This is a genomic window from Buttiauxella cochleicola, assembly GCF_021282435.1.
In the GTDB taxonomy this organism is placed as follows: domain Bacteria; phylum Pseudomonadota; class Gammaproteobacteria; order Enterobacterales; family Enterobacteriaceae; genus Buttiauxella; species Buttiauxella massiliensis.
Genome location: NZ_JAJSOT010000006.1, coordinates 172,250 through 229,920 on the forward strand (window position 1 = coordinate 172,250; position 57,671 = coordinate 229,920).

55 protein-coding genes (2 of these 55 running past the window's edge) are annotated in these 57,671 nt (G+C 50.7%); 22 read left to right on the forward strand and 33 right to left on the reverse strand.

From position 1 onward, the window contains the following. Positions 1-299, reverse strand: the beginning of a protein-coding gene (gene exaC, locus LVQ77_RS15380) for an acetaldehyde dehydrogenase ExaC (RefSeq protein WP_034460449.1). 1,240 nt of this gene lie to the left of the window's left edge; only the first 299 of its 1,539 coding nucleotides appear in the window; its start codon is at positions 297-299; the stop codon falls past the left edge of the window. A gap of 188 nt (positions 300-487) precedes the next feature. Here exaC and LVQ77_RS15385 point away from each other — a divergent pair, with 188 nt between their 5' ends. Then, the gene (locus tag LVQ77_RS15385; RefSeq protein WP_064514544.1) at positions 488-1,357 is read left to right on the forward strand and encodes an ROK family protein; all 870 of its coding nucleotides are present in this window, start codon (positions 488-490) and stop codon (positions 1,355-1,357) included. 179 nt (positions 1,358-1,536) lie between these two features. Here the strand turns inward: LVQ77_RS15385 and ompA are convergent, their stop codons facing one another. Both ompA and LVQ77_RS15395 read right to left on the reverse strand, forming a co-directional pair. Continuing rightward, a complete protein-coding gene (gene ompA, locus LVQ77_RS15390) occupies positions 1,537-2,583 on the reverse strand; it encodes a porin OmpA (protein ID WP_232863870.1) in 1,047 nt (348 codons plus the stop codon). A gap of 224 nt (positions 2,584-2,807) precedes the next feature. Further along, positions 2,808-3,437: a helix-turn-helix domain-containing protein gene (locus tag LVQ77_RS15395; protein ID WP_151993757.1), complete on the reverse strand. Its 630-nt coding sequence runs from the start codon at positions 3,435-3,437 to the stop codon at positions 2,808-2,810. Positions 3,438-3,695: 258 nt separating this feature from the next. Here LVQ77_RS15395 and LVQ77_RS15400 point away from each other — a divergent pair, with 258 nt between their 5' ends. Beyond that, on the forward strand, positions 3,696-4,040 hold the full coding sequence (locus LVQ77_RS15400; protein ID WP_232904888.1) for a DUF3302 domain-containing protein: 345 nt from the start codon (positions 3,696-3,698) through the stop codon (positions 4,038-4,040). Between the two features lie 20 nt (positions 4,041-4,060). Next, complete coding sequence (locus tag LVQ77_RS15405; RefSeq protein ID WP_232904889.1) at positions 4,061-5,200, forward strand: HlyD family secretion protein; 1,140 nt, start codon at positions 4,061-4,063, stop codon at positions 5,198-5,200. 131 nt (positions 5,201-5,331) lie between these two features. On the opposite strand, the gene wecA is transcribed toward LVQ77_RS15405, so the two are convergent. After that, positions 5,332-6,432: a UDP-N-acetylglucosamine--undecaprenyl-phosphate N-acetylglucosaminephosphotransferase gene (gene wecA / locus LVQ77_RS15410; RefSeq protein WP_232904892.1), complete on the reverse strand. Its 1,101-nt coding sequence runs from the start codon at positions 6,430-6,432 to the stop codon at positions 5,332-5,334. A gap of 455 nt (positions 6,433-6,887) precedes the next feature. On the opposite strand from wecA, the gene LVQ77_RS15415 reads away from it, so the two are divergent. Next, positions 6,888-7,352: an NUDIX hydrolase gene (locus LVQ77_RS15415; protein ID WP_232904967.1), complete on the forward strand. Its 465-nt coding sequence runs from the start codon at positions 6,888-6,890 to the stop codon at positions 7,350-7,352. Between the two features lie 43 nt (positions 7,353-7,395). Here LVQ77_RS15415 and yajD read toward each other — a convergent pair whose 3' ends face one another. From yajD to hypA, 7 genes are all read right to left on the reverse strand, one after another. Further along, a complete protein-coding gene (gene yajD, locus LVQ77_RS15420) occupies positions 7,396-7,743 on the reverse strand; it encodes an HNH nuclease YajD (RefSeq protein WP_034460453.1) in 348 nt (115 codons plus the stop codon). 44 nt (positions 7,744-7,787) lie between these two features. Then, complete coding sequence (flhA, locus tag LVQ77_RS15425; protein WP_232863874.1) at positions 7,788-9,872, reverse strand: formate hydrogenlyase transcriptional activator FlhA; 2,085 nt, start codon at positions 9,870-9,872, stop codon at positions 7,788-7,790. Between the two features lie 116 nt (positions 9,873-9,988). Continuing rightward, on the reverse strand, positions 9,989-10,999 hold the full coding sequence (gene hypE / locus LVQ77_RS15430; protein WP_232863875.1) for a hydrogenase expression/formation protein HypE: 1,011 nt from the start codon (positions 10,997-10,999) through the stop codon (positions 9,989-9,991). Next, positions 10,996-12,117, reverse strand: a complete 1,122-nt coding sequence (gene hypD / locus LVQ77_RS15435; protein ID WP_232864025.1) for a hydrogenase formation protein HypD — start codon at positions 12,115-12,117, stop codon at positions 10,996-10,998. Before hypD ends, hypE begins: the two co-directional genes overlap by 4 nt. Then, positions 12,117-12,377 (reverse strand): HypC/HybG/HupF family hydrogenase formation chaperone, encoded by a 261-nt coding sequence (locus LVQ77_RS15440; protein WP_034460456.1) that lies wholly within the window; start codon positions 12,375-12,377, stop codon positions 12,117-12,119. Before LVQ77_RS15440 ends, hypD begins: the two co-directional genes overlap by 1 nt. Further along, positions 12,368-13,231, reverse strand: a complete 864-nt coding sequence (gene hypB / locus LVQ77_RS15445; RefSeq protein WP_232904894.1) for a hydrogenase nickel incorporation protein HypB — start codon at positions 13,229-13,231, stop codon at positions 12,368-12,370. The genes LVQ77_RS15440 and hypB overlap by 10 nt, the downstream gene beginning before the upstream one ends. Continuing rightward, a complete protein-coding gene (hypA, locus tag LVQ77_RS15450; RefSeq protein ID WP_034460458.1) occupies positions 13,224-13,583 on the reverse strand; it encodes a hydrogenase maturation nickel metallochaperone HypA in 360 nt (119 codons plus the stop codon). The genes hypB and hypA overlap by 8 nt, the downstream gene beginning before the upstream one ends. An 831-nt stretch (positions 13,584-14,414) precedes the next feature. Here hypA and hycA point away from each other — a divergent pair. The 9 genes from hycA (at position 14,415) to hycI (ending at position 22,226) form a co-directional block, all read left to right on the forward strand. Then, positions 14,415-14,870, forward strand: coding sequence for a formate hydrogenlyase regulator HycA (gene hycA / locus LVQ77_RS15455; RefSeq protein ID WP_232863877.1), 456 nt, complete (start codon positions 14,415-14,417; stop codon positions 14,868-14,870). A gap of 87 nt (positions 14,871-14,957) precedes the next feature. Next, complete coding sequence (locus LVQ77_RS15460; RefSeq protein WP_232863878.1) at positions 14,958-15,563, forward strand: 4Fe-4S dicluster domain-containing protein; 606 nt, start codon at positions 14,958-14,960, stop codon at positions 15,561-15,563. Further along, positions 15,560-17,368 carry a formate hydrogenlyase subunit 3 gene (gene hycC / locus LVQ77_RS15465; protein ID WP_232904896.1) on the forward strand — a complete coding sequence of 603 codons (1,809 nt, stop codon included), beginning with the start codon at positions 15,560-15,562 and terminating at the stop codon, positions 17,366-17,368. Before LVQ77_RS15460 ends, hycC begins: the two co-directional genes overlap by 4 nt. A gap of 10 nt (positions 17,369-17,378) precedes the next feature. Continuing rightward, the gene (locus LVQ77_RS15470; RefSeq protein ID WP_151993769.1) at positions 17,379-18,305 is read left to right on the forward strand and encodes a respiratory chain complex I subunit 1 family protein; all 927 of its coding nucleotides are present in this window, start codon (positions 17,379-17,381) and stop codon (positions 18,303-18,305) included. A 17-nt stretch (positions 18,306-18,322) separates the two neighbouring features. Then, entirely contained in the window at positions 18,323-20,032 is a 1,710-nt protein-coding gene (locus tag LVQ77_RS15475; protein ID WP_034460465.1) for a hydrogenase large subunit, read from the forward strand. An 11-nt stretch (positions 20,033-20,043) separates the two neighbouring features. After that, entirely contained in the window at positions 20,044-20,589 is a 546-nt protein-coding gene (locus LVQ77_RS15480; protein ID WP_232863881.1) for a formate hydrogenlyase complex iron-sulfur subunit, read from the forward strand. Beyond that, the gene (locus tag LVQ77_RS15485) at positions 20,586-21,350 is read left to right on the forward strand and encodes an NADH-quinone oxidoreductase subunit B family protein (RefSeq protein WP_232863882.1); all 765 of its coding nucleotides are present in this window, start codon (positions 20,586-20,588) and stop codon (positions 21,348-21,350) included. The genes LVQ77_RS15480 and LVQ77_RS15485 overlap by 4 nt, the downstream gene beginning before the upstream one ends. Further along, entirely contained in the window at positions 21,350-21,760 is a 411-nt protein-coding gene (locus tag LVQ77_RS15490) for a formate hydrogenlyase maturation HycH family protein (protein ID WP_120065022.1), read from the forward strand. The genes LVQ77_RS15485 and LVQ77_RS15490 overlap by 1 nt, the downstream gene beginning before the upstream one ends. After that, on the forward strand, positions 21,753-22,226 hold the full coding sequence (gene hycI, locus LVQ77_RS15495; RefSeq protein ID WP_151993772.1) for a hydrogenase maturation peptidase HycI: 474 nt from the start codon (positions 21,753-21,755) through the stop codon (positions 22,224-22,226). Before LVQ77_RS15490 ends, hycI begins: the two co-directional genes overlap by 8 nt. An 80-nt stretch (positions 22,227-22,306) precedes the next feature. Here the strand turns inward: hycI and LVQ77_RS15500 are convergent, their stop codons facing one another. Both LVQ77_RS15500 and LVQ77_RS15505 read right to left on the reverse strand, forming a co-directional pair. Continuing rightward, the gene (locus tag LVQ77_RS15500) at positions 22,307-22,591 is read right to left on the reverse strand and encodes a helix-turn-helix domain-containing protein (protein WP_232904898.1); all 285 of its coding nucleotides are present in this window, start codon (positions 22,589-22,591) and stop codon (positions 22,307-22,309) included. Then, on the reverse strand, positions 22,588-22,902 hold the full coding sequence (locus LVQ77_RS15505; RefSeq protein ID WP_151993774.1) for a type II toxin-antitoxin system RelE/ParE family toxin: 315 nt from the start codon (positions 22,900-22,902) through the stop codon (positions 22,588-22,590). The genes LVQ77_RS15500 and LVQ77_RS15505 overlap by 4 nt, the downstream gene beginning before the upstream one ends. Positions 22,903-23,162: 260 nt before the next feature. Here LVQ77_RS15505 and hydN point away from each other — a divergent pair, with 260 nt between their 5' ends. The 4 genes from hydN to LVQ77_RS15525 all read left to right on the forward strand — a co-directional run bounded on the left by hydN (position 23,163) and on the right by LVQ77_RS15525 (position 29,220). Continuing rightward, positions 23,163-23,708, forward strand: coding sequence for an electron transport protein HydN (gene hydN / locus LVQ77_RS15510; RefSeq protein ID WP_064514584.1), 546 nt, complete (start codon positions 23,163-23,165; stop codon positions 23,706-23,708). Between the two features lie 35 nt (positions 23,709-23,743). Further along, on the forward strand, positions 23,744-25,894 hold the full coding sequence (fdhF, locus tag LVQ77_RS15515) for a formate dehydrogenase subunit alpha (RefSeq protein ID WP_232863884.1): 2,151 nt from the start codon (positions 23,744-23,746) through the stop codon (positions 25,892-25,894). 79 nt (positions 25,895-25,973) lie between these two features. Next, positions 25,974-28,193, forward strand: coding sequence for a carbamoyltransferase HypF (gene hypF, locus LVQ77_RS15520; protein ID WP_232904968.1), 2,220 nt, complete (start codon positions 25,974-25,976; stop codon positions 28,191-28,193). Between the two features lie 4 nt (positions 28,194-28,197). Further along, positions 28,198-29,220: a HoxN/HupN/NixA family nickel/cobalt transporter gene (locus LVQ77_RS15525; RefSeq protein ID WP_232904900.1), complete on the forward strand. Its 1,023-nt coding sequence runs from the start codon at positions 28,198-28,200 to the stop codon at positions 29,218-29,220. A gap of 43 nt (positions 29,221-29,263) precedes the next feature. Here LVQ77_RS15525 and avtA read toward each other — a convergent pair whose 3' ends face one another. Further along, entirely contained in the window at positions 29,264-30,517 is a 1,254-nt protein-coding gene (gene avtA / locus LVQ77_RS15530) for a valine--pyruvate transaminase (protein ID WP_151993778.1), read from the reverse strand. 190 nt (positions 30,518-30,707) lie between these two features. Further along, the gene (locus LVQ77_RS15535) at positions 30,708-32,726 is read right to left on the reverse strand and encodes an alpha-amylase (RefSeq protein ID WP_232904902.1); all 2,019 of its coding nucleotides are present in this window, start codon (positions 32,724-32,726) and stop codon (positions 30,708-30,710) included. Positions 32,727-33,040: 314 nt separating this feature from the next. On the opposite strand from LVQ77_RS15535, the gene LVQ77_RS15540 reads away from it, so the two are divergent. Continuing rightward, positions 33,041-33,874: a protein bax gene (locus LVQ77_RS15540; RefSeq protein ID WP_034460478.1), complete on the forward strand. Its 834-nt coding sequence runs from the start codon at positions 33,041-33,043 to the stop codon at positions 33,872-33,874. Positions 33,875-33,952: 78 nt separating this feature from the next. On the opposite strand, the gene xylR is transcribed toward LVQ77_RS15540, so the two are convergent. From xylR to xylF, 4 genes are all read right to left on the reverse strand, one after another. Beyond that, the gene (xylR, locus tag LVQ77_RS15545) at positions 33,953-35,131 is read right to left on the reverse strand and encodes a D-xylose utilization transcriptional activator XylR (protein WP_064514595.1); all 1,179 of its coding nucleotides are present in this window, start codon (positions 35,129-35,131) and stop codon (positions 33,953-33,955) included. Between the two features lie 172 nt (positions 35,132-35,303). Continuing rightward, entirely contained in the window at positions 35,304-36,485 is a 1,182-nt protein-coding gene (xylH, locus tag LVQ77_RS15550; protein ID WP_232863887.1) for a xylose ABC transporter permease XylH, read from the reverse strand. Further along, on the reverse strand, positions 36,472-38,004 hold the full coding sequence (locus tag LVQ77_RS15555; protein ID WP_232904904.1) for a xylose ABC transporter ATP-binding protein: 1,533 nt from the start codon (positions 38,002-38,004) through the stop codon (positions 36,472-36,474). The genes xylH and LVQ77_RS15555 overlap by 14 nt, the downstream gene beginning before the upstream one ends. Before the next feature lie 58 nt (positions 38,005-38,062). Beyond that, positions 38,063-39,055 carry a D-xylose ABC transporter substrate-binding protein gene (gene xylF, locus LVQ77_RS15560; protein WP_232863889.1) on the reverse strand — a complete coding sequence of 331 codons (993 nt, stop codon included), beginning with the start codon at positions 39,053-39,055 and terminating at the stop codon, positions 38,063-38,065. A gap of 367 nt (positions 39,056-39,422) precedes the next feature. Here xylF and xylA point away from each other — a divergent pair, with 367 nt between their 5' ends. Both xylA and xylB read left to right on the forward strand, forming a co-directional pair. After that, the gene (xylA, locus tag LVQ77_RS15565) at positions 39,423-40,745 is read left to right on the forward strand and encodes a xylose isomerase (protein WP_232904906.1); all 1,323 of its coding nucleotides are present in this window, start codon (positions 39,423-39,425) and stop codon (positions 40,743-40,745) included. 75 nt (positions 40,746-40,820) lie between these two features. Beyond that, positions 40,821-42,275, forward strand: a complete 1,455-nt coding sequence (gene xylB / locus LVQ77_RS15570) for a xylulokinase (protein ID WP_232904908.1) — start codon at positions 40,821-40,823, stop codon at positions 42,273-42,275. A gap of 77 nt (positions 42,276-42,352) precedes the next feature. On the opposite strand, the gene gntU is transcribed toward xylB, so the two are convergent. The 5 genes from gntU to LVQ77_RS15595 all read right to left on the reverse strand — a co-directional run bounded on the left by gntU (position 42,353) and on the right by LVQ77_RS15595 (position 47,486). Beyond that, positions 42,353-43,693: a gluconate transporter gene (gntU, locus tag LVQ77_RS15575; protein ID WP_151993786.1), complete on the reverse strand. Its 1,341-nt coding sequence runs from the start codon at positions 43,691-43,693 to the stop codon at positions 42,353-42,355. Beyond that, complete coding sequence (gntK, locus tag LVQ77_RS15580; RefSeq protein ID WP_151993787.1) at positions 43,690-44,223, reverse strand: gluconokinase; 534 nt, start codon at positions 44,221-44,223, stop codon at positions 43,690-43,692. The genes gntU and gntK overlap by 4 nt, the downstream gene beginning before the upstream one ends. Before the next feature lie 182 nt (positions 44,224-44,405). After that, on the reverse strand, positions 44,406-45,401 hold the full coding sequence (gene gntR / locus LVQ77_RS15585; protein ID WP_232863891.1) for a gluconate operon transcriptional repressor GntR: 996 nt from the start codon (positions 45,399-45,401) through the stop codon (positions 44,406-44,408). A gap of 227 nt (positions 45,402-45,628) precedes the next feature. Further along, positions 45,629-46,324, reverse strand: a complete 696-nt coding sequence (locus LVQ77_RS15590; RefSeq protein ID WP_232863892.1) for a pirin family protein — start codon at positions 46,322-46,324, stop codon at positions 45,629-45,631. A 124-nt stretch (positions 46,325-46,448) separates the two neighbouring features. Then, a complete protein-coding gene (locus tag LVQ77_RS15595; RefSeq protein ID WP_232904910.1) occupies positions 46,449-47,486 on the reverse strand; it encodes an oxidoreductase in 1,038 nt (345 codons plus the stop codon). A 434-nt stretch (positions 47,487-47,920) separates the two neighbouring features. On the opposite strand from LVQ77_RS15595, the gene yhhY reads away from it, so the two are divergent. Beyond that, the gene (yhhY, locus tag LVQ77_RS15600; protein ID WP_232904913.1) at positions 47,921-48,418 is read left to right on the forward strand and encodes an N-acetyltransferase; all 498 of its coding nucleotides are present in this window, start codon (positions 47,921-47,923) and stop codon (positions 48,416-48,418) included. A 42-nt stretch (positions 48,419-48,460) separates the two neighbouring features. Here the strand turns inward: yhhY and ggt are convergent, their stop codons facing one another. Next, positions 48,461-50,215: a gamma-glutamyltransferase gene (gene ggt / locus LVQ77_RS15605; protein ID WP_232904916.1), complete on the reverse strand. Its 1,755-nt coding sequence runs from the start codon at positions 50,213-50,215 to the stop codon at positions 48,461-48,463. Positions 50,216-50,339: 124 nt separating this feature from the next. Between ggt and LVQ77_RS15610 the strand changes: the two genes are divergently transcribed. Further along, a complete protein-coding gene (locus tag LVQ77_RS15610; protein ID WP_151993792.1) occupies positions 50,340-50,789 on the forward strand; it encodes a DUF2756 family protein in 450 nt (149 codons plus the stop codon). A 91-nt stretch (positions 50,790-50,880) separates the two neighbouring features. Here the strand turns inward: LVQ77_RS15610 and ugpQ are convergent, their stop codons facing one another. The 8 genes from ugpQ to livG all read right to left on the reverse strand — a co-directional run. Continuing rightward, positions 50,881-51,621 carry a glycerophosphodiester phosphodiesterase gene (gene ugpQ, locus LVQ77_RS15615; protein ID WP_232904920.1) on the reverse strand — a complete coding sequence of 247 codons (741 nt, stop codon included), beginning with the start codon at positions 51,619-51,621 and terminating at the stop codon, positions 50,881-50,883. Further along, positions 51,618-52,688, reverse strand: a complete 1,071-nt coding sequence (locus tag LVQ77_RS15620; protein ID WP_232904923.1) for a sn-glycerol-3-phosphate import ATP-binding protein UgpC — start codon at positions 52,686-52,688, stop codon at positions 51,618-51,620. Before LVQ77_RS15620 ends, ugpQ begins: the two co-directional genes overlap by 4 nt. A 3-nt stretch (positions 52,689-52,691) precedes the next feature. Beyond that, positions 52,692-53,537: a sn-glycerol-3-phosphate ABC transporter permease UgpE gene (ugpE, locus tag LVQ77_RS15625; protein ID WP_151993795.1), complete on the reverse strand. Its 846-nt coding sequence runs from the start codon at positions 53,535-53,537 to the stop codon at positions 52,692-52,694. Continuing rightward, positions 53,534-54,421 carry a sn-glycerol-3-phosphate ABC transporter permease UgpA gene (gene ugpA, locus LVQ77_RS15630; RefSeq protein WP_232904926.1) on the reverse strand — a complete coding sequence of 296 codons (888 nt, stop codon included), beginning with the start codon at positions 54,419-54,421 and terminating at the stop codon, positions 53,534-53,536. The genes ugpE and ugpA overlap by 4 nt, the downstream gene beginning before the upstream one ends. 106 nt (positions 54,422-54,527) lie before the next feature. Continuing rightward, positions 54,528-55,847, reverse strand: a complete 1,320-nt coding sequence (ugpB, locus tag LVQ77_RS15635) for a sn-glycerol-3-phosphate ABC transporter substrate-binding protein UgpB (RefSeq protein ID WP_064514633.1) — start codon at positions 55,845-55,847, stop codon at positions 54,528-54,530. A gap of 164 nt (positions 55,848-56,011) precedes the next feature. Further along, positions 56,012-56,287, reverse strand: a complete 276-nt coding sequence (locus LVQ77_RS15640; RefSeq protein WP_232904929.1) for a hypothetical protein — start codon at positions 56,285-56,287, stop codon at positions 56,012-56,014. A gap of 122 nt (positions 56,288-56,409) precedes the next feature. Next, positions 56,410-57,123 carry a high-affinity branched-chain amino acid ABC transporter ATP-binding protein LivF gene (livF, locus tag LVQ77_RS15645; protein WP_034460504.1) on the reverse strand — a complete coding sequence of 238 codons (714 nt, stop codon included), beginning with the start codon at positions 57,121-57,123 and terminating at the stop codon, positions 56,410-56,412. A gap of 1 nt (position 57,124) precedes the next feature. Then, on the reverse strand, positions 57,125-57,671 hold the 3' portion of the coding sequence (gene livG, locus LVQ77_RS15650; protein ID WP_034460506.1) for a high-affinity branched-chain amino acid ABC transporter ATP-binding protein LivG. The gene runs 221 nt beyond the window's last position; 547 of the gene's 768 nt are visible here — the last part of the coding sequence; the start codon falls outside the window, past its right edge; its stop codon occupies positions 57,125-57,127.

Consider the following 57,671-nt stretch of genomic DNA (forward strand, 5'->3'; position numbering starts at 1 on the left):
TTCTGCTCCATGCGATCGGCAATTTTTAGCAGAATATTGGCACGTTCCTGAACTGACATACCGCCCCAGCCTGCTTTTGCCTCATGCGCTGCATCTAACGCTAAATCAATATCGCCTTTGCTGGAGCTGGCTATCTCGCATAGTGGTTGCCCAGTAACTGGGGTAAGGTTTTCGTAGTATTTTCCCTCGACAGGAGCTACCCACTGGCCGCCAATGAAGTTGTCGTAACGAGGTTTAAGCTTGAGCGGGAAACCATACTCGCCCGGGATAATTCGGGTATCGGGAGGATTATTTGTCATGTGAATCTCCTTGTCGTTTGCACTCTCAAGCGTAGTCGCCAGCGGTGAATTCTTCGCCAATGTTTGAGCGCTTTACGACACAGGTCACGGATTGGTTTTTCGTTGATTAAGAGTAATCAGCCTGCAGGTTATTGGTTTTGATACATACTTAAAGTTTACCTTTTCCCGTTTCGCTACAAGGATTGCTCATGCGCCTGTTTATTAGTTTCGATGTGGGCGGCACCCACGTTAAGCATGGTTTATTCACTGAAGAGGGGGAGGTGCTGATCGCTGAAGAGTATGACACTCACTATGACCGCCAGCAGTTTCTGGATGCCTGGCAAAGTGTGGTGGCGGGCTATCGGCAGCATAATGAAATTGCCGGGATTGCCATCAGTTTTCCCGGTTATATCAACCCTCATACCGGCAATGTCCCCAAAGCGGGGGCGCTTGAGTTTCTTGACGGCTGCAATTTGCTGGAGATTTTTGGCGAACTGACAGACCTGCCCATTACCGTTGAAAATGATGCTAACTGTGCAGCCCTCGGTGAGATGTGGTTGGGTGCGGGCAATGAATATGATTCGCTGGTCTGCGTGACGATTGGTACCGGCATTGGCGGTGGCATTATCGTAAACCGAGAACTTATGCGCGGTTCGCACTTCAGGGCCGGTGAGTTTGGCGTATTGCCGGTAGGAAAATATGGTGAGGATATGCATCAGTTAGCGTCAGCCAAAGGGTTGATGGATGCATGCCGTCGCGAGATGAATATCCCGGCAGATGAGAAAATTCGCGGTCAGGATATTTTTGCCCGTGCTGAAACAGATCTGCATATTCAGGGTGTTATCGACAACTGGGTGAAATACCTGGCGCGTGGGATTTATAGCGTTGTGTCACTATTTGATCCTCAAGCGATTTTGCTGGGCGGCGGCGTCAGTACTCAGCCTATGCTCTACCCGATGCTGGAACGTCACCTGGAAGGGTTTAAGTTCTGGGATGTGCTACAAGTGCCGATTCGCCCCTGCAAGCTGGGGAATAAGGCGGGTATGCTCGGCGCGGTTTGGCTGGCAAAACAGAAATAAAAAAAGCCCGACGAATTTGTCGGGCAACGGACGATTAATGAAATATTTCTTATATACCTCTCATACTTCGTGCCACACAGGAAAAATGCGCTTACATGCTTCCAGGGTGTGGCACGGAATAATCAAGGTAACTTCTTTCTGCACTTTCGGGATGAATTCACGTTCTCAGGGGTGAATGCTTACTGTTCACCTGCAATCTCAACCACAACACGGCGGTCTGGAGCCAGGCAATCAATCAGTTGTGACTTAGGCATACCGTCTGCACAGGTGTTGCCGGTCACGGAATCACTTTCACCACGGCCTTCGGCACGCACATTTTGAGCAGGCAAACCTTGCGCTATTAATGCATCAACAACCGCTTGTGCACGCTGAGCAGAAAGCTGCTGATTGTATTGCTCTGAACCCAGGCGATCGCTGTAGCCAACAACTGTTGTTGAGCTGTTTTTCGCAGCTTGCATATCCGGGCTGTTATACAGCTGCTGGATTGCCGCATGGCCTTCTGAAGTCAGCTCTGCGGAGTTAAAGCCGAACAGCACGTCAGATTTCAGATTGAATTTTTTCACCTCAGGAGCCGCTGGCGCAGGTTCCACAACCGGTGCAATTACTGCGTCATCATGCTGGCCGAAGCGATAAACAACACCGGCTGATACAGAGCTTACATCGCTGCTGAGACCAATCTGGTTGGAGTTTCCGACGTTGCTCACCCATTGGTATTCCAGACGACCAGCCCAGTTTTTGGTGAAGGCATATTCGGTACCGACTGCGGCCAACGGGCGCACGCCAGTTTCAAAATTGCTATGACCTGCGTTGTTAACTTCTGCGCGGTAACCCATCGCACCAGCACGGCCATAAATATCCCAGTTATCAGTCAAGCCGTAGCTCGCTTTCAGAGAAAGTTGCAGGCCCTGGCTTTCCATTTTTCCGCCAGCAACACCGTTATTACCGTTGATACCCATGTTGCCCAGGTAGTCGTATCCACCTTCAACCGCTAACCATGGAAGAACTTGATAACCTGCAAATACGCCGCCGCTGACGTTGTCTTTATCGAAATCGAAGTCAGTTGCGTTGCTCACGTTATCGTTGAAATCTTTGTTGCCGCTGGCATCAAAATAGTGCGACCAGCCCATTTTAGCGCCGCCGTACCAGGTATTCGCGTCTGCCGCAGCAAATACGTTAGAAACTGCGCAAGCGTTCAGCACGATTAAAGCTACAAGAGTCTTTTTCATATATTCCCTAACATATCCCGTTTCTGAGCAAACGACCCAGAATTAAAAAGCCATAAGTTTGTCGACACGGATAATAGAGGGAGAGTTCACAGATTTGAAATTATAATAAGTTTATTTTTAAATTTTTTCTTATCAATAAGATCAATTACCAGGCACCATCACACAATGGCGTCTGGTAATTGACATAAAATGCTAGAATCACATTTTAAGTATTCTTGCTTGCGTCAAATTTTATCTGGTAATTCATTCATCTGTAATAAATAACCGCCTCTTTTAAGCTCGAGATGATTCGTTGCCTTTAAAGCAAACAGGACATTAAGAACACTGCTGCGTGATAAATGTGTTCTTTCTTGTATATATTCAAGAACTGAAACACGCATTCTCGTCTCCAATGGCAACTGGATGATTTCCTGAAGATGGTTGCAAATAACTGAATAGGTACGCTGCTGAACCACCAAATCATCTCGATAAAAGAGATAACTATTAAAGTAAGCTAATGTAATAGATACGTCACGCCACAGATTTTGTTGGTCGAATATTTCCATAGCTTTTTTAGCACTGACGCGCAATATCGTTGAATCAGTATCGACGCGCAGAATATGGCAGCGCAGGGTTTGCAGTGATTCAGCCAGACCAAACAAATGCGGATCGTATGCACCGGCAATCACCAGCCCATCGGTGGCGCGCAACACCGACAACTCACCCTGGATAAACAGATAGAGCTGCGCTTCGCCTTTATATTCCCAATGCAATCTTTTACGAGGCACGACTTTCATTTCTGTGCTGAAAGGCTTCAATGCTTCAAGCAAACGCCCAATGGATTCATCCGGTCTGACGGGTGCAGATAACGGCATAATTTTTCCTCGGTGAATGAGTTCGTTATGATTATAGGCATCATGCCAGAAGTTTAAAATTAAATAAAAGCTGTATTGAGCAAGATGCTTTACCAGGGCATCATCGCAAATGTAACAATTGAATATCCAGAAACAATTTATACTTAGTTGAAATAATAACATACATCATTTAAATTTAAATTTAATTAAATATCCACTCGCCAAATTAACGTCTCCCCTCTACCTTTTCCGGTTCCCATCTCACCGGAAATTACTCTTATGTTCTTAGATTATTTCGCACTGGGCTTATTATGCTTTGCCGCTCTAGTCGTATTTTACGGAATAATTGTCATTCACGATATCCCCTACGAAATCGCCGTTGAGCGCAACCATCCTCATCAAGACGCTATTCACGCTGCCGGATGGGTCAGCCTCTTAACGCTGCATGTGTTATGGCCTTTTATCTGGATTTGGGCAATGTTGTACCGTGAAGACCGTGGCTGGGGCTTTCGCGCCAAAGAAAATGACACCATGGTACAACTGCAAACCCGCCTCGCTTTGCTTGAAAAAAAACTCGCCGCTCAGAGTGCCAATAGCCCGAAAGACTTGCCCCATTCAGACTAATTAAATGACCAGGAAATATCGTGGAATTATTACTGATCCTTATTTACGCAGCCATTTGTATTTGTATATTCAAACTATTCAAAATACCCCTGAATAAATGGTCAGTGCCAACCGCAATATTAGGTGGGGTTATTCTGCTGAGTGGTTTAGTCCTGACGATGAATTACAACCATCCGTACACTGAACGCGCGCAGATGCTAACCGTGACGGTGCCGATTATTCCTGAAGTCCAGGGTACGGTCATTGCAGTCACCCCTAATACCAATAAGATGCTGAAAAAAGGTGATTTTCTTTTCAGAATCGACCCCACGCCTTACCAGTCAAAAGTCGATGTGATTAAAGGCGAAATTGAAACCGCACAGCAAAATGTTGAAGTGCTCAAGGCCCGACTTGCCGCGCAAAACGCCGATATCGAACAGTACAAAGCTAATCGTGACCTGGCGTTAAAAGATGCCAACCGCTACCGCGAAGGCAGCCGCGACCGCATGAAAAGCCCGTTTACCGATCAGGAAGTGGTGACGGCGCAAGAAAACTATCTTGCGACTCAGGCGCAATGGCGTTCAGCACAATCGAAACGCGACCAAACCAAAGCACAGTTGGCCGCTCTGGTCGGGGGCGAAAACGCTACGGTATATAAGCTCAAATCCAGCCTGAAAGAGGCGCAATATAACCTCGACAGAACCACCGTTCGCGCTCCAGACGCGGGTTACGTCACGCAGGTTTTACTCAAACCGGGCATGTTCTTGCGCCCGCTGCCGCTGCGCCCGGCAATGGTATTTGTGCCACTGCAAAAAACCGATATTTATGCGGCATTCCGCCAGAATTCAGCACTGCGTTTACACGCAGGCGACAAAGCCGAAGTGGTGTTTAACGGAATTCCTGGCAAAGTTTTTCCAGGCACGGTGAAGCAGATTTTGCCGGTGGTTGCCAACAGTAGCTTCCAGGCACAGGGATTCTTGCAGGGATTGAGTCAAAATCCGGGGCTGGATGGTATTTATGCTGACATTTCCTTAGACCCTAACCCTGAGATTAAAGCGCTACCGAAAGGCACAACCGCCCAGGCGGCGGTGTACACCGACCACGTTGAGCACTTGTCGATTCTGCGCAAAATCCTGCTGCGCATGACGAGCTGGACACATTATCTCTATATCGATCACTAACTTTATGACATAGCTCTCGGCTGTGTTATCCACCTTTCCAGGCAATACACCAATGCTGATGGATATCATCCTCCAGTCTAAAAGTACAAAACCCAGAATGACTGGGTTTTGTTCCTGGACTCAATGGATTATCAGTTACCTGTTGGTACATCGGCACTAGCAGCGGCGTTATACTGCCGGCCAATTTTTGCTCTCAAATCTGGATTACGTTTTTGGAGCTTATTATTTACCACCAAATAACCGGTAAATAAGCCGAGGAACACAACCAGAGAGAACCACTCCGCAACACCAATTTTGGAAAGCACAATCCCGAAACCAGCAAATATTGCCGTGAGTAGAGTCATGACTAGCACAGTCTGGCGAGCCGTTAAGCCACTACGCATTAAAATATGATGTAAATGATCGCGGTCAGGATGGAAAGGGCTATGTCCACGGCGAATGCGACGTACCATGATAGTCACCATATCCATCAGTGGCAAAGCTATTACCCACAGAGCCGTAACAGGAGCCATCACAGCTTCGCCACCCTGGCTTCCTAGTATCACCAGCCAGAGCATCGTAAAACCAATCACCATACTTCCAGCATCACCCATAAATACTTTGAAGCGTTTATTCCCGATTAACCCCATGTTGAGCATTAAATAAGGGATTAAGGCAACAATCATCAAGAAACACCACATGGCGCGCAAATGAGCACCCGCCAGTAGGAAGACCACCATCAAAGCTGCAAAGGTTGCACTCGCAACGGAGCCGAGTAGGCCATCTACGCCATCAACCATATTAAAAGCATTGATTGCAGCCCAGGTTGCAAAAAGCGTCACCAGATAACCGACTGGACCGAGTACGAGTTCGTACCCACCCAACACATGGCCAAGTGTCTGAAGGTATAGACCATCAACCATAATCACAACTGCGGACAATGCCTGGATAAACACGCGTGGTATCACCGGCAAGTCAAAACGATCATCGGCAATACCGACAAGCAGCAGTAGCGAGATGCTCACTAAGTAGGGAATAAAATGTGTTTCTGTGTGTGGTAGAACTTCAGGCCAAAAGAGGAAAAAAATCACTATGGCACAGTAGAAAGATATCCCACCGACTAATGGAATTTCTCCTTTGTGTTGCTTACGCCCACCGGGCTTGTCAACCAGACCACACTTCAAGGCGAGCTTACGAGCGATAAGGAGGGCGGTCATCGCTGTTAAGAACATAATGATAACTTCGATACTCATGGCAAGACCTTATTTCTTTTTAGCAAAGTTGCCCCTATGGAGAATGTAGAAATTTCCACAAAGTATTAGAGAAATTCATTAGATGTGTAGGACTGGTACGATAGCCACACATTTTATTAACATAGGATAAATACGAAAGTAGCGCCATTATATTACGTCTAAATTTTCAGGTCAAAATCATAATTCCTGAAAGGCATTAGCCTGAAATATGTTTAGCTACGTTACTATTTTTCTTGTTATTTTATATTTTTCAAATAAAACAACACGTTAACAACAATCTCTTTATTGCTCATTGTTTTCCAAAACTACCCATATATTAATTTTTTAAAACCATCAAATAATTAACGCAGCTTTTTCTTGTATTTTTTTCTTCATGCTCGCCAATATATCTTAATTATAATGGAAAACTTTAAATCTCTATCCGTGATCTGGAGTTCCGGGACAAAAAAATGAAGATTCGTACTCGCCCTTCTTCTCGCTTGCTCATCATCAACAATAGCGGCGCGGTGCTGTTATTTCGCTTTTCTCATCGTGATGATGCACTGGAAGGAAAGGTTTATTGGGCAACGCCCGGAGGCGGCCTTGAACCCGGTGAATCATTTGAACAAGCAGCCATTCGCGAGCTACACGAAGAAACTGGACTCGTAAGGCTTGAGTGCGGGCCATCTGTCGCACAACGCACATTCATGATGCAACTACCGAGTGGTGAAACCGTACAGGCTGACGAGCGCTTTTATGTCATCAATGCTTCTGAAAGTGAGCTTTCGCAGGCGGGTTGGAGTGAAAACGAAAAACGGGTGATAAGTCAGCAGAAATGGTGGACGCAATCAGAGTTGCTAGAGACTGGCGAAGTGATATTCCCTGAGGGACTGACAACGATTTTGGCAGAAATAGTAGATGATGAAGAATCAGAGAGTTAAAAATATAAAAGGTGGGCCACAGTAAAGTTTGCCCACCTGATAACTACTTCTTCTTATTGAGCATCGACTTTAAATCTGCAAACGGATTGTAGGTCGCTTCACCCACGTCTTTCTGTGCATCTTCACCCGCGACTACGGTTGTGCCGTATTGGTCAGCTTCGGTGTACTTGGAGTGCTCATGATCGTGGCAATACAGGCACAGAAGTTCCCAGTTACTGCCATCTTCCGGGTTATTGGTGTGATCATGATCGATATGGTGAACCGTCAGCTCGCGCAAGTTTGAATACACAAACTCACGCGAACAACGCCCGCATACCCACGGATAAATTTTTAACGCTTTCTCACGATAGCCGCTTTCCAGCCGCGTATAGTTTTTTGGGATCAGTGCCATGGACGTTAATTACCTGCTTAAAAGTGTAGGGCTATAGACAGAGTTTAAACCCCCTCTTTATCAATCCCCAAACGTTTCATACGTGAAAGCAACGTCGTGCGTTTTAATCCCAATCGCTGTGCCGCACCACGTGGACCTGCAACTACACCGTTGGTTTCTTTCAGCACACGCAAAATTCGCTGCGCTTCATCTTCACCTTCACGAAACTCTTCACTTGCCACCATCTGCGTCGGTTTTTCTTCAGGTTGACGATATTCCATCTCAGGCAAAGAAAGATGCAGCACATTGCCACGAGTTAATAGCACCGCACGTTCAATCACATTTTCCAGTTCACGCACATTCCCCGGCCAGTCCATACGGCTGAGCGCGCGCAAGGTTTCGGCCGGAATACTGTCAATATTACGGTTCATGCGATGGGCGATTTTGAAGGTGAAAGATTTCACCAACAGCGGAATATCTTCCGGTCGCTCACGTAGTGGTGGCAACATAATCGGGAACACATTCAGGCGATAATAGAGATCGCTTCGGAATTCACGCTCACTCACCATCTCTTTCAGATTGCGATTGGTGGCGGCAATCAGACGTACATCGACCTGCTGAACTTTGTTGCTGCCGAGGCGTTCAAATTCCTGCTCCTGTAGCACGCGCAGAAGCTTAGGCTGTAACTCCAGCGGCATATCGCCAACTTCATCAAGGAACAGCGAGCTTTTATCTGCCAGTTCAAAACGCCCGATACGCTGAGTGTTTGCACCGGTAAATGCGCCGCGCTCATGACCAAACAAGTCGCTTTCCAACAACCCGGCAGGCATCGCCGCACAGTTAATTTTCACCATACGACGGCTGTTGCGTTCGCTTAGATTGTGAATTGCTCGAGCAATCAGCTCTTTACCCGTACCTGTTTCTCCAAGAATCAACACGGTACTGTCGCTTTTCGCTACCATCTCGACTTGTTTAAGCACATTCGACATCACGTCGCTGCGGCCAATAATCTCACCAAAATCACTGGCGACATTATTGATTTGCTCGGTGAGATAGAGGTTCTCGTCGACCAGGTTTTCTTTCAGGCGATTGATTTCCTGATATGCCAGCGCGTTATCTACTGCAATAGCAATACGTTCGGCAATCTGGCGCATCAGCTTGAGGTTTTGCGGAGTAAAGATGCCCGCTTCACATTGCGCCAGCTTCAGCACACCCACAATGTTATTGCCAAAGGTGAGAGGCAGCAGGCAAAGCGTCTGAATTTGATTGCCCCACATTTCAAACAACATGCGCTCATATGGCGCGAGCTGGTCACCGTGATGCAGATTCAATAGCAGCATTTCACCGCTTTTGAATACCCGTTCAGAAAGTGTCCCCCCTAAAGCGACATCACTCTGATCGTGGATCGGCGACTGCTCTTTCACGAAATGGGTGGAATAGACAGTAAGCCGATCTTTGCGGTTTCCGCGCAGCACAATACTTATCGAGTCTATCGAGAAATAGTGGTGAATCTCGTTGGCGATCTCGCTTATCAGTTCATCAAGATCGAGCTTAGAAAGTACCGCGTTTGTCACTGCCACCAGGATACGGAAATCGTCACGTTCGCGGCACAGTTGTTGGTAACCAAGGTTTGAGTCGATACGGTTTTGGATTTGTTCCGCAGCCAGAGCCACAACATGGGCCAGGGTATGCATGCGGTTGAGTTCTTTATCTGTCCAGGCAATGTCGTTGTCGCGAATAAATTCGCAGCCGCCAAAGATTTTCCCTTCTGCGGCCAGCGGCAACAGACAGTAACGACCAAACGGGGCGTACAGTTCAAGGTTCATCACCTGTGGCCAGGTGTCATTGAACTCTTCCTGAGTACAAATCAACGCCTCCGGGCGCGAAAGCACACGCCGCACCGGCCCATTGGCCAGCACCATTTCATCTTCGTAATGCAGTTCTTTGCCGTGTTTGTCCATGCCATAGAAGGCCACACGCTGATGTAGCGGATGATAAAGCAGAATATTCACTCTGTTCGCCAGCGCACCTTGCTTTGCCAGTTGGGTCAGGCAATTGGCAAGTGCCGGGAGATCAGGTTGCTGCAACAGGGTACGCGTAATATCAAATAGGCCCTGCTGCCCGAGATCGCTCATCGGTGTGTATGGCATTTTGCTTATCCAAAAAAGAGACCCGGTGAGTTACCGGGTAGGGAATATATTGATCATACAAATAGCGCTCGACGCTTTAGTGTAGCCAGGGCGGCACACAGCGCACTTGGCTTAGGTCAACAAATGCGTGGCAGCGGCTCTGAATGCGGCAAGTCTAATGTCCGTTTTACACCATATAGCCCGGCAACACGTACACCTTTACGTTCAACAACATCACCAATAATTGCCGCATCCTGACCTAAAGGATGAGCACGCAGTGCCGTCAGTACCGCGTCAGCAGCTTCACGCTCTACTGCGATAACCAGTTTACCTTCGTTGGCAAAATTAAGCGCATCGAGGCCAAGCAACTCACAAACACCACGCACCGCCGGGTTCAATGGCAGCTGACTTTCAGCCACTTCCATTCCACAACCACACGACGCTGCAAACTCATGCAATACAGCATTCACGCCACCGCGCGTCGCGTCACGCAACGCTTTAACGCCGGGAATATTCAACAGTGGCGCGATTAGAGGTGCCAGCACCGCACAGTCACTGATCAGCGCACCTTCCAGACCCAGCGATTCTCGCAGATTTAGGATAGTCGCTCCGTGGTCACCCAGAGTTCCACTGACGATCAGCACATCACCCACGCCGATCTGTTGCGTGCCCCAGTTCAAACCTACGGGAATTGCGCCAATCCCAGCCGTATTGATAAACAGCTTATCTGCCGCTCCACGCTGTACAACTTTGGTATCACCAGTAACCACCGCGATACCGGCCGCTTTTGCGGTTGCAGCCATGCTGGTGACCACACGTTCGAGCGTTTCAAGCGGCAAGCCTTCTTCAAGGATAAACCCGCAGGATAACCAGCGTGGGGTTGCACCGCTGACAGCAACATCGTTCGCCGTCCCGCAAATGGCTAACTTGCCGATATCACCACCGGGGAAAAACAGCGGGTCGATAACATAGCTGTCGGTTGAAAATGCCAGGCGATCTCCACTTGCAGTGAGTTCAGCCAGCGGTAAACGCGCCTGATCTTCTTGCTCTGCAAGCCAGGGATTATCAAACGCCTGCATAAACAAGTCAGCTACCAATTTTTGCATTGCCTGGCCGCCGCTGCCGTGGGCCAATTCAATAGTTTTCATGCTTCACTCTCCTGGCTGCGATATTGATACCAGGCAGCACATGCCCCTTCAGATGACACCATCAGTGCGCCAAAGGCATTTTGTGGATTACAGGTTTTACCAAACATCGGACATTGATGCGGTTTACAGCGCCCGGTGAGCACATCGCCACAACGGGCAAGCGGGTCGTCGTAAACTTGCTGCGGTGCGGGTTTGAAATGATCTTCCGCATCAAACTGACGATACTCGTCAGTCAGTTGAACGCCGGAATCGCTTATAGTGCCAAGCCCACGCCATTCGGCATCACCACGTACGGTAAAGACGTCTGCGATAGCTTCCTGCGCAAGGCTATTACCGGCATCCGGCACCACACGTTTGTATTGGTTCTCCACCTTGCTGTTTTGATGGATTTTTTGCTCAACCAGCATCACCACGCCTTGCAGCAAATCCAGTGGTTCAAATCCAGCAACCACTAGCGGGCGCTGATGCTCGGTGGCAATAAAGTCATAGGCTTCAGTGCCAATCACCATGCTGACGTGGCCGGGCGCCAGGAAAGCATCAATGCCGTTATCCGGCTGCTCCAACAAACTACGCAGCGTGGGAATAAGCGTAATGTGCTGGCAGAAAAAGTAGAAATTATTGATGCCCTGCGCTTTCGCTTGTTTGAGCGTAATAGCAGTGGTCGGCATCGTTGTTTCAAAACCGAGGCCGAAAAATACCACTTTGCGATCCGGGTTCTGGCTCGCAATAGCCAGAGCGTCCATTGGCGAGTAAACCACGCGCACATCTGCGCCACGTGCTTTCGCCTGCATCAGCGAACCGTTTTTACCCGGCACACGCATGGCGTCGCCAAAGGTACAAAAAATCACTTCCGGATGGCTGGCGATTTCAATACACGCATCAATGCGCCCCATCGGTAACACACACACCGGGCAACCCGGTCCGTGGATAAACTCAATATTTTCTGGCAGCAGTTGGTCGAGGCCAAACTTAAAGATAGCGTGAGTATGCCCGCCACAGACTTCCATAATGCGCAGAGGACGTTCTGCCGTGTAAGTCAGTTTTGGGGCGCGTTCACGGAGTACATCAATAAGCTGCATGACTTTTTCCGGCGCACGGTATTCGTCAACGAAGTGCATCATCCGCGTTCTTCCCCAAACAGCAGACCACCAACATCGGGTTCCACTTCAAACATGTTTTGCAGGGCATCTAAGGTGTCGCGAGCTTCGGCTTCATCAATAATCGCCATTGCAAAACCAACATGAACCAGCACCCACTGGCCAATTTGCGCATCGCCCACCAGCATCAGGTTTACATCGCGTTTGATACCACACACATCTACTTTAGCGCTGCCGTCTGGCAGTTTTTCAACAATCTGGCCTGGAATGCCTATGCACATCGTTGCGTCTCCAGCCAGTTGAGCCACTCATCCATACCTTCGCCACTGGTCGCAGAAACCAACAAGATTTCAATATTCGGATTCACCTGGCGGGCGTAGTCGAGACACTTATCAACATCGAACTGCAAATACGGCAGCAGGTCGATTTTGTTGAGCAGCATTAAGGAAGAAGCGGCAAACATATGCGGATACTTAAGCGGTTTGTCTTCGCCTTCGGTCACCGAAAGCACCGCTACTTTGTGGCGTTCGCCAAGATCAAAACTCGCCGGGCACACCAGGTTGCCAACGTTTTCGATAAACAGAATCCCGTTACGCTCAAGCGGCAAACGCTGCATGGCATCACGAATCATCTGCGCATCGAGATGGCAGCCTTTACCGGTATTCACCTGAATGGCTGGCGTACCAGTAGCACGAATGCGTTCGGCATCGTTCACGGTTTGCTGATCGCCTTCAATAACGGCACAAGGCACATTACCGTGCAGGCGTTTTAAGCTTTCAGTAAGCAAGGTGGTTTTACCGGAACCCGGGCTTGAAACCAGGTTAAGCACCAGCTGTTGCTGTTTCGCAAACTGCTCACGGTTATAAACAGCGAGCTGGTTGTTTTTATCCAGCACGTTGAGTTCGATTTCCAGCATACGGCGCTGGGTCATGCCCGGCGCATGGGTGCCTGCGGCACCGTGGCCATAATGCAGATCGCCCTGCTCATCTGTCGTTGGTGCAAATTTAACGCCGGTGATTGGCGTTAAAGCGCGTGATGCTGGCGCGAAAGGTGCACTACGGAAACCAGAGTGCGGATTGCGCTCGTCGCCTTCTATATACAAGTTGCCTTCAGCGCAACCACAAGTACTACACATGATTCGTCTCCTCCACTTCCAGACGCTTAATCTGCACGCCATCGTCTGCCACTACGCGTAAATTGCTGCCTTCGCACAACGGGCAGCGCCGTACCAGCTGGGTTAACAAGGTGATGTGTTGCTGGCAGTCGTAGCACCAGCATTCCGCTTCTTGTTGATGAATATGAAGCTGGCAGCCTTCGGCTAATGTGTCGCGGCACACTAATTCGAAACAGAACTCCAGCGCGCTTTGCTCAACGCATGAGAAAGCGCCTACTTCAAGCCAAACACCAGTGACGCGGGTGGCACCGTGTTGGCGGGCTTGAGCTTCGATGAGTTCCAGTGCGCGTTGGCAGAGGGTGATTTCGTGCATATTGCCTCCGGGGATGTCTGCTGGAGGTAATGCAAGGATGATGCCAGGGTTTATATCCATTTCTCTGACAGACCGAATTTATTCCGTTCACTGAAAGTTTACCGATCCCTGAACTTACCGAAACGGTGAACGAATCAAGGGTGCTACCGCAGCACCCTTGATAATCCCGGCTCCCGGCATCTAAATCGCCGCTTCGCGGTAAACCTTCGTTTTTCCTTTCAGTCTCTGGGTCGGTTGTGATGCGCTCCCGGCGATCACAACCTCTCGCCGTTCCCGACGGCGAGACCCGCTCCTTTTAGTCAATACGAAGGCGATTTAAGCCGGACTCAAAGGTCAACGTCAAAAGCTAAAGATAGCACGGAGCCGGTTTTGACCTTGTTCCCGGTATAAATTGCCCCAGCGTTACCCATAAGTCAGGGTTGAGCTGCCGTCCGCCGTGAAAGAGAGCGATCGCCGGGAGCGAGTCGCGAACGACCCTGAACGTTGGGGATAAGCTGGGGTTTACCGCGCAGCGGCAATTTAATCACCGGGCGCCGGGGTTGCCAGGGGGCTGGCGTGAGCCACCTGGCACGTTCACCGTTCGCAGATATATGTAGGATCGGAGAACTGTCGGGTGAACGGAAAATCACCATTCCAGGCATAAGCATAAGCATAAGCATAAGCATAAGCATAAACAATGCTGACATTCCCCCGTCAAACATGACGAAATGACATGTCATCCCTGTGCCTATTTGTATCCTATTAATACAAAACCCAATAATTTCAGCAAAATACAACATTGGCACGAAACGTGCTCTGTAGACGCAACAGCAAAAACAGAGTGATTTAATAATGAACATTTGGGAACTGAGCGAAAAAGCCGAATACATTGCCGACAAGCACCAGCGCTTGCTCACGCAATGGCAACATTACTGCAATAGCTTGATTCAGGGCATCACCCTTTCTAAAGCGAAACTACATCACGCCGTAGGGTGCAATCCTGATGATTCCCTGCGCTTCTTCTTATTTGACCATTTCGTCATTCACGTGCGCCTCGCAGAAGGCTTCAACAGTCACACCATCGAGTACTACGTTGAGAAGCGTAACGGTGAAGATAGAGTGTTGATTGCTAAAGCAATCCTTGATGACGAAGGCCGCGTAGACAACAGCATCAGTAACCGTAACCGTGAAAGTGTTCTCGAGCATTACCTCGAAAAAATTCATCCGGTATACGAAAGCTTGTACAGCGCCGTTCACACCGATACTCCGGTATCGATGGGGCAGCTGCAACAAAGCGCTCAGGCCTGATAGCCATGTTGGGTGTCGAAAACTGTCGAAACGACAGCCGTCGGCACAGTTTCGTCAAAAATGATGATGTGCTCTAAGGATACTTAGGTGAATCGCTTTATTATCGCCGACTCCAAACTTTGCATGGGTTGCCACACCTGTGAGGCGGCTTGCTCTGAAACGCACCGTCTGCATGGCCTGCAATCCATGCCTCGCCTGAAAGTGATGCGTGACGCGAATGATTCCGCGCCGCAAATGTGCCATCACTGCGAAGACGCGCCTTGTGCTGGCGTCTGCCCAGCTAATGCCATCACCCGCGTCGATGGTGCGGTACAGCTCAATGAAAGCCTGTGCGTAAGCTGCAAACTATGCGCTATCGCCTGCCCATTCGGCTCTATTGAATTCTCGGGCAGCCGTCCAATCCATATCCCGGCAAACGCTAACAGCCCGAAAGCGCCACCTGCGCCTCCGGCACCTGCTCGCGTCAGTTCGCTTATCGACTGGGTGCCAGGTGTTCGTGCCATCGCTGTGAAATGCGATATGTGCAGTTTCGATGAAGATGGTCCAGCGTGCGTACGCACCTGCCCAACAAAAGCGCTGCGCGTGGTGGATAACAATGACATTGCCAAATCCAGCAAGCTCAAACGTGAACTGACTTTGGGTGCGACCCTTGGCGATCTCACCCTGTTTACCCAGCCTGAGGTGAAAAAATGAGTGCTTTTGTCCTGATTCATTGGGCGCTGATGGGCTTTCTGCTAAGTGCGATTCTGGCCGGTATCACGGCATTTAATAAACCGCTGAGCGGCGTTATTGCTGGCCTGGGTGGTGCAATTAGTTCCGTATTGGTACTGATTGCCGGTTTCGATGCGTTAACCGGGTTTACCGGTATGGCGCAAGTTTGGCAGTTGCATCTACAGCTCAACGCCTTTAACGGCATCTGGCTGGTAACGCTGGGTCTGCCCGGTCTGTTTATCTCACTGTTCAATATCGACTGGCATCGTCATCACGCCGTAAAAGCCAATGGCTTGCTGGTGAACCTGGTGATGGCCGCAGCCGTAGCAGCACTGGTGGCCGATAATATCGGCATGTTAGTTGTGCTGGCAGAAATCGTCGCACTGAGCGGTTACTTCCTGACTGGCTGCCAGAAATCCGGGCAGTTGTGGTTTGCGCTGGGCCGTCTTGGCACCGTGCTGCTGGCGGTTGCGTGCTGGTTACTGTGGAAACAGTACGGCACGCTGAGTTATGCCGAATTGCACCTGATGACCAACGGCGCGCCGATTAGCTCTGTTGTCTGGCTGCTGGGTCTGATTGGTTTTGGTTTGATGGCGGGGATTATTCCGCTGCACGGTTGGGTACCTCAGGCACATGCCAACGCTTCTGCTCCGGCAGCGGCGCTGTTCTCAGCTGTCGTGCTGAAAATTGGCCTGTACGGCATCATGAGCTTCTCACTGATCAGCAATGTTATGCCGCTGTGGTGGGGCATTCTGGTGGTCATTCTGGGGATGATTACTGCGTTTATTGGCGGTCTGTATGCGCTGATGGAACACAATATCAACCGCCTGCTGGCTTACCACTCTCTTGAGAATATCGGCATTATTCTGCTCGGTCTGGGCTGCGGCATGATGGGCCTTGCGCTGAATGAATCCACGCTGGTTGCACTCGGCATGATTGGTGGCCTGTATCACCTGTTCAACCATAGCGTATTCAAAACCACGTTGTTCCTTGGCGCAGGCGCGGTTTGGTTCCGTACTGGTCATCGCGACATCGAAAAACTCGGTGGTATTGGCAAGCGTATGCCGCTGATTTCCATTGCTATGCTGGTGGGTTTAATGGCAATGGCAGCACTGCCTCCGCTCAACGGTTTTGCTGGCGAATGGGTCATTTACCAGTCCTTCTTCCACCTTGGCACTTTGCCGCTGTTTATCGCTCGCTTCTTAGGCCCATTGTTGGCTGTAGGTCTGGCGATTACTGGCGCACTGGCTGTGATGTGTATGGCGAAGGTTTATGGCGTCACCTTCCTGGGTGCACCGCGCACACCAGAAGCTGAAAATGCTACCTCTGCGCCGTTCCTGATGAACCTGAGTGTGGCGGCCCTTGCCGCATGTTGTGTGATTGCCGGTGTTGCTGCTCCTTGGCTGATTCCTCTGTTGCAGAACGCGATTCCATTGCCGCTGCAAACGGCTAACACCACCGTTTCACAACCGATGATCACCCTGCTGCTGATTGCCAGCCCACTACTGCCATTCATTTTGATGGTGATTTTCCGTGGCGACCGTCTGCCAAACCGCACACGCGGCACGGCCTGGGTCTGCGGTTACGACCATGAACAAGCAATGGTCATTACTGCGGGTGGTTTTGCTCAGCCAGTAAAAGCGGCGTTCGCGCCACTGCTGAAACTACGCAAAACCCTGAACCCAGTGAAATGGGTGCCTGGCTGGCAGTGTGATTGCCTTGCCGGTACGTTCCGTCGCCTGGCAATGATCGAACTGGCCGTGTTGCTGGTTGCGGTTTGCGCTTAAGGAGCCTGATATGAATACCATTTTCTTTTCGTTGATTCAGGCGCTGGTGTTATTTGCCGTCGCGCCACTGTTGTCCGGTATTACCCGTGTCACTCGCGCCCGTATGCACAACCGCCGTGGGCCTGGCGTGATGCAGGAATATCGTGACCTGTTCAAATTGTTCAGCCGCCAGAGCGTGGCACCAGCCGCCTCCGGCTGGGTGTTCCGTCTGATGCCGTTTGTGATGGTTGGTGTGATGCTGACCATTGCTACTGCGCTGCCAGTCGTCACTCTCTGGTCACCACTGCCTTCACTGGGTGATTTGATAACCCTTATCTACCTGTTCGCCATCGCGCGTTTCTTCTTTGCCATTGCAGGCCTGGATACCGGTAGTCCGTTTACCGGCATCGGTGCCAGCCGTGAAGCGATGCTTGGCGTGCTGGTTGAACCGATCCTGATTCTGGGACTGTGGGTTGCCGCACAAGTGGCTGGTAGCACGCACATCAGCAATATCGCTTCCACTATCTATCACTGGCCAGCCGCACAAAGCTTAACGCTAATTTTGGCGCTCGCCGCCTGTGCCTTCGCCACCTTTATCGAAATGGGCAAACTGCCATTCGACCTCGCAGAAGCCGAGCAAGAGTTGCAGGAAGGCCCGCTGACCGAGTACAGCGGCGCTGGTTTTGCCGTGCTGAAATGGGGGATTTCCCTCAAGCAATTGGTCGTACTGCAAATGTTCGTTGGCGTGTTCCTGCCATGGGGCCAGATGAGCGAATTTAGCTGGGGCGGCCTCGTCATTGCGCTGGTTCTGGCGGCAGTAAAACTGGTACTTGGCGTGCTGATTATCGCGCTGTTTGAAAACAGTATGGCGCGTTTGCGGATGCTGGAAGCTTCAACAGTTACCTGGGCCGGTTTTGGCTTTGCCTTTTTAGCCTTCGTCTCCTTGCTGGCGGCGTGATTTAAGAGAATTTATCAATGTCTGAAGAAAAGATTGGCCAACATTATCTCGCCGCTTTGCATAAGCAATTTCCTCATGCGGTGATCGACGAAGCGTGGCAAACCAAAGACCAAATCACTGTCACCGTGAAGCTCAACATGCTGCCAGAAGTGGTGGAGTGGCTTTACTACCAACAAGGTGGCTGGTTATCCGTATTGTTCGGTAACGATGAGCGTCAACTGTGCGGCAACTATGCAGTTTATTACGTGCTTTCCATGGAAAGCGGCGTGAAATGCTGGATTACCGTGCGCGTAGAAGTCGACGCCGACAAACCAGAATTCCCATCCGTTACACCGCGTGTGCCTGCTGCTGTATGGGGTGAGCGTGAAGTGCGTGATATGTATGGCCTGCAACCTGTTGGCCTGCCGGATGAACGTCGCTTAGTGCTGCCAGATGACTGGCCAGATGACCTGTATCCGTTGCGTAAAGACAGCATGGATTATCGCCAGCGCCCTGCCCCAACCAGCGATCAGGAAACTTACCAGTTCATCAATGAGCTGGGCAGCAAGAAAAACAACGTGGTGCCGATTGGCCCACTGCACGTAACCAGCGATGAGCCAGGCCACTTCCGCCTGTTCGTTGATGGCGAAAACATCATTGACGCCGATTACCGCCTGTTCTACGTCCACCGTGGTATGGAAAAATTGGCTGAAACCCGCATGGGTTACAACGAAGTCACCTTCTTGTCTGACCGCGTATGTGGCATCTGTGGTTTCGCCCACAGCACCGCGTACACCACGTCAGTTGAGAATGCGATGGGCATCGTGGTGCCAGAGCGCGCCCAGATGATCCGTGCGATTTTGCTGGAAGTTGAACGCCTGCACAGCCACCTGCTGAACCTCGGCCTCGCCTGCCACTTTGTTGGCTTCGACTCAGGCTTTATGCAGTTCTTCCGCGTACGTGAGATGTCCATGAAAATGGCAGAAATCCTCACTGGCGCACGTAAGACTTACGGCCTGAACCTGATCGGCGGGATTCGTCGCGATCTGCTCAAAGACGACATGATCCAGACTCGCCAGCTCGCACAGCAGATGCGCCGCGAAGTGAAAGACCTGGTCGATATTCTGATGAGCACGCCAAACATTGAACAGCGTACCGTCGGCATTGGCCGCCTGGACCCACAAATCGCCCGCGATTTCAGTAACGTCGGTCCAATGGTCCGCGCCAGCGGTCACGCCCGTGACACCCGTGCCGATCACCCGTTCGTTGGTTACGGTTTGCTGCCAATGGAAGTTCACAGCGAAACAGGCTGCGATGTGCTGTCCCGTTTGAAAGTGCGTATCAATGAAGTTTATACCGCGCTGAACATGATTGATTTTGGCCTCGATAACCTGCCTGGCGGCCCGCTGGCTGTGGACGGTTTCACCTACATTCCAAACCGTTTCGCACTTGGCTTCTCTGAAGCACCACGCGGCGATGACATTCACTGGTCGATGACCGGCGACAACCAGAAGCTGTACCGCTGGCGCTGCCGTGCGGCAACGTATGCCAACTGGCCGACTCTGCGTTACATGCTGCGTGGCAACACCGTTTCTGATGCGCCACTGATCATCGGTAGCCTGGATCCTTGCTACTCATGTACTGACCGCATGACCATCGTCGATGTGCGTAAGCGCAAGACCAAAGTGGTGCCGTACAAAGAGCTTGAGCGCTACAGCATTGAGCGCACTAATTCGCCGCTGAAATAAACGGAGTCACAATGTTTAACTTCATCAAAAAAGCCATTAAAGGCGGCGTGGCCACTGAGTCTTACCCGCTACAACCCATAGCCGTGGACCCAAACTTCCGTGGCAAACCGGAACACAATCCGCAGCAATGCATTGGTTGTGCGGCCTGCGTTAACGCATGCCCATCCAACGCATTAACAGTGGAAACCGATCTGGTAGCCGGGCAACTGGCATGGACCTTCAATCTGGGGCGCTGCATTTTCTGTGCTCGCTGTGAAGAAGTCTGCCCAACGGCTGCTATCAAGCTTTCTCAGGAGTACGAGTTAGCTGTCTGGAACAAAGCCGATTTCCTGCAACAGGCACGTTTTGATCTGTGCAATTGCCGCCAGTGCAGCAAGCCATTTGCGGTGCAAAAAGAGATTGATTACGCGATTGCGCTGCTTGAGCACAACGGTGACAAATTTGCCGAAGCGCACCGCACTGCGTTTGAAACTTGCCCGGAATGTAAACGCCAGCAAAGCCTGGTATCTTCCGACCAAATCGATCTTAGCCGCCAGATTAGAGAGGTGCGCTCATGAGTATGTTACTCGGTCCACGTGACGATAAAGGCATGCCAGTGCCAATGACGGTGGATGAGTCCATCGCCAGCATGAAAGCGTCGCTGCTGAAAAAAATCAAACGTTCCGCGTATGTTTACCGCGTTGACTGCGGTGGCTGTAACGGCTGCGAAATCGAAATTTTCGCGACCCTTTCGCCACTGTTCGATGCAGAACGCTTCGGGATTAAAGTTGTTCCATCTCCGCGCCATGCAGATATTTTACTGTTTACCGGTGCTGTGACTCGCGCCATGCGTTCCCCCGCGCTACGTGCCTGGGAATCAGCACCGGACCCAAAAATTTGCATCTCTTACGGTGCATGCGGTAACAGCGGCGGTATCTTCCACGACCTGTATTGCGTCTGGGGCGGTACCGACAAAATCGTGCCGGTGGATGTCTATATTCCGGGTTGCCCTCCAACGCCTGCGGCAACGCTGTATGGTTTTGCCATGGCGCTGGGTCTGCTGGAGCAAAAAATCCACGCCCGCGAAGCCAGCGAAATGGATGCGCAACCGGCGCAGATTCTGCACCCGGATATGGTTCAGCCATTGCGTGTGCGTATCGACCGTGAAGCACGCCGCCTGGCGGGTTATCGCTATGGCCGCCAGATTGCTGACAGCTACATGGAAAACCTCACCGCCGGAAACGGCAGTGTTGAGCAATGGCTGGCGCACGAGAACGATCCACGCCTGACGGAAATCGTCGGTAATCTCGAAGCACTGGTGAAGCAGGAGCGCGTGTAATGAGCGAGTCGGTGGTGTTTTGCCAGCTTAGCCGTAAGTTTGTCGATGAAAACGACAACACACCGAGTGATGCGCAACAGGTGGTTTATTACAGCCTGGCAATTGGCCACCATCTCGGCGTTATCGACTGCCTGAAAGAAAATTTAGTGTGTTCGTTTGAGCCTTACAAAGCGTGGATTGCCACGCTTGAAGAGGGCAGTGAGGCGCGGCGTAAAATGGAAGGTGTGCCGCGTTACGGCGAAATCGTTATCGACCAAAGCCATGTCGTTTTACTGGCGAAAGCGTTCGATGCCGCAAAACCAACTCAAACTGAACAGCAGCAAGAGTGGAGCCAGGAATTGCTCGATATGCTGCAAGCTATTCAACAAGAACCCGCCATCTATTTGATGGTACGGAGACGCTATGACTAACGTTTTACTTTGTGTCGGCAACAGCATGATGGGTGACGATGGCGCAGGCCCATTACTTGCCGAGAAATGCCAGGCCGCCCCACAAGGCGACTGGATTGTTATCGACGGCGGCACCGCTCCTGAAAATGATGTGGTGGCGATTCGCGAATTACGCCCGGACAGATTGCTGCTGGTAGATGCGACGGATATGGGCCTGAACCCAGGCGAAATCCGTATCATCGACCCGGACGACATCGCTGAAATGTTTATGATGACCACCCACAACATGCCACTTAACTATTTAATCGATCAGATTAAAGAAGATGTTGGCGAGGTGATTTTCCTTGGCATTCAGCCTGATATTGTCGGCTTTTACTACCCGATGACTGACGCGATAAAAGCAGCGGTTGAGACGGTGTATCAAAGCCTGGCGGGTTGGGAAGGAAAAGGCGGTTTCGCGGATTTGGAAGCACCTGAGTTCGAGTAAATTCTGGAGGATGTCGCGGCGCTAAATCCCCTACGGGTCTTGTAGGTCGGATTCGCGCTGTGGCATCCGACCATTCGATATCACACGTATCGGATATTGAGTGAGATCCTTGCACCACAGGCTGTGGCATAACGCTCAAGCATCTTCATACTGGCGCTAAGTGGGTTCTTCTCAAGACGGCTAATACCTGATGAATTTGTCCCGAGCTTGTTAGCCAACTCTATTTTCGAAAGCCCTGCTCTTTCACGCATTTCATAAAGTGCCTGAATCAGCATCAGCTCCTGATCGGCTTCGTTATATGCCTGAACGGACTCAGCATCAGAAAGCATTTTTGTTTTCAATTCATCAAGAGAGAGTGGTTTCACTTCATAAACTCCTTCAGCCTTAACCGGGCAATGTCGATTGCGTTAGCCGGCGTTTTAGCTGTCTTTTTCGTAAAGGCATGCAAAATATAAATGGTTTGCCCATAACTAAAAGCATAGACCGCTCGAGCAATATCTTTGTCACCGACTCGTAGTTCGAAAAGGCCATTTCCCAGGACTCGGCTATGAGGCATTTTTAGCTGATTACCTTCAGATGCCAGGCGTTCAATTAAGCGAAACATTCGGCCTCGCAGTTGTGCAGGCAAGGCAACCAGTTCTTCAGCCGCAGCTCCATGCGTCAATATTGTATACATTCTAACCCCTCCGTTCCCTGAAACATATCAAGAGGGGAAGCTTTCCCTAATCAATTTCTTTACTCACTGGCACGAACTGCGAGCGACTTTCCAGAACTCTCTGTCATTTGCCCAAATGACATCGTCATATGTGTCGATGTCACTGTCATCCCTTCCCCGATCAATGCGCAATCCCTTGAATCACGGTAGTTTCAAAGTTGGCACACTTTATGTATGCCTAGAGCAGTCTTATAAAAAAACACTCTATCCAGGAGTCTATGATGAACCGTTTCATCATTGCTGATTCAAGCAAATGTATTGGCTGTCGCACTTGCGAAGTGGCCTGTGTCGTAGCACATCAGGAAGCACAAGATTGCGCAGTATTAACACCGCAAACCTTCCTTCCACGTATTCATGTGATTAAAGGCGTGAATGTTTCCACCGCGACAATGTGCCGCCAGTGCGAAGACGCACCGTGTGCCAACGTCTGCCCTAATGGCGCAATCAGCCGTGAGCATGGTTTTGTGAATGTGATGCAAGAACGTTGCATCGGCTGCAAAACCTGTGTGGTTGCCTGCCCGTATGGCGCGATGGAAGTGGTTGTTCGCCCTGTTGTACGTAACAGCGGTGCAGGTCTTAACGTGATGGCAGAAAAAGCCGAAGCGAATAAATGCGACCTTTGCCACACCCGTTCAGAAGGCCCGGCCTGTATGGAAGCCTGCCCAACCAACGCAATTATCTGTGTTGATCGCAATAAACTTGAACAAATGAGTGCCGAAAAACGCCGTCGTGCTGCGTTCGATGCGACTTCATCCCTGATTTTCTAAATCCATTTACTTCTACGTTAACAGGTCTGTTACTGATGAAAAAAATTACCAGCGTCTGCCCTTATTGTGGCGCAGGCTGCAAACTCAAACTGGTTGTTGAGAAGAACAAAATTATCCGTGCCGAAGCGGCTGATGGCGTGACTAACCAAAATGAACTCTGCCTGAAAGGCTATTACGGCTGGGATTTTCTCAACGATACCAAGCTGCTCACACCGCGTCTGACGCAGCCGATGATCCGCTACGAAAAAGGCGGCAAGCTTCAGCCGGTGAGCTGGGAAGAAGCGATTAGCTACACCGCTAAGCGACTGAAAACCATCAAAGAGCAGTATGGTCCGCGTTCGATTATGACAACCGGTTCGTCACGTGGGACAGGTAACGAAACCAACTATGTGATGCAGAAGTTTGCACGCGGTGTCTTGCATACCAACAACGTCGACTGCTGTGCGCGTGTTTGCCACGGGCCGTCTGTTGCAGGTTTGCAAGTGACGCTGGGAAATGGTGCGATGAGTAACTCCATCGGCGATATCGAAAACTCAAAATGCCTGTTGGTGTTTGGGTATAACTGCGCCGATTCACACCCGATCGTGGCGCGTCGTGTGATTAAAGCGAAAGAAAATGGTGCGAAAATCATTGTATGCGATCCACGTCGTATCGAAACCGCGCGTATTGCAGACCAACATTTGCAGTTGAAAAACGGCTGCAATATGGCGCTGGTGAATGCTTTTGGTTACGTGCTGCTTGAAGAGCATCTCTACGATACCGAGTACGTTGCGAAATTTACCGAGGGTCTGGATGCGTACCGCGAAGTGGTTAAAGGCTACGCGCCAGAAGATGTTGAGCACCTGACCGGTGTTCCGGCACATCAGGTCCGCCAGGCAATGCGGACTTTTGCCGCCGCACCTTCAGCCACCATTATGTGGGGCATGGGCGTGACGCAGTTTGGCCAGGCGGTCGACGTCGTTAAAGGGCTTTCAAGCCTTGCGCTACTGACCGGCAACCTGGGTCGTGAAAACGTCGGCGTTGGCCCGGTTCGTGGTCAAAACAACGTGCAGGGCGCGTGTGACATGGGCGTGCTGCCAAACCAGTTCCCGGGTTACCAGGATGTAGTTGATCCAAAAGTGCGTGCCAAATTCGCCAAAGCCTGGGGCATCAACGTAGAAGATATGGACGACCAGGTTGGCGTACGTATCACAGAAGTACCGCATATGGCTATCCATGGCGAGATGAAAGCCTACTACATCATGGGTGAAGACCCGTTGCAGACCGAAGCCGACCTTGGCCTGGTACGCAAAGGTTTTGAAGCGCTCGATTTTGTGGTGGTGCAGGACATCTTTATGACCAAAACCGCCGAAGTGGCGGATGTAATTTTGCCAGCCACGTCATGGGGCGAGCACGGCGGCGTGTTTACCTGCGCTGACCGTGGCTTCCAGCGTTTTGAAAAAGCCATTGATGCGAAGTACAACGTCAAACGTGACTGGGAAATTATCAGCCTGCTCGCAACCGAGATGGGCTACCCAATGCATTACGACAACAACCAGCAAATCTGGGACGAACTGCGTGAACTCTGCCCGCTGTTCTACGGCGTAACCTGGGAAAAAATGGGCGATATGGGCCATGTGCAGTGGCCGTGTCCGACACTGGATCACCCGGGTACGCCGTATCTCTATAAAGACAGCAAGTTCGACACCCCAACCGGCAAAGGCCAGCTGTTTGCGGCGCAGTGGCGTGCGCCAGCCGAAGTGCCGGATGCCGAATATCCATTGGTGCTGTGTACCGTGCGCGAAGTCGGCCACTACTCCTGCCGTTCAATGACCGGGAACTGTGCTGCATTGCAAACACTCGCCGACGAACCTGGTTTTGTGCAGATGAACCCGACAGATGCCAACCTGCTCGGCATTAAAGACAAACAGCTGGTGTGGGTCAGTTCACGTCGCGGCAAAGTTATCAGCCGTGCTGAGGTTAATGAGCGCATTAACGTGGGCTCGGTGTACATGACTTATCAGTGGTGGATTGGGGCATGTAATGAGCTGACTCAGGACAACCTTGACCCGATTTCCAAAACACCGGAAACCAAGTATTGCGCGGTCAACGTCAGCCAGATTGCTGACCAGCAATGGGCAGAAAACTACGCTCAGACGACATATAGCGATATGAAAGCGCGTTTGCGCCAGGCAGTAGAAGCTTAAAAACGGTGGATGACGCTTGCGCAGCGTCATCCGACAAAATACCCAAATATTGGTACCAATAGTGAATTTTAACGGCGTGATGCTACGCATTCGCGGCAAAGTACAGGGCGTAGGTTTCAGGCCATTCGTCTGGCAACTTGCACAACTTCTCAAACTCACGGGCGATGTCTGCAATGACGGTGCCGGTGTGTTGGTGCGCCTGTCCTCCAATGCCGATGCGTTTATCACCGAGCTTCACGCCAAATGCCCACCACTTGCTCGTATCGATAGTGTTGAACAATCGACAATGCAGTGGGAAACAATCCCCCAGGATTTTACCATTCGCCACAGTGCCAGCAGCTCGATGGACACGCAAATCGTCCCGGATGCCGCAACCTGCCCGGACTGCCTGCGTGAGCTAAATGACCCGAACGATCGTCGTTATCGTTATCCGTTTATCAACTGCACCCACTGTGGCCCGCGCTTCACCATCATTAATGCTATGCCGTATGACCGGCCCAAAACGGTGATGGCTGCGTTCCCGTTATGCCCGGCGTGTGAAAAAGAGTACCGCGATCCAATGGATCGCCGCTTCCATGCCCAACCTGTCGCCTGTCCGGAGTGTGGACCGCAGATTAGCTGGCAATGTGGTGAGCAAAACCTTGAGCGTGAAGACGCATTACAAGCAGCCGTCGCAGCGTTAAAAGACGGAAGAGTCGTGGCAATAAAAGGGCTGGGCGGTTTCCATCTGGCCGTTGATGCCCGCAATGATGAAGCCGTTGCTCGCTTACGTGAACGCAAACATCGTCCGTCCAAACCGCTGGCGGTGATGCTTTCTGACTCGCAAGGTTTACCCGCCGAAGTAGTCGCGCAGCTCAACACGCCAGCATCACCCATTGTGTTAATGGCGAAGTCCGCATTAAGCTGGCTAAGCGAATTTATCGCCCCGCATTTGAGCGAAGTCGGCGTGATGCTACCCGCCAACCCGCTACAACACCTTTTGATGCAGGATTTTGGCGGCCCACTGGTGATGACCTCCGGCAATTTAAACGGCAAACCACCCGCCATCACCAATCAGCAAGCGCTTGAAGAATTAGCCGATATCGCAGACGGCTGGTTGTTGCATAACCGCGATATCGTCCAGCGCATGGATGATTCCGTGGTGCGCGCAAGCGGTGAGATGCTGCGCCGTGCCAGAGGGTTTGTGCCAGATGCTCTCCCATTGCCCCCGGGTTTTGAGGCGCTACCGCCGATTCTGGCGTTAGGTTCTGACTTGAAAAACACCTTCTGCCTGCTGCGCGGCAACCATGCGGTGCTCAGCCAGCATCTGGGCGATCTGGCTGAAGATGGCGTTGAACAGCAGTGGCAAAAAGCTCGTGCACTCATGTGTGAGGCTTATGATTTTAAAGCGCAACATGTCGCGATAGACGCACACCCTGGCTACCACAGTTCCCGTCTCGGGAAAGAGATGGGGCTGCCAGTGAGCACCGTTTTACATCATCACGCCCACGCGGTGGCGTGTATGGCTGAACACAGCTGGCCGCTGGATGGGGGTGATGTGATTGCCATAACCCTTGATGGCATCGGTTATGGCGAGAATGACCAACTGTGGGGCGGCGAGTGCCTGCGGGTTAACTATCGCGGATGCGAACATCTTGGTGGCTTGCCTGCGGTGGCGCTGCCGGGTGGTGACCTTGCGGCGCGCCAGCCGTGGCGCAACCTGTTTGCTCATTGCCAGACATTTGTTCCTGACTGGCAACACCATCCTGAAACGGCAGTAGTGCGTACGCAAAACTGGCCATTGCTGGCCACAGCCATAGAACGTGGTATTAACGCGCCATTCGCCTCCTCCGCAGGGCGTTTATTTGATGCCGCCGCGGCGGCACTAAATTGCGCACCGCTACAGCAAAGCTATGAGGGTGAAGCCGCCTGTTGCTTTGAAGCACTGGCAACGCAAAGTGGCGAGTGCCACCACCCCATCACACTGCCGGTCACCAATGGAAAAATGGATTTAACGACCTTCTGGCAACAGTGGCTCAGCTGGCACGACGGTGCACCCGCACGCGCCTGGGCATTTCATGATGCGCTGGCAAAAGGTTTTGCTGATTTAGCCCGTAGCCATGCGCACAAGTTGGCGATTAACACCGTCGTATTCAGCGGTGGCGTGCTGCATAACCAGCTGATGCGCGAAAGATTTTCGTATCACCTCACAGATTTCAACCTGCTCTTCCCGACACAGTTGCCTGCCGGTGACGGTGCCCTTTCATTGGGCCAGGCCCTTGTTGCTGCCGCCCGTATCACCATTCCCTCGCAAGGATAAAATGATGTTATTGCGTATTCTTCGTGACAACCCACGCGCTGCTGTATTGCTCGTGGCTTTAGTTGCAGCCAATCTAGCCGCCTGGGCCTGGGCTTTGGTTTCATTCCATCACAGCACCGCGCTGATGGCCGCAAGCCTGCTTGCCTGGTGCTACGGTTTGCGCCATGCGGTTGATGCCGACCACATTGCAGCGATTGATAACGTGACGCGCAAAATGATGCAGCAGGGGAAACGCCCGTTTGGTATCGGTGCATGGTTCTCACTGGGGCACTCGAGCATTGTCGTGCTGGCATCTGTTGCGATTGCCGCAACCGCGGCGGCATTTCAGAGCGATATGGATTGGTTTCATGATGTTGGCGGTGTGATTGGCACTGCCGTATCGGCGTGTTTCTTGCTGGCAATGGCGCTGGTGAACCTGGTGATTTTACGTGGCGTATGGCGTAATTTCCGCCAGCTTAAACGCGGTGAATCATTGTCTGCAGAGGCGACCGATTTTAACGGCGGCGGCATGATGAGCTGGCTGTTCCGCTCCACTTTCAAGCTTATCAACAAGAGCTGGCATATGTATCTGGTCGGCTTTTTGTTCGGTTTAGGTTTTGATACTGCAACAGAGATTGGCGTATTAGGCATTTCTGCTGCCAGCGCTTCAAGCGGTATGTCGATGTGGTCGATTCTGGTGTTCCCGGCGCTGTTTGCTAGCGGTATGGCACTGATTGATACGCTCGACAATATGATTATGGTTGGTGCTTATGGCTGGGCGTTTAACAAACCGCAGCGCAAGCTCTATTACAACATGACCATCACCGGCACATCCGTTGTCGTAGCGCTGTTTATTGGCGGCATGGAAGCATTAGGCTTGCTGGCGGATAAATTCAACCTGCATACAGGCCTGTGGAAATGGGTTGATGCGCTGAATGAAAATCTCGGTAATGCGGGCTTTATTGTGGTTGGGCTGTTTATTGCTTGCTGGATTGTGTCGATGCTGAACTACCGTTGGAAGGGATACGATTCGTTGGTAGTTCGCTAATCAGACAAACCTTCTCCCTTTCCAGGGAGAAGGTTTTTAAAATTTACTTCGCTTCAGCCCACGCCCGCTCGATCTCTTCGGCAAGAATCTTCACACCCGCTTCGATTTTCTCAGGCTCCGGCACGTAGTTCATGCGCATGCACTGATGTGTGTGCGGCCACGGTTTATCAAGGCCCGGGAAGAAGTAATCCCCTGGAACCATCAATACGCCGCGTTTTTTCAGGCGCTGATAGAGTAACTCGGTGGAAATCGGCAAATCTTTAAACCACAACCAAAGGAAAATAGCCCCTTCCGGTTTGTGGATCAGGCAGCGATCTGGCGACAAATAGCGGCGAATCGTCGCGATTGTGTCCTGAACACGCTGGTAGTAGAACGGCTTAATCACCGTTTCAGACAAGCGCAGCAAATCGTTACGCTTAATCATTTCAGTGGCCATTGCCGGGCCAACCCCGCCAGGAGCCAGGCTGATAATGCCGTTCATGTTGGTGATAGCGGAGATGATTTTTTCATTGGCGATGATGATGCCACAACGACTTCCCGGCAAGCCGAGCTTCGAGAGGCTCATACAAAGGATAATGTTCGGATTCCACAGCGGGCGTGCTTCGGTGAAAATAATGCCCGGGAACGGTACGCCATACGCGTTATCAATCACCAACGGAATGCCATGCTGGTGCGCCAACGCGTCGAGTTTAATCAGCTCTTCATCGGTAATGACGTTGCCCGTCGGGTTGGTCGGGCGCGACACACAAATCATCCCGGTATCCGGACCGATTTGCAGGTGTTCAAAATCGACGTGATATTTAAACTGGCCTTCCGGTAGCAGTTCGATATTCGGGCGCGTCGAGACAAACAGGTCTTCTTCAAGCCCCGAATCCGCATAACCGATATATTCAGGTGCCAGCGGGAACAACACTTTTTTAGTGCTGCCATCCGCGTAACGACCCGCGAACAGATTAAACAAGTAGAAAAATGCGCTCTGACTGCCATTAGTCAGTGCAATGTTCTGAGGATTAATATCCCAACCTAATTCTGTACGCAGCATATCTGCAAGTGCGTCCAGTAACTCACTTTTCCCCTGCGGACCGTCGTAATTGCATAGCGCATCAGCCATTTTCCCGTTTGCCAGCATGTCTGCCAACAGATCCTGGAAGTAGTCATTCATAGCAGGAATTTGCGCAGGATTACCGCCACCGAGCATGATCGCTCCTGGTGTGCGTAGACCATCGTTGAGATCCTCCATCAGGCGCGTAATGCCTGCATGGCGGGTAAATTTGTCGCCGAAAAGTGAAAACGTCATAGCGTAGATCTGTCTTTGACTATCAAAAAGAGGCTAACCATAGCGCCGGAGAAGACATGGTGCAAACCCATTAAGGATAGTCGCAGTCATGGAATATGCTGCTTTAGCTAAGATAAAAAGCATTAAGTACTGCGCTTCGCTTTGCGGCCTAAAAGTGTGTTTGTAGACCGGGTAAGCGAAGCGCCATTCGTTATTGATTCCCCGCCCAGACCACCATCACTTTGTCATCTGCGGATTCACGGCTAAAGCCATACCCTTGCTTCATGCTCAGTGTGTTCTGCTTGCCTGCTCCAATTGCCGGGTGACGAGCTCGGAACTGGCTGATTTTCTGCCAGTGCGAAAGCGTGGCAACATTTTGCCCCCAGTTCATATCAGAACGAGTTCCCTGAAGCGGGTCAGAACCTGTCGGGCCAAATGGCCGCTCAGTCTCATCACCATAGAAAATCTGCACCGCACCAGGTGCCAGCAACAGCAATTCGGCCGCACGCTGGCCACCTTCGCGGAACAGGCGGGTATCATGAGAGGAAAGGTAACTAAGCACATTGAAATCCTGCAACTTAGTCGCCATCTGCTGCCAGGTGAGATCGATGTTTGCCAGGCAATCCACCGCTTTTGCGGCTTGTTCCTGATAATCAAAATTGATCATCGCGTCAAAGCCGCTGTTGTAGTAATCGCTCTTCATCACGCCGTGGCCCCAGGATTCTCCGGTCATCCAGAACGGCGCATCATCCAGCTTTTTATCTGGATTAGCTTTTTTCCATTCGACCAGTGCAGCAACAGATTGCTCTTTAAGCTGCTGCCAGCCCGCTTTTTCGACATGCTTTGCTGTATCAACCCGGAAACCGTCAATACCGTAATCGCGCACCCATTGGCTTAACCAATGGGTCAGGTAATCTCGCACGGTGTAATCGGCAATTTCTTTCGCGTGGGTGTCGGGTTTGTTGCGATAAAAGATCGGCAAGCCCGCTGGTTGTGTGGATTCCGTTTTTAAATCTGGCAGGAAGGCCAACGACATTGTGAGGTCGTCAAATCCAGGGGAGTCGTAATTGCCAATATCGGTGCGAATCCAGTTTTTCCCCCACCAGTTTTGCCAGGCCGTTTTATCACCAAAGTTGATGTAATCATTAAAGGAGTGCCAGCTCTGGCCAGGGCCTGGTTTCCAGTCTGTCCAGTGCTGGCCGAGGGTTTTAGTCAGCTCGTCACCTTTAAGATACAGCGCGCCAAAATCGTACTCCTGCATATCGGCAAGCGTTGCATAGCCTGTATGGTTCATCACGATGTCGAACAAAATTCGAATGCCGCGTTTATGGGCTTCGTCCACCAGTGTGCGTAGTTCGTCCTCAGTCCCCATATTGGCATCGAGTTTGGTCCAGTCCATGGTGTAGTAACCGTGGTAGGCATAGTGTGGGAAATCCCCTTTTGTGCCACCACCAACCCAACCGTGAATTTGCTCGAGAGGAGAGCTTATCCACAACGCGTTCACACCCAGTTGCTGTAGATAATCGAGTTTTTTGGTTAGTCCAGCCAGGTCACCACCGTGGAACGTGCCGATCTCTTGCATTCCATCTTTATGACGGCCATAGCTGTTATCGTTTTTCGGATTACCGTTTTCAAAACGGTCAGTCAGCACAAAATAGACCGTGGCGTTGTGCCAGCTAAACGGAGCGGTCTGTTTGGTGGCGGCTGATTCCAGAAGCAGCAAGCCGTTGCTATTCGCCGCAGGCATTAGGGTAATCTTGCCTTGTGTGACCGTTGTTGTGGCACCGCTGTAGAAATCGCGGACCTCGCTTCCTTCAGCAAAGGTTTTGCTGACATCCACTGTGAGCGGTTTACCATCCCATTTCGGGCACTGACGGGTGACATCAACAGGAGCGGCTTGTGCCTCGCTATTGACGCTCAGGATGAGCGTAGGAGTGCCGCTGCGCGTATCAATTTGAACCCGATACTCTCCTTCGCGAAATAAACGCCAGACGGGAGCTTCCCCTTCACAAGGTTTAAGCGACAGCGCCTGGTTAAGTTTGATTGATTCCGCGGGTTGCCAGCATGACTGATCTGATTTAAGACTGAGCGGTAATATGCCTTTCGCAAGCTTACCTTCGCTCACAAATAGCCCTGGATTTTGCTCTTTAAACGCAGGTAAACCGGGAGCTGTCCAGGCGGCTTGTACCAGTCCAGGGAACAGGAGAAATAGCAGAGGTAATTTTTTCATAGGGTTAAGCCCGTGTTTATCTTTTATTCAGTTTGGCACTGTTTTAATTAACTGAATTCATCCTCAAAATGGATAGTTGGGGATGAGATAATAGGGTGAGTGACGGGGTTATCAGTTTGCTCAAATATGGGATAACCATCGCATATTACGATACTTTTTACCGTCATAAGAAGATCGTACGTGACAACAATTCGGAATCGGATTATTTATTTTGGTGCTCAGAAGGTCTAATTTTGTTAGTATCCGCGTTTACTTTATTCGAAACCTTTAATAAATAAGGCACTGGAAACGTAACGATCCGACCAGGAGATCTAATGATATCAACCCATTTCCGACGATTTGGGGCTGCGATACTTATGTTACTCACCTTCAGTTTTTCAACTGGGGTATTAGCAAGTAAACATGAGCCAAAATCGCATAAAGCCCACATAGTTAAGACCAAAAGCACGACGACACACAGTAAGAAATTGGTAAGTAGTAAAAAAGAGTATTCTCGCAATAGTGAAATTGCATCGCTCCCTGACTTGCGAAAATACCCTTCCGGAACACCTAGAAAAAAAGCGTTTCTCCGGACGGTCATGCCATATATTACTAGTCAAAATGCAGCGATTACTGCGGACCGTAACTGGTTGGTTTCTAAGCAGTATGAAAAACGCTGGTCACCATCAGAGCGTACACGCCTGAAAGGCATTACCCAGCGCTACAAAATTGCGTGGAATGGTAATACTAAGCGTGTGCCGTGGAATACGCTGATGGAAAAAGTCGACATCATTCCTACCAACATGGTGGCAACGATGGCTGCAGCTGAAAGCGGCTGGGGTACATCTAAACTTGCCCGCAGCAATAACAACTTGTTTGGTATGAAGTGCAGCAAGCGCCATTGCAACAGCGAACCAGGTAAAGTTAAAGGCTATTTGCATTACGATTCAGTTAAAGAAGGCGTTAACGCTTACGTAACAAATCTGAATACGCATCCGGCCTATAATTCCTTCCGTAAATCACGTGCGCAATTGCGTAAAGCGGATCAGGAAGTGACTGCCAGCAATATGATTCATAAGCTGAAAGGATATTCTACAAAAGGTAGTAGCTATAACAATTACCTATTTGCGATGTATCAAACCAATCAGCGCTTTATGGCACCGAACTAATTAAAAAAATAGAATGTTAAAAATAAGTAATAATTCACGCCTTCAATTCGAAGGCGTTTTTTTTGGTTAATTCATTCACTAAACCAATATTTCACTATGCCTTTCACGATGATCTTTCGGCGTTGAGTCATACTCTTTTTTAAATACCGAATAGAAATATTGTAGTGATGGGTAACCGCACATTTGCGATATTTCATTGATAGACAAAGACGTAGACACCAGCAAACTGCGCGCTTTTTCTAACTTTTCGGTGTGAATTATTGTATGAATCGTCTCACCGACCTCTTCTTTAAACCGCTTCTCGAGATTCGAACGCGAGATCCCTACCGCGTCCAAAACCTGCTCAACTTTGATACCTTTACAGGCATGGTTTCGGATGTAATGCATTGCCTGAATCACTGCGGGATCATGCAATGAACGGTAATCCGTTGAACGACGTTCAACCACACGGACCGGCGGCACCAGAATGCGTTGTAAAGCAAGCGGTTCATTGTCCATCAAACGATGCAACAACTTTGCGGCCTGATAGCCCATCTGCCTTGTCCCCTGTGCCACCGATGAGAGCGCCACTCGCGATAGATAACGCGTTAGTTCTTCGTTATCTATCCCAATGACACAGAGCTTCTCCGGCACAGGAATATGCAGATGTTCGCAAACTTGCAGCAGGTGGCGTGCACGTGCATCCGTCACGGCAATAATCCCGGTTTGCGGAGGAAGTGTTTGCACCCAGTCTGCCAGGCGGTTTTGCGCGTGCTGCCAATTCTCAGGGGCCGTTTCTATACCCTGATAAACCACACCCCGGTATTTTTCTTTTGCCACAAGTTGGTTAAAAGCGTATTCACGCTCCATCGCCCAACGCTTGCCGCTGGAGTTCGGCAAACCATAGAAGGCGAAACGTTGAACGCCCTTCTCTTTTAGATGCAAAAATGCACTTTCCACTAGCGCATGGTTGTCGGTAGCAATGTAATGCACTGGTGGATAGTGTTCTGGCAAATGGTAGGAGCCTCCTACACCAACAATCGGAACATCCGCCCCATCTAATAAACGCTGGATTTCAGTATCATCAAAATCGGCAATCACACCGTCGCCTAGCCACTCTTTGATATTGTCGATGCGGGCACGGAAATCTTCTTCAATAAAGATGTCCCACTCAGATTGAGACGCCTGCAAGTATTCACCAACTCCCTCCACTACCTGGCGGTCGTAGGCTTTGTTGGCATTGAATAACAACGTAATGCGATGACGTTTCTCAAACATGCCTTTTCCCTGATAAAAAACTGTATGTGAAAATAACAATGCCCAAGCTACTTCAAGATGCAGGTAGGCGGCAATCGAGACAACCCCGAGGATCTTACTCAAGTAAGTGACTCGGGTGAACGAGAGCAGCCAACAACCCTGCAGTTTGAAGGGCGATGGGCATTTTGCACACTTACGCTTTACGTTTGGTCGCCGAATCCATCCACACAGCCAGCAATAAAATGGCGCCTTTTACGATGTACTGCCAGAACGTAGGCACATCCATCATGCTCATGCCGTTGTCCAGTGAGGCCATGATAAATGCCCCCATTACCGCTCCGGCAACGCTCCCCACACCGCCAGCAAGACTCGTACCGCCAATGACACATGCTGCAATGGCATCCAGCTCAGCAATGTTCCCGGCAGACGGAGAGCCAGCCCCCAGCCGCGAGCTGAGAATTAACCCGGCAATCGCCACCATCAAGCCGTTTATGGCAAATACCGCAAGCTTGGTGCGCTCCACATTAATACCCGATAGCCGCGCCGCCTCGATATTGCCGCCAATCGCGTAAATACGTCTGCCAAACGCTGTGCGAGTCGCCATAAACATTCCCGCTAGCAGTAATAACGTGAGGATAAGCACCGGTGTAGGTACACCACGGTAATCATTGAGTAACCAGATAGCCCCCAACACGATAACGGCTGTGATGGCTTGTCGCCCTACGACACCTGTGGAGGCAGGTGTTTCCAACCCCAGAGCCTGGCGTCGAGTACGCATCTGCCATTGCCAGGCAACAAAAACCACCAGCCCTAAAGTGCCAATACCAAAGCCAATACCATCTGGCAGGTAGCTTTGCCCGATTTGCGACATTGAGGCACTGGTTGGCGATACGGTTGTACCATTAGTAATTCCAATCAGCACGCCGCGAAACGCCAGCATTCCAGCAAGCGTGACGATAAATGACGGCACTTTACGATACGCCACCCACCACCCGTTCCACGCCCCCAAAACGAGGCCAAGTATCAGAGTTACGGCAATCGTGAGTGGCAGTGGCCACCCAAGCCAAACATCAAAAATTGCCGCCACACCACCGAGTAAACCCATCATCGAGCCGACAGAAAGATCGATTTCTGCCGAAATGATGACGAACACCATGCCTACCGCAAGAATCCCGGTGATCGCGGTTTGGCGTAACAAATTGGAGATATTTCTGGCACTCAGATAAGCGCCTTCGGTGGTCCAGGTAAAGAACAGCATAATCACCACAATCGCTGCGATCATGACAAAAACCTGGAGATTAAGTGCCCGTAGCCCGGCAAAAGGTGATGCCGCGGGTGCCGTGAGTTTCATTTCAGACGGATTACTTTTCGACATGCTTTTCGCTCCTCAGTGCAGCTTCCATAACCTGCTCCTGGGTCAGGTTATTATTAATCAGATTGGCTTTGATTCGCCCCTCATGCATCACCAGCACTCTGTCACTCAGACCGAGCACTTCCGGCAATTCCGATGAGATAACAATGACCGCAATACCTTGCTGAACCAGCTGATTAATAAGTTTGTAGATTTCGTATTTCGCGCCGATATCAATGCCACGTGTGGGTTCATCGAGAATCAAAATGCGTGGATTGAGAAGCAGGCAACGCGCCAGAATGGCTTTTTGCTGGTTGCCGCCGCTCAAGCGACCGATTGCCAACTCTGGTGATGAAGTTTTAACTTTCAGTCGCCCAATCGATTGCAGAATGCAGTTTTGTTCGGCAGCGTCATCCAGGTGAGTTAACGCGCCAGAAAACTGGCTTAATGCGGCAAGTGTGATGTTTTGCCCAACAGCCATGACCGGTACGATGCCATCTTTTTTGCGATCTTCTGGCACCATCGCAATGCCGTGGGCTATCGCCTGCTGGCAATTGCCGATAGTGACTGGTTGATTATCAATGAAAATACGGCCTTCAGACTTGCCCGGCCAGACGCCAAACAAACACTGCACAGCTTCGGTACGCCCCGCGCCGACCAATCCTGCTATCCCAAGAATTTCACCTTTATGCAGTGAAAACGAAATGTCATTGACTCGTTTGATATGCCGATTGACCGGGTGCCAGGCAGTGAGATGCTCAACGCGCAGCACTTCTTCACCAATCTGATGCGGTTCATTAGGATAAAGCGCCGTAAGCTCACGCCCCACCATCATGGTGATGATGTCTTCTTCACGCATCAATGCCGCATCCCGTGTACCAATAGGTTGCCCATCGCGGATAACGCAAATGGTGTCGGAAATGGCTTTCACTTCATTGAGTTTGTGGGAGATATAAATACAGGCAATACCATGAGCTTGTAGATCACGAATAATTGCTAGCAGCACTGCAGTTTCTTGCTCAGTGAGTGAGGCCGTGGGCTCATCCAGAATGAGTAAGCGCACTTGTTTATTAAGCGCTTTGGCAATTTCGACCAACTGTTGCTGCCCAAGCCCCAGCGAACCGACGCGCGTATCGGGGGAAATATTTAGGCTCACCTGTGAGAGCAGTTTTTGGCATCGGAGCGTCATGCCGTCGTAATCCAGTACACCATACTGCGACAACTCAGCACCGAGGAAAATATTCTCAAGCACTGTCAGATGTTTAACCAGCGCCAGTTCCTGGTGAATAATCGCAATACCTTTGCGTTCGGTATCGCGGATATGGCTCGCCTGAAGTTTTTCACCGGCGAACCATATGTCGCCTTCGTAACTGCCGTAGGGGTAGATACCGCACAGCACTTTCATCAGCGTGGATTTACCAGAGCCGTTTTCGCCACAAAGGGACATCACTTCACCAGCATCAACTGACAGACTGACGTTATCCACGGCCTTCACAACACCAAAAGCTTTGGTGATATTTTTCATTTCCAGTAAACAAGGCATAGCCCCTCCTTTACCTGTTTTCAGGATGTCGCCCGTGGCACAGCACGGGCGAAGTGGGTTATAGCTCGTTCTTCTTGTGGAAACCGTCTGCCACAACGGTGCTGTCGATATTGGTTTTATCGACTTCGACAGGTGTCAGTAGACGCGAGGGAACATCTTTAATGCCATTGTTCAATACAGCGTCAGAAGCGGGTTGCTTGCCTTCACCTAATTCCACAGCAATTTCAGCTGCCGTATTCGCAAGCTTGGTGATTGGCTTATAAACCGTCATGGTTTGTGTACCGGCAATAATGCGTTTCACCCCAGCCAAATCCGCATCCTGCCCGGAAATGGCGACTTTCCCAGCTAACCCTTGCGCACTTAATGCCTGAATTGCGCCGCCTGCAGTCGCATCGTTTGACGCCACCACCGCATCGATTTTATTGTTATTAGCCGTCAGAGCATTCTCCATAATTTTCAATGCGTTTTCAGGCAGCCAACCATCAGCCCATTGATCGCCGACAACTTTTATTTTCCCACTATCAATATAAGGATTTAATACTTTCATCTGCCCGGCACGGAACATTTTGGCATTATTATCAACAGGTGAGCCACCCATTAAGAAATAATTGCCAGAAGGCACTTTATTAACAAGACTTTGCGCCTGTAACTCACCTACCTTTTCATTATCAAATGAGATGTAATAATCAATGTCGGCATTATTAATCATGCGATCATAAGCTAATACTTTTATTCCTTCTCTTTTTGCTTCAGCAATCACATTGCTTAACACCTGGCCGTTGTAAGGAATAATGACCAGTACATCAACGCCACGGTTAATCATGTTTTCTATTTGCGACATTTGCGTTTCTTCGTTGCCATTCGCGGATTGTACAAAGACTTTCGCGCCCAACGATTCGGCTTTTTTAACAAAAATATCGCGGTCTTTCTGCCAGCGCTCAAGACGTAAATCGTCTATTGCCATGCCAATTTTCACTTCTTTAGCAATACCACTGATACTGGTCAGAACGAGTGAGGCACACAGCGTTAGTAAGAGGTTCTTAATCTTCATATTGTTATACCTTTGTAGGGATGAATAACTCGGATTAAAATTATTATCTGTCGACCGGAGAGGATTGTTGTCTGTGAATGCAAATCCAGCAATTACAGATTTTTATCTTCCCATTACGTTTTTTGGTTTAATTTCTAATTTATGACGGCGATCTTCTTTTAATTTAAAAAATTCATTCGTTGCTTTATTTACTGGAATAACTATCGAGATATTTCATTCATTATTTTCAGTATTTTTGCGAAGCAGCGCACATTTGAGCATTCTCTTAAACGCAGTGTGAAATAACGTAATTGAGCAACGCCCGAGGAAAATACAGGATGGTGACAGAATCGCTTACTTGCCGCCCCCCTTGATTACGGAGTCACTTATGCAAGCCTATTTCGACCAACTTGAACGCGTACGTTTTGAAGGTACCAAATCCACTAATCCTCTGGCATTCCGCCACTACAATCCGGACGAAATCGTTCTGGGTAAACGCATGGAAGAACACCTGCGCTTTGCTGCCTGTTACTGGCATAACTTCTGCTGGAATGGCACGGATATGTTTGGTTCCGGTTCCTTTGAGCGTCCCTGGCTGCAAGCAGGCGATGCGTTAGGTCTGGCAAAACAGAAAGCTGACGTGGCGTTTGAATTCTTCCACAAGTTGAATGTGCCGTATTACTGCTTCCACGATGTAGACGTTTCACCAGAAGGTGCGTCTCTGAAAGAGTATCTGAACAACTTCACGCAAATGACCGAAGTGCTGGCGCAAAAGCAGCAAGAAAGTGGTGTGAAATTGCTGTGGGGTACTGCCAACTGCTTTACCAACCCACGTTTTGGTGCCGGTGCGGCAACCAACCCGGATCCAGAAGTGTTTTCCTGGGCTGCCACACAAGTAGTAACGGCAATGAATGCCACTCACAAACTGGGCGGTGAAAACTATGTACTTTGGGGTGGCCGTGAAGGTTACGAATCCCTGCTCAATACCGATTTGCGTCAAGAGCGCGAGCAAATTGGCCGCTTCTTGCAAATGGTTGTTGAGCACAAACACAAAATTGGTTTCCGTGGCACGTTGCTTATCGAACCAAAACCGCAAGAACCAACGAAGCATCAGTACGATTACGATGTCGCCACGGTTTATGGTTTCCTGAAACAATTTGGTCTGGAAAAAGAGATCAAAGTAAATATTGAAGCAAACCACGCAACACTTGCTGGTCACTCATTCCATCACGAAATCGCCAGTGCTATTGCCCTGGGCATCTTTGGTTCGGTTGATGCCAACCGTGGCGACCCACAACTGGGCTGGGATACCGACCAGTTCCCAAATAGCGTGGAAGAAAATTCATTAGTGATGTACGAAATCCTTAAAGCAGGTGGTTTCACCACGGGCGGTCTGAACTTTGATGCCAAAGTGCGTCGTCAAAGCACCGATAAGTACGACCTGTTCTATGGTCATATTGGTGCGATGGACGTGATGGCGCTGTCGCTGAAAATTGCTGCGCGCATGATTGAAGATGGTGAACTGGATAAGCGTGTTGCGAAGCGTTATGCCGGTTGGAATGGTGAACTGGGCCAGCAAATTCTGAAAGGACAAATGTCTCTTGCGCAGATTGCACAGTACGCTGAGCAGCATAACCTGGCGCCGCAGCACCAGAGTGGTCATCAGGAACTGCTGGAAAACCTGGTGAATCATTATCTGTTTGATAGATAAGTTTAATTCATAACCCATGTGGTGGATGACGCTTCGCTTATCCACCCTACGAAATACTTTCAAGGAACTGCCACTATGTATATCGGAATCGATCTCGGCACTTCGGGCGTTAAAGCGATTTTGCTCAGTGAGCAAGGCGAAGTGCTGGCCTCAAAGACTGAACCGCTGACGGTATCGCGCCCGCATCCGTTATGGTCGGAGCAAGACCCTGAACACTGGTGGCAAGCCACAGACCGCGCGATGAAAGCGCTCGGCAAACAGCATTCTCTTGCTGGCGTGAAAGCACTGGGGATTGCCGGGCAAATGCATGGCGCAACCCTGCTTGATAAGCAGCAGAAGGTGCTGCGCCCCGCAATTTTATGGAATGACGGCCGCTGTAGTGAAGAATGTACGCTGCTGGAAGCTGCCGTACCTGAATCACGTGAGATTACTGGCAACCTGATGATGCCGGGTTTTACTGCACCAAAGCTGTTGTGGGTTCAGCGCCATGAGCCTGAGATTTTCGCGCAAATCGATAAGGTCCTGTTACCGAAAGATTATCTGCGTTTGCGTATGACCGGCGTATTTGCCAGTGACATGTCAGATGCCGCAGGCACCATGTGGCTGGATGTCGCAAAGAGAGACTGGAGCGACAAAATGCTCGACGCCTGCCAACTCAATCGCCAGCAAATGCCTGGCCTATATGAAGGCAGTGAAATAACCGGTACGTTGAAAGAAGACGTGGCTAAGGCTTGGAATATGTCCGCTGTGCCAGTTGTTGCAGGCGGTGGAGATAACGCAGCAGGAGCCGTTGGCGTGGGCATGATGGATGTCGGCCAGGCAATGTTGTCGCTAGGCACATCAGGCGTTTACTTCGCCGTTAGCGATGGTTTCCGCAGTAAGCCTGAAAGTGCCGTTCACAGCTTCTGCCATGCATTACCCAATCGCTGGCATTTAATGTCTGTGATGTTAAGCGCCGCATCTTGTTTGGATTGGGCTGCAAAACTGACTGGCCTTGGCACCGTTCCGGCATTACTGGCCGCCGCTGAAAAAGCCGATGAAGAAGCGGGAGATATTTGGTTCCTGCCATATCTTTCAGGTGAGCGCACACCACACAACAATCCGCAGGCAAAAGGTGTTTTCTTTGGCCTGACACATCAGCATGGCCCGGCAGAACTTGCCCGCGCCGTGCTTGAAGGCGTGGGTTATGCGCTGGCAGATGGTATGGACGTCGTTCATTCCTGTGGAGTGACACCACAAAGCGTGACGCTAATCGGAGGCGGTGCGCGTAGCCCTTACTGGCGGCAAATACTGGCGGATATCAGCGGGCAAACGCTGGATTACCGTACGGGGGGTGATGTTGGGCCAGCGCTGGGTGCGGCGCGTCTGGCACAAATCGCGGTATCACCGGAGAAACCTTTGCAGTCACTGCTTCCGCAGTTAGCGCTTGAGCAACAGCACAAGCCGGATATGGCTCGCCATGAGCATTACAAAGCGCGGCGTAAAGTCTTTAACCAGATTTATCAGCAGTTATTGCCGTTGATGTCGTGAAGGTGTTTTGAAAAGCATGACGCTCTGGGTTTGCCAGAGCGTCAAATTTATGTCGGGTGACGCTACGCTTTTCCGACCTACGAGAGCAGCGTAAAAGCAATCATCCCAACAACCGCACCCGTGGTGCCGAGGATGGTTTCCATCATGGTCCAGGTCTTCAGGGTTTGCCCTTCGGTTGCACCAGTGAACTTACCAAACAACCAGAAACCAGCGTCGTTAACGTGGCTCACAACAATAGATCCACCCGCGATACAAATCGACAAAGCAGCCATTTGCGCGCCGTTATAGTTCAGTTGTTCAATAACCGGCATCACAAGACCAACGGCGGTCAGGCAAGCAACGGTTGCGGAGCCCTGAATAATGCGAACCGCAGCAGCCAGCACAAAGCAGGTTAAAGCAATGGGCAAACCTAAACCCGTCAGTGCTTCGCCCAGTGCAGGGCCTACGCCTGAGTCCACAAGTACTTGTTTAAATACCCCGCCCGCACCGATAACCAGCAAGATAATGCCAGCCGGTTGCAGCGCGTGGCCGCAGATTTCCATGACCTTTTCTTTCGCCATTCCCTGGCGATATGCCAGGCCATAAATAGCAACCAGACACGCCACCAGAATCGCGGTGAACGGATGGCCAATAAACTCAAGCCATTCGTACAGCGTGGAACCCTGTTCGACGAAACGTGCAGCGATGGTTTTCATCCCGACCAACACCAGCGGCAGCAGAATAAGCGACAAGCTGAAACCGAACGATGGCAGTTTGCCTTCGCCCAGATGCGGTTCGGTGATGTCGTCAGGAATATGCAGCTCGACGTATTTACTGATGAAGTTACCAAACAACGGCCCGGCGATAATCATGCTTGGTATGGCGGCGCACAGGCCCAGCAGAATCATCCAGCCAAAGTCGGCGTGCATTTGGGAAGCCAGTAGCATGGGTGCAGGCCCTGGCAGCAGAAACGCTGCAGCAGCGGCGACACCTGCGAATAAGGGAATAACCAATTTAACCAGGTTTGTTCCGGTGTGGCGGGCCATAGAAAACGCCACGCTAATCAGCAGAACAATGGCAACTTCGAAGAACAACGGTAGTGCGCAAATCAAGCCTGCCAGGCCAATCGCGTAATGTGCGCGACTCTTGCCGAAAGCCTTGAGCATTTTGACGGCTATCTGGTCTACGGCACCTGTTTCATGAAGAATCTTGCCAAACATCGCCCCAAGGGCGACGACGATGGCAAGAAATCCAAGTGTACCGCCCATGCCTTTTTCCATGGTTGCCGCGATTTTATCGAGCGGCATCCCGGAAAATATCCCTGCACCAATTGAAACCACCATCAAAGCAACGAAAGCATGCATACGCGCCTTCATCACTAAAAACAACAGCAGTAAAACCGAACCTACTGCTGTTAAAACAAGGGTTAATGTACTCACTGCGCACTGCCTTTATTAATCACATCAATCGTGCTGGCCACCACGCCCTCCAGCGTTTGGTCAATATCCACCACCAGAACATCAGGTTCGTCAGACTTTGGTTCTTCCAGCGTTTCAAACTGAGTGACCAACATTTGAGTTTTGAAGAAGTGACCTTTACGTGCTTTCAGACGGTTTTCAATGACTTCGAAATCCCCTTTCATGTAGATGAAAGAGAGATTTGGGTTACCGTCGCGCAATTGGTCGCGATAAACCTTTTTCAGCGCGGAACACACGATCAAAGAAACTTTGTTGGTGCGTTGCATGGCGAATGCCGCGTCATTTAACGCTTGCAGCCATGGTTTGCGATCTTCGTCATTTAACGGCTCACCGGAAGCCATCTTCATGATATTGCAGCGCGGATGAAGGAAGTCGCCGTCGAGGAACGCGGCTTTGAGTTGATGAGCAACTTCACTCGCGACAGCAGATTTACCGCTGCCAGAGACGCCCATCAGGACGTAGATGTGGTTTTCGTGGTTGGTAGTGCTCATAGCGTAGCTCCGACGGACGAGGTGCTGTTACGGGTAACTGTTATCGGTAACATTGTCCAGAGAGCTTCAGCAATAAGCAATAACCATTAGCTTGCAAAGTGTATAAGTGTGAACTAAATCAAAAAAACAGTGCGTAAGTATTCCGAGTTGCAGCCATGGAGCTGCAACCTGAAATCATTCTGTTATATGGAACCGCCCGGCGACAGCGTAAATCCTAAGTCCAGCATTTGCGGCGTCACCGTTTCGCCACGTATCCGCGCCAGCAAACGCTCCGCACCAATACGCCCCATACGTTCACGCGGCGTTAGTACGCTGGCAAGACGCGGTTCCATCACCTGCCCAATATCGTGGCCGTGGAAACCGGCAATCGCCATATCTTTTGGAATACTCAAGCCCTGACGCTGGCATTCAAATGCCGCACCGATGGCTAAGTCATCGTTAGTACAGAAGATGCTGTCGAGCTGTGGATATTCACGCCTGGCCTGACGGAACAATTCAATACCGGTGGAATATGAGGAGGAATTTTCGACCATTACACTATATGGCACAAGCCCGGCATCGTTCATCGCCTGCTCATAGCCTTTTTTCTTAATCACAGTACGTTCATCAAGACGGGCGCCGAGATACGCTACATGGCGGTGGCCACGCGCAATAATGGCGGCAGTCATCTGGCGTGCTGCTTCGAAGTTATCAAACCCTACCGCAATATCCAGGCATGGTGAAATGCTGTCCATCAGTTCCACAACCGGAATGCCCGCCACTTCAATCATCTTTAACGTGCGTGGGGTATGACTACGTTCGGTGAGGATGAGACCGTCGATATTCCAGGAAAGCATTGATTCCAGGCGCTCTTCTTCCAGTTCCGGCTTGTAGCCGTAGTGGGCGAGCATGGTCTGATAGCCGTAAGCATCCACGACACTTTCAATCCCACGCAGCACTTCTGCAAAAACCTGGTTGGTCAGTGAAGGTAGCAACACACCGATTGCGCGGCTGGTAGAATTGGAGAGGATGTCTGGTGCGCGGTTCGGAATATAGCCAAGTTCATCAAGGGCTGCGGCAATTTTTACCTGTAACGCAGCGGAAACCTGGTCTGGATTACGCAAAAAGCGACTGACCGTCATTTTGGTTATGCCAACGCGATCTGCAACGTCCTGTAATACCGGTCTTTTCTTTTTCATTATCTTGCTGTGCGGGTTATCAATCGACAGCGAAGTTTAGCACGGACAAAGCACAACCTTCCCAGTTTCCGAGGAAGGTTGTGACCGGTAACTATGCATTTAAATACCCAAAATCATTCGGGGTGCAGCAAGGCGGCAAGGAAATAAGTCCCCGGGAGCTTACTAAAGTAAGTGACCGGGGCGAATTTACGTAGCCAACACCGCTGCAACCTGAAGGATGACGGGTATTATACTGGTGGAAGATCGAACAGCAGGATCTCACTCGCTTCGTTGGCATGAATCGAAATCGCTTGTTCATCCCACACAGCAACCGCATCGCTGGTTTTTGCCTGAGTGCCGTTAATAGAGACATCACCTTTCACTACCTGCACCCAAATGCGGCGATCTGCCGGGATCTGGTAGACAGATTGTTCGTCTTTCGCCAAAGCCCAACGCGAGAGTTCCATATCCTGGTTCACTTTCAGAGAACCGTCACGCGCATCCGGCGACAGTACCAGTTGGCGGCCCTGCGGTGCATCAAAACGGCGCTGATCGTAACGCGGCGTGATGCCTGTTTTTTCTGGAATGATCCAGATTTGATACAGACGCAGGCGCTCGGTTTTGCTTGGGTTGTACTCGGAGTGAGTAATACCGGTACCGGCGCTCATAATCTGGAATTCACCCGCTGGAACCTTTTCTTCGTTACCCATGCTGTCGCGGTGCGCTACGGCCCCTTCAAGCACGTAAGTCAGGATTTCCATGTCTTTGTGCGGATGGGTACCGAACCCTTCGCCCGCTTCCACTACGTCTTCGTTAATCACACGTAATGCCGAGAAACCCATGAAATTGGCATCGTAATAGTTAGCGAATGAGAAGGTGTGCCAGCTATCCAACCAACCATGATTCGCATGACCACGTTCTTCAGCTTTTCTTAAAAAGATCATCTTCATTTCTCCGCAATTCGTTTGATGGACTAAGTGTGGACTCGAATCGGAAATGATCATAGAGGGTGAAAATTGACGCCTCTGTTCAAAAAATGTGAACGAGTCAGAGGCGTCAGATTTCAGGTTAAGCGAGGGTCACAGTAGAGGGGGAAGCCTGTTCGAAACCGCGTTCGAGGATCTCAAGGTTGGTCAGTGCTTCAATTTCTCTGACGTAATTTGGCTTGCCGTTAAGAATGGTTTCGTACAGCGCGTCGTATACGCGCCCATAGTCACCCGCTTCCGGCTTCAGCTCTTCGCGCACGGTTTCACCCGCGTCGTTTACGTACTCAAGCACACCGACGCTGCTGTCTGCCGCAAAACCCTGCTCGCCCGGCATAATGTACGCTTTAAGGCTGGTTTCTTGCTGGTCGATGCCGTACTTAATGAATGAGCCTTTGGTGCCGTGAACCAGGAATTTCGGGTAATCGATTTTCACCAGATGGCTGGTTTTGACGATGGCTTTCATATCGCCATAGAACAGCTGCGCTTCAAAGGTATCGTCCGGGTTGGCTTTATTACGCACGCTACGAATATCGTAGGCGACGTGGTCCGGGCGGCCAAACAGCGAGATGATTTGGTCCATGGTATGCACGCCGAGGCCATAAAACGCGCCATCTGCCGGCAGCCCAGGTTTAGTTTCCGCAACCGGGCGATACATATCAAAGTGGCTTTCAATCTCGACAATTTCGCCCAGTTTTCCGCTTTCGATGGCTTTTTTCATCGTCAGGAAGCAGGAGTCAAAACGGCGGTTCTGGTAAGGCGTGACAGTCAGCCCTTTGGCTTTCGCCAGTTCAAATAACTCTTTGGCTTCGGCAAGCGTTGGGGTGAACGGCTTTTCCACCAGCACATTTTTGCCTGCTTCAAGTGCGCGTTTCGCGTAATCAAAGTGGCTGTCAGCGTGGGTGCAAACCACCACCAGTTTGACCTGCGGGTCGTTAAGAATGTCGTCGAGTTGGCTGGTGAAATGGATGTGACTATATTCCGGTTGCTGCTCGATATCCGGCTTTTCATTGCGGCGGAAGATATGCGCAACGTGGAATTTATCCTTGCGAACCAGTACGTAAGGGAGGTGGTAACGCGTGGTGCTTTTGCCAAAACCTATAAAAGCGCAGTGTAGGGTCATTGCTTCGTCCTTTTTGACTTTGAATTGCAATTACCATACTTGAGACGAAGGCGGATGTCGCGGCGCTAAGCCGTCCACGGATCGATAGTTGTTTGCCCAAATTAGTTGGAGTTGTAGCAAGGCGGCAAGGGAACGAATCCCGATGAGCTTACTTATGTAAGTGATTCGGGTGAGTGAGTGCAGCCAACACAGCTACAGCTTCAAATAAGCAGGGCAAAAAAAAGCCAGCAGAGCTGGCTAAAGTAATACTGGAAGCAATGTGAGCAATGTCGTGCTTTCAGGATGTCTCCGTAGGGGTCTCCCCTGAACGCATGGCAATAATAATCATTATCATTCGCACTTGTCTACTTTTTTTTAGAAATAATTGGCAGTTGACGAAAATTAAAAAATCAATAATGTTGAAGGGGTTACCTAACCAATTGAGGATAAAAGGAATGAGTGAAATCGTAGTTCGTCACGCGGAAATCGGAGATTTAGAATCCCTGCAGCAAATTTATGCCCAGCCTGCGCTATACCGTGACACGCTACATATCCCTCATCCTCCGCTAAAACTGTTCATCGATCGGATGGCCGACCTGAAGCCAGGCAGCCGTAACCTGGTCGCATGTATTGATGGCAAAGTTGTTGGCCAGCTTATGTTGATGGTAGAGCAGTCTGCGCGACGCAGCCACGTCGCGACATTTGGTATGGGCGTAGATAGCAACTATCAAGGCAGAGGTGTCGCCAGCGCACTTATGTCAGCGATGACCGACCTGTGTGATAACTGGTTGCGCGTCGAGCGTATCGAATTGACGGTGTTTGTTGATAACGCACCTGCTCTGGCAGTCTATCGTAAGTTCGGCTTTGAGACAGAAGGCACAGGCAAGAACTACGCACTGCGTGACGGGCAGTATGTGGATGCGTATTTTATGGCGCGATGTAAGCCAAATTGAAACGCCCTCGCCCTTTCCGTTTCTGGAAAGGGCGAGAACGGATTAATAACCCGCAGTCAAATCATCAACCGAACGCGGGTCAGAAGCGCCATATAGCGAGCCATCTGGCCCAACCATAATACTTTGCGTGCTTCCCATCGCCTCTTTCACCTGAACATTCTGCCCTTTCTCTTTCAGCAGTTTGATGGTGTCCGGGCTAAAGCCTTTTTCGACGCGTAACTCATCTGGCAGCCACTGATGATGGAACCGCGGCGCGTTGGTCGCTTCGGCGACGTTCATCCCATAATCGATGGTATTCATCACCATCTGCAGCACAGTGGTGATGATTCGGCTACCGCCAGGGCTACCGGTTACCAGCCAGGTTTTACCGTCTTTCACCACAATAGTTGGCGACATCGAAGACAAAGGGCGTTTATGCGGGCCAACGGCGTTGGCATCACCACCGACCAGCCCATAAACGTTTGGCACGCCTGGTTTAGCTGAGAAATCATCCATTTGGTTATTCATCAGGATACCGGTATTACCCGCCACAATGCCGGTACCAAATACAGTATTGAGCGTATAGGTCACTGCCACGGCGTTGCCATCTTTATCCACCACGGAGAAATGGGTGGTCTGGTTACTTTCATACGGTGCGAGTTTGCCGGGTTTGATTTCGCTCGACGGGCGCGCTTTGTTGATGTCTATCTGCTCCGCCAGTGATTTGGCATAGGCTTTGTTAGTCAGCGCTTGCCACGGCACTTTCACAAAATCCGGATCACCGAGGTATTCCGAGCGATCCGCATAAGCATATTTTTCAGCTTCTGCGGTAAGTTGCATCGCATCGGCGCTACCAAAACCGTATTTAGAGAGGTCGAAGTTTTCCAGAATATTGAGGATTTCAACGATGTGAATGCCACCAGACGACGGTGGAGGCATAGAGAAAATCTCGTAGCCGCGATAGGTACCGCTTATCGGCGCACGTTCGACAGCTTTGTAATTCGCAAGATCAGCCTTGCTAATTAACCCACCATTTTTTGCCATTTCGTCAGCAATCTGGTCGGCGATAACGCCTTTATAGAATGCGTCCGGCCCATTCTCAGCAATCATCTCAAGGCTTTTAGCGAGTTTGGTCTGTACCAGTTTGTCGCCCTTTTGCAGCGGTTCGCCATCAGCTTTCCAGAAAATAGCCTTGCTGTTTGGGTGATTCGGGAGCACTTCCGCGCCATAGACTTTCAGGTCTTCCGCCAGCGCATCATTCACTGTGAAACCGTCTTGCGCCAGTTTGATAGCGGGCTGGATAACTTTGTTTAGCGGCAAAGTACCGTACTTTTCCAGTGCCATGGAGAAGCCTGCCACAGTGCCTGGCGTACCTGAAGCCAGATGAGAAGTAAGGGATTTTTTGCTGTCAGCATTGCCCTGCGCATCGAGGAACATATCGCGCGTGGCTTTTTCCGGAGCCATTTCACGGAAATCAATGGCGGTGGTTTTACCGTCTTTGGTGCGCAGCATCATAAAGCCACCGCCACCGATATTACCCGCTTGCGGGTGTGTTACCGCCAGCGCAAAGCCCACGGCAACGGCGGCATCAACCGCGTTCCCACCTTGTTTAAGAATATCGACGCCCACTTGGGTGGCGAGGGAATCTTGCGAGGCAACCATGCCATTTTCAGCACGCACAGCATGATGCACATCGGCTTCAACCCCATAGGAAACCGGAGGCGGCGCGGCGCTGGCAGTCAGGCAGAGTCCAATCATTAGCGCGGGAATGCTTACCCAGCGCAGCATTTCAGAACGAAAAGTTTTCCACTGCTTCATCGTTATTTTCTCCATGCTTATCAGGGGCAATCCCCCGTTAAGCCTGGTCTAAAAATCCTAAATAACCATCGGGTTGGTGGAAAACGATTAAACTTAGTAGATCCCCCAAATGGAGGAAGTGACGATGAAAAAAATACTCATACTGGCGGCTTTGCTGCCATTGACCTGTTTGGCACAGCCAATTAATACCCTGAATAATCCAAACCAACCGGATTACCAGATCCCAAGTCAGCAACGGATGCAGCAACAGATGCAAACGCAGCAGATACAGCAAAAAGGGATGTTGAATCAGCAGTTACAAACGCAGACACGCATCCAGCAACAGCATCTGGAAGGGCAGATAAACAATAATTCGCAGCAGGACGTCTTTAAGGTGAAAAAAACGCTGCCCAATGAAATGGAAGTAGGAACGCAGCAGGTACTGCCAAATACCAATGGCGGGATGCTAAGTGGCAGCGGAAGTAGCAGCCAGGATCATATGCTGCAACCAAAAACCAATGGCAGCATGCTCAATCAAAACAGCAACTCGACTTCACTACAGCCGAATATCCCGCTGAAAACAATTGGGCCGTAAAGGAGATGGTGGGTGACGCTCGCGCTACCCACCTTACAATGCCGAAACTACTGGTCGGATAAGCTTGCGTCATCCGACATTGGGCAGCCATTTAGTCCGTAAAGTCCGCACCAATCTGGTCGATACGGTCAGTACAAATGGTATCGACTCCCCAGCGCAGCAGCGTTGCTGCGCGCTCGGGAACATTCACGGTATAAACCAGAATATGTAATCCAGCCGCTTTCAGTTGCTGTACGCGAGATTTATCAAGCAGTTTATGGTTCAGGTGAATGGAAACGCAGTCAAGTCGGGTGGTCAGCTCCCGCCAGTCATCACGCCACTCATCAAGTAACAACCCACGTGGAAGCTCAGGCACGGCATTTTGTGCCGCCTCCAGCGCTTCGATAGAAAACGAAGAGAGCAATGGATCGGTTTGCCCAAACCATAACTCCCGTGCCGCCAGTGCGATGACTTTCCCGGTTTCTCTATCGGTGCCCGTGGTCGGTTTAATTTCGATATTTGCCATCATGCCGTGTTGTTTACAACGCGCAGCAACCTGCGAAAGAAGAGGTAATGGCTCGCCTTTGAATTCGCCGCTAAACCAACTTCCCACATCAACACTCAGCAACTTATCCCACGGCAAATCGCCCGCGACTCCCCAACCATTGCTGGTGCGCTCAAGCGTGTCGTCATGCAGCAAGAAGATTTGCCCGTCTTTTGATAGTTTGGCGTCAAACTCAATCATGGTGTGGCCGTAGCGCGCACCGATATCAATAGCCGCCAGCGTATTTTCCGGTGCCAATTTTCCGCCACCACGATGGGCCGCGACTTTTGGGTATGGCCAGTTACTCATAAACGTTGTCCATTTTCTTTATCAAAGAAATGTAGATTATTTTCAGGCAGATACAGCCATAGAGTACTGCCGGGTTGCGGGCGTTCCTGATGCGACAGGCGCACCACCATTTTTTGCTCGCCCCAACGCCCGTGCACTAAATTATCTGCCCCCAGCATCTCCAGCGTGTCCACCACAAATGGCACGCCGCCTGCGGTTTGTGAGCTTAGCGCAATATGTTCCGGGCGGATACCCAGGGTAACAGCGCGGCCTCGTTGCAGATTTGCCGCGTTTCCCAGTGGCAACGCCATGCCGCCTGCCAGTTCAAAACGCGTGCCGTCGGCGCTGATATTTCCTTCCAGCAGGTTCATAGCAGGCGAACCAATAAAGCTCGCCACAAAACGGCTTGCCGGGCGCTCGTAGACTTCGACTGGCGTGCCGATTTGCTCTGCAACACCTTTGTTCATCACCATCACGCGCTGCGCAAGGGTCATCGCTTCAACCTGGTCGTGCGTGACGTACAAACTGGTGGTCTGCAGGCGGCGGTGTAACTGTTGTAGTTCCAGGCGCATCTGCACACGCAGCTTGGCATCAAGATTTGAAAGCGGTTCATCAAAAAGAAAAACCGCCGGGTCACGCACAATGGCACGGCCCATCGCCACGCGCTGGCGCTGCCCGCCAGAAAGCTCACGAGGGCGGCGTTTGAGCAAACCATCGAGTTCGAGAATACGCGCCGCTTCCACCACTTTCTGCTGAATATGCGCTTTACCCATACCGCGAATTTTCAGGCCCCAGGCCATGTTTTCTTCCACACTCATATGTGGATAAAGCGCGTAGTTCTGGAACACCATCGCGATGCCGCGTTCTTTCGGCTCCATTTCGGTGACGCGCTGGCGATCAATCCAGATATCACCACTGGTGACGCGTTCAAGCCCGGCAACCATACGTAACAACGTCGATTTTCCGCAGCCCGACGGCCCCACCATCACGATAAATTCACCGTCTGCGACATCCAGCGTCAGTGGCTGAATCACCTGGGTTTTATTGTCCCAACTTTTGGATACTGCCTGTAATTTCAGTCCTGCCATGGGTTATTTCTCACTATCCACTAAGCCACGCACAAACGCGCGTTGCATTACTAAAACGATGATGACCGGGGGAATAAGGGTCAGCAGCATGGCCGCCATTACCTGGTTCCACTGCGTAGAGCCTTCGCCAGACGACATCATCCCTTTGATACCCGCGACAGCCGTACCGAGGTTAACGTCGCTGATAATCAGCAACGGCCACAGATACTGATTCCAGCCGTAGATAAAGGTGATGACGAACAGCGCCGCCAGATTGGTTTTTGAGAGCGGCAAGACGATGTCGCGGAAGAAACGCATCGGCGTTGCACCATCGATGCGTGCCGCTTCCATTAACTCGTCGGGCAGCGTCATAAAGAACTGGCGGAACAGAAACGTGGCGGTCGCTGAAGCCATTAGTGGCAGCGTCAGGCCGGTGTAGCTATCGAGCATTTTAAGATTTGCGATGACTTCAACGGTTGGAAAAATACGCACTTCAACTGGCAGCATCAGGGTGATAAAGATCATCCAGAAGAACAGGTTACGCAGCGGAAAGCGGAACCAGACAATGGCAAAAGCGGAGAGCATCGACACCGTGATTTTGCCGATGGTAATCACCATCGCCATCACAAAGCTGTTTAGCAGCATCAGACCGAACGGCGCACTGTTAGCACCAACACCATGCGTCCAGATATAGGACATATTTTCCAGCAGATGCGTGCCCGGAATCAGCGTCATCGGCGTCTGAAATACGGCCTGGTTATCCAGTGTAGCCGCGACAAACGCCACATACATCGGGAACAGAATGACGATGATGCCAAGTATCAGCATGGTATGGCTGAAAATAGTCAGCCCACGACGATTCTCAATCATTGGTAACGCACCTTACGTTCCACGAAGCGGAACTGAATGACGGTCAGTATGATCACCAGGAACATCAGCACGACCGATTGTGCCGCCGAAGCGGAAAGATCGAGTCCGGCAAAACCTTCACGGTAAATTTTGTAGATTAGCGTGGTGGTTGCCTGCACTGGGCCACCGCCTGTTGCAGCGTCGATAACCGGGAAGGTATCGAAAAAGGCATATACCAGGTTCACGACCAGCAGGAAGAAACTGACCGGGGCAATCAGCGGCAGCGACAGTTTAAAGAAACGTCGTACCGGCCCTGCGCCATCAATCGATGCAGCCTCTACTAGCGAGCGAGGGATAGATTGCAATGCCGCAAAGAAGAACAGGAAGTTGTAGCTGATTTGCTTCCACACCGAGGCAAACACCACGAGGAACATCGCCTGGCCGCTATTTTGCGCGTGGTTCCAGTGGTAGCCAAACCCTTCCAGCACATGCGTTAACAGGCCGCGCCCTGGGTTAAACAGGAAGATCCACAGTACGGCAGCAATCGCTGGCGCTACCGCATACGGTAGCAGCATTAGCGTTTGGTAGATTCGGCTGCCGCGAATGACATAATCCGTGAGTGCCGCGAAAAAGAGCGACACCAGCAGGCCACTGCCAGCAACTAAGCCACTGAAAATCAATGTGGTGTAGAAAGAGTCGAGATAGTAACTGTCGTGGAAAAGCTGTTTAAAATTATCCAGCCCGACAAACGTGCTCGAAAGCCCAAACGGATCGACATTCTGGAGGGAGTACCACAACGCTTCGCCCGCAGGCCAAATGAAAAAGATAATGGTGATAACCAGTTGCGGCAGGACAAGGGCATACGGCAGCCAGCCTGAACGGAACACCGGACGAGAAGATGACATAGTGTTGCTCTTATAGAGATTAATGGTGGATGTCGCATGCGCTAATCCACCCTACAACGGCTTTCGTAGGTCGGATAAGCGAAGCGCCATCCGACATCAACAAAACTTAAGACTTCGTCGACTGCTCGAAACGGCGCAGCAGCTGATTTCCACGCTCAACCGCGCTATCTAACGCTTGTTGAGGGGTTTTCTTGCCGGTCCACACCGATTCCAGTTCTTCATCCACGATGGTACGAATCTGTGGCATGTTGCCCAGACGCAGACCTTTGGTGAATGGCAATGGTGGCTTGTTCATCATCTGGCGCGTAGCAATATCAGCGCCTGGATTTTTCTCGTAGAAGCCTTGTTCGCGCGTCAGGTCATAAGCCGCTTTGGTAATTGGCAGATAACCTGTTTTCTGGTGCCACTCAGCGGCGATTTCTGGCTGAGCAAGGAACTGCATAAACTCGGCAACGCCTTTGTAAGTCGCAGCGTCTTTACCCTGCATAACCCACAGACTTGCCCCACCGATAATGGCGTTTTGCGGTGCGTTCGGAATGGTTGAATCGTAAGGCATCATGCCCACGCCGTAGTTGAATTTGGCGTAATGGCGGATATCAGCAAGCGAACCGGAAGAGGCGGTTGTGATGGCGCAATCACCGTTGTAGAACTTTTCGGTGGATTCGTCTTTGCGGCCAAAGTAGCTGAAATCACCTTTCTTATTCAGCTCTTCCAGCAGAGCGATGTGTTTCACTTGCTCTGGTTTATTGAATTCCAGAACTGCGTCAGTACCGTCAAAACCGTTGTTTTTGGTAGCAACCGGCAAGCCGTTCCACGCGCTGAAGTTTTCAATTTGAATCCAGCCCTGCCAGCCGCTGGCGTAACCACACTTCATACCCGCCGCTTTCAGCTTCGCGGTGTATTCAGCCAGGTCCTGCCAGGTTTTTGGCGGCTGGTCCGGATTCAGGCCAGCTTTTTTAAAGGCGTCTTTGTTGTAATACAGCACTGGCGTTGAGCTGTTGAAAGGCTGGGAAAGCAGATGCCCGGTTTTCGCATCGGTGTAGTAACCAGAAACCGTCGGCACAAATTGGGATTCGTCGAACTTAATGCCCGCATCGTTAAACACTTCATACACCGGCTTGATAGCTTTCGAAGCCATCATGGTCGCGGTGCCGACTTCGTAAACCTGCAAAATGGCTGGCGCATTGCCCGAACGGAAAGCCGCAATCCCTGCCGCCAGGTTTTGTTCGTAGTTACCTTTATAAACCGGAACAATTTTGTAGTCAGGATGCGTCTGGTTAAAGCGTTGAGCCAGTGAGTCAACCTCTTTGCCCAACTCGCCTTCCATTGAATGCCAGAATGGAATGGAGGTGGCGGCGATAGCGCTGCTGCTAAATACGCATCCTAGCGCCAGGCAAATTGCTGTGTGTCGTAACGATGCAGTCATGTCTTATCTCTCTTGTTATGTGGCTAACAGCGCGAAAATACGCGTTTTTGTTCGCATCAAAACATGACATGCGCGAATGACAGAAAAATAACCGGGAGGTGACAGGATCGTGACGATGGGATGACGAAATAAAGACAAGGCGGCACAATCGCACCGCCAGGTGGTTAATGCTTAAAGTGATTTTCCCGATCGTTTAAGCGGCGTTTATCTTCACGGCGCTGTTTCTCACGCTCGATATCAGATTGGTTGCCAGCGGCATTTGGGCACTCAGCCGAAGGGAATGTCGCACACAGCGCTTTGTGCTGCTCTTGCGCTTGTACTGCGGCGGAAGGGGATTTTTCTTGCCAGATAGTGGGGTCAGCAGGATTAAACGTATGGTCCTTTTCTGCTGACTGGGCATGCCCTATAAAGAGCAGTGCTATAAGCATCAGGTATTTCATTATGATCTCCTTATCATTATCCATTTTGCGCAAACGGCTATAAAAAAACCGCTGAAGTAAAATACCACAGCGGTTTTTAATATGTATGAAATGTGACCAGCTCAGCGTCGTATAAGCATTTTTTAGCCGCCGAGGTAGGCGCTACGCACTGCTTCGTTAGCCAGTAATGCGTCACCTGTATCTTCAAGTACCACGTGGCCGTTTTCCAGCACGTAGCCACGGTCAGCAAGCTTCAACGCCTGGTTGGCGTTCTGCTCGACCAGGAAGATGGTCATGCCTTCGCTGCGCAATTTTTCGATGGTGTCGAAAATCTGCTGGATGATGATTGGCGCAAGACCGAGCGACGGTTCATCTAACAGCAATAGGCGCGGTTGGCTCATTAATGCACGGCCAATTGCCAGCATTTGTTGCTCACCACCGGACATCGTACCCGCACGCTGAATACGGCGCTCCAGCAAGCGCGGGAACAGTTCGTAAACGCGTTGGATACGTTCATGATACTGGTCGCGTTCCGCAAAGAAGCCACCCATAGCCAGGTTTTCTTCTACCGTCATACGGGAAAACACGCGGCGACCTTCCGGCACAATCGCCACTGCTTCACGCATGATGCGTGCGGTATGCCAGTCGGTGATGTCTTTACCATCAAAGGTAATCTTGCCGCTTGAAGCGCGCGGGTCACCACAAAGTGTTCCCAATAGCGTCGTTTTACCGGCACCGTTAGCGCCAATCAGAGTGACGATTTCGCCCTGCTTGATGTGCAGACTGACCTCATGAAGCGCCTGGATTTTTCCGTAGTGGGCGCTCACATGGTCAAATGACAACATGATATTTTCCATATTAAGCCTCACCCAAATATGCTCGGATTACGTCAGGGTTGTTACGGATTTGCTCCGGCGTGCCGTTCGCAAGCGGCGTCCCCTGGTTTACCACGTAAATCCTGTCAGAAATGCCCATCACCAGTTTCATATCATGCTCGATTAACAGCACGGTGGTGTTGTGATGGTTACGTAACTCCATGATTAACTCATCGAGCTCATGCGTTTCTTTCGGGTTAAGGCCAGCTGCGGGTTCATCAAGCATCAGAATTTCTGGCTGAGTCACCATGCAGCGTGCAATCTCAAGACGGCGCTGATCGCCATACGCCAGGTTGCTCGCCTGGCGGTTAGCCTGCTCAAGCAGACCAATACGATCAAGCCAGGTTGCAGCGCGGTCCAGCGCTTCGCTTTGTGAACGGCGAAAAGCTGGCGTTTTCAGCAGACCTGAGAACACACCGGTTTTCAGCTGCATATGCTGAGCAACCAGCAAGTTTTCAATCACGGTCATTTCGCGGAACAGACGCACGTGCTGGAAAGTACGCACCACGCCCATACGTGCAATTTGCTGA

Bases quoted from the DNA above. Each gene is read 5' to 3' on its own strand.
- LVQ77_RS15385 (WP_064514544.1), top strand. From the start codon at position 488: ATGCGCCTGTTTATTAGTTTCGATGTGGGCGGCACCCACGTTAAGCAT.
- LVQ77_RS15400 (WP_232904888.1), top strand. From the start codon at position 3,696: ATGTTCTTAGATTATTTCGCACTGGGCTTATTATGCTTTGCCGCTCTA.
- LVQ77_RS15505 (WP_151993774.1), bottom strand. From the start codon at position 22,902: ATGTATACAATATTGACGCATGGAGCTGCGGCTGAAGAACTGGTTGCC.
- LVQ77_RS15540 (WP_034460478.1), top strand. From the start codon at position 33,041: ATGATATCAACCCATTTCCGACGATTTGGGGCTGCGATACTTATGTTA.
- LVQ77_RS15535 (WP_232904902.1), bottom strand. From the start codon at position 32,726: ATGAAAAAATTACCTCTGCTATTTCTCCTGTTCCCTGGACTGGTACAA.
- gntR (WP_232863891.1), bottom strand. From the start codon at position 45,401: ATGAAAAAGAAAAGACCGGTATTACAGGACGTTGCAGATCGCGTTGGC.
- hypE (WP_232863875.1), bottom strand. From the start codon at position 10,999: ATGAAAACTATTGAATTGGCCCACGGCAGCGGCGGCCAGGCAATGCAA.
- xylF (WP_232863889.1), bottom strand. From the start codon at position 39,055: ATGAAGATTAAGAACCTCTTACTAACGCTGTGTGCCTCACTCGTTCTG.
- yhhY (WP_232904913.1), top strand. From the start codon at position 47,921: ATGAGTGAAATCGTAGTTCGTCACGCGGAAATCGGAGATTTAGAATCC.
- LVQ77_RS15640 (WP_232904929.1), bottom strand. From the start codon at position 56,287: ATGAAATACCTGATGCTTATAGCACTGCTCTTTATAGGGCATGCCCAG.
- xylB (WP_232904908.1), top strand. From the start codon at position 40,821: ATGTATATCGGAATCGATCTCGGCACTTCGGGCGTTAAAGCGATTTTG.
- flhA (WP_232863874.1), bottom strand. From the start codon at position 9,872: ATGCCATACACACCGATGAGCGATCTCGGGCAGCAGGGCCTATTTGAT.
- LVQ77_RS15620 (WP_232904923.1), bottom strand. From the start codon at position 52,688: ATGGCAGGACTGAAATTACAGGCAGTATCCAAAAGTTGGGACAATAAA.
- hydN (WP_064514584.1), top strand. From the start codon at position 23,163: ATGAACCGTTTCATCATTGCTGATTCAAGCAAATGTATTGGCTGTCGC.
- LVQ77_RS15525 (WP_232904900.1), top strand. From the start codon at position 28,198: ATGTTATTGCGTATTCTTCGTGACAACCCACGCGCTGCTGTATTGCTC.
- ugpB (WP_064514633.1), bottom strand. From the start codon at position 55,847: ATGACTGCATCGTTACGACACACAGCAATTTGCCTGGCGCTAGGATGC.
- hypD (WP_232864025.1), bottom strand. From the start codon at position 12,117: ATGCACTTCGTTGACGAATACCGTGCGCCGGAAAAAGTCATGCAGCTT.
- xylR (WP_064514595.1), bottom strand. From the start codon at position 35,131: ATGTTTGAGAAACGTCATCGCATTACGTTGTTATTCAATGCCAACAAA.
- LVQ77_RS15555 (WP_232904904.1), bottom strand. From the start codon at position 38,004: ATGCCTTGTTTACTGGAAATGAAAAATATCACCAAAGCTTTTGGTGTT.
- LVQ77_RS15595 (WP_232904910.1), bottom strand. From the start codon at position 47,486: ATGACCCTACACTGCGCTTTTATAGGTTTTGGCAAAAGCACCACGCGT.
- LVQ77_RS15490 (WP_120065022.1), top strand. From the start codon at position 21,350: ATGAGCGAGTCGGTGGTGTTTTGCCAGCTTAGCCGTAAGTTTGTCGAT.
- ugpQ (WP_232904920.1), bottom strand. From the start codon at position 51,621: ATGAGTAACTGGCCATACCCAAAAGTCGCGGCCCATCGTGGTGGCGGA.
- LVQ77_RS15395 (WP_151993757.1), bottom strand. From the start codon at position 3,437: ATGCCGTTATCTGCACCCGTCAGACCGGATGAATCCATTGGGCGTTTG.
- hycA (WP_232863877.1), top strand. From the start codon at position 14,415: ATGAACATTTGGGAACTGAGCGAAAAAGCCGAATACATTGCCGACAAG.
- LVQ77_RS15610 (WP_151993792.1), top strand. From the start codon at position 50,340: ATGAAAAAAATACTCATACTGGCGGCTTTGCTGCCATTGACCTGTTTG.
- livF (WP_034460504.1), bottom strand. From the start codon at position 57,123: ATGGAAAATATCATGTTGTCATTTGACCATGTGAGCGCCCACTACGGA.
- yajD (WP_034460453.1), bottom strand. From the start codon at position 7,743: ATGGCACTGATCCCAAAAAACTATACGCGGCTGGAAAGCGGCTATCGT.
- xylH (WP_232863887.1), bottom strand. From the start codon at position 36,485: ATGTCGAAAAGTAATCCGTCTGAAATGAAACTCACGGCACCCGCGGCA.
- ompA (WP_232863870.1), bottom strand. From the start codon at position 2,583: ATGAAAAAGACTCTTGTAGCTTTAATCGTGCTGAACGCTTGCGCAGTT.
- hypB (WP_232904894.1), bottom strand. From the start codon at position 13,231: ATGTGTAGTACTTGTGGTTGCGCTGAAGGCAACTTGTATATAGAAGGC.
- fdhF (WP_232863884.1), top strand. From the start codon at position 23,744: ATGAAAAAAATTACCAGCGTCTGCCCTTATTGTGGCGCAGGCTGCAAA.
- hycC (WP_232904896.1), top strand. From the start codon at position 15,560: ATGAGTGCTTTTGTCCTGATTCATTGGGCGCTGATGGGCTTTCTGCTA.
- LVQ77_RS15440 (WP_034460456.1), bottom strand. From the start codon at position 12,377: ATGTGCATAGGCATTCCAGGCCAGATTGTTGAAAAACTGCCAGACGGC.
- LVQ77_RS15590 (WP_232863892.1), bottom strand. From the start codon at position 46,324: ATGATCTTTTTAAGAAAAGCTGAAGAACGTGGTCATGCGAATCATGGT.
- hypF (WP_232904968.1), top strand. From the start codon at position 25,974: ATGCTACGCATTCGCGGCAAAGTACAGGGCGTAGGTTTCAGGCCATTC.
- ugpE (WP_151993795.1), bottom strand. From the start codon at position 53,537: ATGATTGAGAATCGTCGTGGGCTGACTATTTTCAGCCATACCATGCTG.
- LVQ77_RS15475 (WP_034460465.1), top strand. From the start codon at position 18,323: ATGTCTGAAGAAAAGATTGGCCAACATTATCTCGCCGCTTTGCATAAG.
- LVQ77_RS15485 (WP_232863882.1), top strand. From the start codon at position 20,586: ATGAGTATGTTACTCGGTCCACGTGACGATAAAGGCATGCCAGTGCCA.
- hypA (WP_034460458.1), bottom strand. From the start codon at position 13,583: ATGCACGAAATCACCCTCTGCCAACGCGCACTGGAACTCATCGAAGCT.
- LVQ77_RS15470 (WP_151993769.1), top strand. From the start codon at position 17,379: ATGAATACCATTTTCTTTTCGTTGATTCAGGCGCTGGTGTTATTTGCC.
- ggt (WP_232904916.1), bottom strand. From the start codon at position 50,215: ATGAAGCAGTGGAAAACTTTTCGTTCTGAAATGCTGCGCTGGGTAAGC.
- LVQ77_RS15480 (WP_232863881.1), top strand. From the start codon at position 20,044: ATGTTTAACTTCATCAAAAAAGCCATTAAAGGCGGCGTGGCCACTGAG.
- wecA (WP_232904892.1), bottom strand. From the start codon at position 6,432: ATGAGTATCGAAGTTATCATTATGTTCTTAACAGCGATGACCGCCCTC.
- avtA (WP_151993778.1), bottom strand. From the start codon at position 30,517: ATGACGTTTTCACTTTTCGGCGACAAATTTACCCGCCATGCAGGCATT.
- gntK (WP_151993787.1), bottom strand. From the start codon at position 44,223: ATGAGCACTACCAACCACGAAAACCACATCTACGTCCTGATGGGCGTC.
- xylA (WP_232904906.1), top strand. From the start codon at position 39,423: ATGCAAGCCTATTTCGACCAACTTGAACGCGTACGTTTTGAAGGTACC.
- hycI (WP_151993772.1), top strand. From the start codon at position 21,753: ATGACTAACGTTTTACTTTGTGTCGGCAACAGCATGATGGGTGACGAT.
- ugpA (WP_232904926.1), bottom strand. From the start codon at position 54,421: ATGTCATCTTCTCGTCCGGTGTTCCGTTCAGGCTGGCTGCCGTATGCC.